The organism is Psychrobacter sp. 1Y4, from assembly GCF_051847555.1.
Genome location: NZ_JBPYDE010000016.1, coordinates 1 through 45706, shown reverse-complemented (window position 1 = coordinate 45706; position 45706 = coordinate 1). Strand labels below are relative to the sequence as shown.

Sequence of the window (45706 nt, the reverse complement as noted above, 5' to 3'; positions counted from 1 at the left end):
TTATATATGGGCGCTATGATGGCTATTATTATGCTCGCCTTTATGACCAATATGTATAAAAAGACTAAGGTCAATCTAATGGTTTATGGGATTAGTGTCGTGCTATTTGCCTTTGGTTTATGGGGCGTTAGATCACAACAAACGGTCGATCAAGTGGATTGGATGCAGGCGATGATACCGCATCACTCGATTGCTATTTTGACCAGTTCGCGTGCTGATATCGAAGATCCACGTGTACGTCAGCTTGCTGATGACATTATCGAAGCACAAAAGCGTGAAATCGGTGAGATGCAAGCACTTATTGATGAGTTGGAATAATATATTATGATACCAATAAGTAAGCTCTTCTTTAAAAACTATTTACTATATCGCGTCTTTTAATTCTAACTATACCTACTCCTTACTTCAAAAATAACCTGTAAAACTGAAGTTCTACGAAGAAATAGATTAAGGTCGAATAAGTATGAAGCAAGATAGAACGACTCGCTATCAGAAGGATAGTTTGACATTATCAGGAACAGTTATGCTAGGTACCGGTGTCATGATCGGTGCTGGTATTTTCGCTCTGACCGGTCAGATGGCTCAGATGACGGGTTCGCTTTTCCCACTTGCTTTTCTAGCCGCCGCAATCGTTGTTTCTTTTAGTGCCTATTCTTATATCAAAATCTCTAACGCTTACCCGTCGGCTGGCGGTGTTGCAATGTACCTGCATCAGGCATACGGAGATCGTTTACCGACTGGATTTAATGCCCTGCTGATGTATTTCTCCATGGTTATAGCGCAGAGCTTTTTGGCCCGGACGTTCGGGTCATACACTATGCAGTTATTCGGTGGCGATGACAGCGGTCGCATGGTATCCATCCTTGGCGCCGCGCTTATTCTTGCTGCGTTCTTTATCAATTTACTTGGTAATCGTTGGATTCAGGGGGTTGCATCGGTTATCGGTATTATAAAAATTGTCGGTATTCTTATATTCGGGTTGGTTGGTATCTGGCTAGCTGATAGCTTTGCAGTTGATTCTTCTACATTAGATGACACTAATACTGTTGGTGACTTTCTTGGCGCAACGGCGCTAGGCATACTGGCATTTAAAGGCTTTACCACGATTACCAACAGTGGCTCGGAAGTAAAAAATCCTCATCGCAACGTCGGCCGTGCCATTGTAATATCAATCGCAATATGCGTAGTTATTTACACTCTAGTCGGTTTCGCGGTGTCTAGTAATCTATCTCTTGCCGAAATCATCGAAACTAAAGATTACTCCTTGGCTGCCGCCGCACGCCCAGCACTTGGCGACTATGGTCTATGGTTCACAGTTGCAATCGCAATGGTAGCTACCGCTGGCGGCCTCCTTGCTAGCATCTTCGCAGTCTCTCGTATGCTTGCTATGTTGACTGAGATGAAGCTGGTGCCTCATCGTCATTTGGGAATGCCGGGAAGCGTTCAAAAACATACGTTGGTCTATACTGTGGTGTTGGGTTTAGCTTTTACGACGTTATTTGACTTATCACGAATTGCAGCGCTTGGCATTGTTTTCTATCTAATTATGGATATCGCCATTCATTGGGGTGTTTTGCGATACCTTCGTCAGGATATAAAGGCGGTGATGTGGGTGCCTATAGTGGCCATACTTCTTGACCTGTTGGTTCTCGGCGGTTTTGTCTGGATTAAACTAAACTCAGATCCATTCGTACTTGGCGTAGCAGTCGTCACTATTGTAGTGATTGCTGTGGCTGAGCAGGTTTACCTGAAATCTTCAGCGAGGAAAAAAGCTATCGAAAAAGATACGCTTGCAGACCATCATTGACAGTAACATCAAAGAGTTTACAGAAAATTGTTTGGTTAAAAATTGCATAGATTTAAGCGTCTGCTTACTATCTTCAAGAATTGATTTCATGCAATACGATATTCATAAAGACAACAGGGAAAGTAAGCTATGAATGAGTCATTTAATCACGCTGGAACTTGGGGTCTCGCACTAATTGTTATTGTTCTGATTTCTTGGTTCTTTTACCGTTATTTCGCACCAAAGAACTGGCGTGAATGGGCGGGTGCTGGTGTAGTTCAGGCTTTCATTATTGCACTTTACGCAGAAATGTATGGCTTTCCGCTCACTATATATTTATTAGTACGGTTTTTTGGTTTGGACAGCCAATATGTCAGCGCTAGCTTATGGTCGACCCTTGTTGGTTTAGGTGAGACAGGCATGATGATCTCAATGCTACTCGGCTATGCTATTGCATTTTTAGGAGTCGGTCTTTTTGCTCAAGGTTGGCGCCAAGTCCACAAAGCACGAGGGGAAAATCGTTTAGTAACTGATGGACTCTATGCCTACGTACGTCATCCTCAGTACACCGGGTTGTTTATTGCACTGTTCGGTGAGGGTGTGGTGCATTGGCCAACTCTGTTTTCAATCGGTCTGTTTCCAGTGATTGTGCTTGTATACACATGGTTAGCTCGACGTGAGGAACGGCATATGTTTGAAGAGTTTGGTAAAGACTACCTTGCTTACAAACAGCAAGTGCCAATGTTTATTCCTCAATGGGGTCAATGGCGTCAACTTGCCGCCGCCGCACGAGTTAAAAAGTAATATCAATACAGGATAAAGCTTTAATTCATACAAATCCTTAGAGTTAGCATGGTTAGATACGATTGGTTATCTTGAGCTTGAACCACATCATACAATAGTGAGGATTACTAAGATGGTCAAATCAAACTTAACAACAAGTACTTTAAGGATTGCCCCTGTTGGCAATAGTGTATCGTTGTTTCTACTTATTAGTTATCTATTATGCATAGGGTTTGGTTTACTCGCACCCGAACAGATAGCGATGCACGAAGCTTGGGCACCTCTACTACCTGGCTTTGAGTGGTTAACATGGACAGGTTTTCTAATTGGACTTGTAGAATCATATCTTTACGGTTGGTATTTCGCCATCTTGTTCGTGCCACTATATCGTTGGTTCGCCAAAGTGCGCTAAAGATATTGATATATTAACAGTCAGTAAACCTCTTCGGTTCGAGTAAAAATTAATTGAAGAGTTGGAGTGATCACAGTTTAGACTGAGGAGAAATCATAATGAATGGGTCAATGCACGGCATGATGAATGGATCGATGCACGGTATGGGTTGGGGAGAATCTATTGTCTCCTTATTGTTTACAGTACTGGTTTTTGCGGTACTGATATTGACTATTATGGCCTTACTCAAATATTTGCGTAATAAAGATTAAGTTCCAATTGAAACTTAATTTTCGAGATATCTAGATTAGTAATTAGATGAATAGCAATTAAAGGTTGATGATTGTGCTTTAAAAGCTTTATTTATTGTCTTCAAGGAGTGATTTTATGAAACATATTGCCGATGAAAAATCTATCAAAGGTGGTCAGTACGATAAAGTGCCAGAAAACTATAGTGGTACGGTTTATATCTGCCCGATGCATCCTGAGGTTAGAGATACTGAGAAGAGCGATTGTCCGATATGCGGCATGTTTCTCAAACCTGAAGACGAGGTTGCTGAATCCAACAGTAATGAGGGCAGTCATGCGCATTGTCATAAAGCGGATGCTAATAATAGTAATGAGTTAAAGTCTGTCGAAGGCAATAAGTACGACAAGATACCAGAAAATTATAACGGCACGATTTATATTTGTCCTATGCATCCAGAAGTAAGAGATGTTGAAAAAAGTGACTGCCCAATATGTGGCATGTTTCTTAAACCTGAAGACGAAGTTGCTAAAGATGATAGTCACGCTAGCTGTCATGGAAAGGATACTGATAGTAGCGGAGTAAAATCTGTTAAAGGCGGTAAATACGATAAAGTACCTGCTGATTACGATGGCACGGTATATACCTGTCCTATGCATCCTGAAGTGAGAGACGTTAGAAATAGCGGTTGTCCGATATGTGGTATGGCGCTTGAGCCCGAAACGCTTACTATCGGTGAAGAGGACACCTCAGAGCTTGACGACATGACTCGTCGTTTTTGGATATGTACCGTGTTGACTGTACCGCTATTAATATATGTGATGAGCGGTATGTTTGACTTAAACGTAGTTAATTTTAGTCAGTATGGTATCTCTTCAAAGATCTTACAATGGGCTGAGTTAGTGCTCGCGACCCCTGTAGTGCTTTGGGGCGCCGCCCCGTTTTTCGTCCGTGGCTGGCAGTCTATAAAAAGCCGCAATCTAAATATGTTTACCTTGATTGCGATAGGCGTAGGCGCTGCTTATATTTTTAGTATTGTCGCGACCTTTTTCCCCGATATTTTCCCAGACAGTTTCAGAGATGCCTCTGGTCAAGTCGGAGTCTACTATGAAGCGGCAGCGGTCATTGTGACCTTGGTGCTACTGGGTCAAGTATTAGAGCTCAAAGCTAGAAGTCAAACTTCAGGTGCGATTAGAGCTTTGCTTGAGCTCGCACCACCAACCGCAAGACGTGTCGATGAAAACGGTGAAGAAGTCGAAGTCTCGCTTGATGAGGTCGTCACTGGCGATAAGCTACGGGTTAAACCAGGTGAGAAACTACCCGTAGATGGTACAGTGATCGATGGTAATAGTAATGTTGATGAATCAATGGTGACGGGTGAGCCAATCCCTGTATCAAAAGTAGCAGGAGATACAGTGACTGGTGGTACGGTAAATGGCACCGGAACGCTATTAGTCGAAGCGGTCAATGTTGGAGCAGATTCAGTATTATCTAAAATTGTACAAATGGTTGCTGAAGCCCAGCGTAGCCGCGCGCCTATCCAGCGCTTGGTAGATCAAGTGGCGGGTTGGTTCGTACCTATTGTTATTGTCAGCTCTATCATAACCTTTATTGTCTGGGCGATATTCGGCCCTGAGCCCGCTATGACCTATGCTTTGGTTAACGCGATTGCGGTACTGATTATTGCTTGTCCTTGTGCCCTTGGTCTAGCGACGCCGATGTCCATTATGGTTGGTACCGGCAAAGGCGCGCAAAACGGCGTCCTCATCAAAAATGCTGAAGCGTTAGAGAGTATGGAAAAAGTCGATACCATTGTCGTCGACAAGACCGGAACACTGACCGCTGGTAAGCCCGAGCTTACCGCAATTGATGCGCAGGTAGGTCAAAATGAAGACGAGTTCCTCGCATTGGTAGCCTCAGTAGAAAGCGCTAGCGAGCATCCTTTAGCAGAAGCTATCGTTAGAGCAGCTCAAGAAAGATCACTCATTATTCCTAAAGCTACTGACTTTAATTCGACTACTGGCGAAGGCGTACAAGCCGTGGTCGATGGTAAGAAAGTCGCTATTGGTAACTCTAAGCTTATGGAAAGCCTAAATAGTTTTGATAATGAGCTGTCCACTAAAGCTGATGTCCGTAGAAAAGACGGAGAAACGGTAATGTTTGTGGCTATAGACGGTAAAGCTGCTGGTATTATTTCAGTTGCTGACCCTATTAAACCAAGCACTAAAGAGGCTATTTCACTGCTTCATGACGCAGGTTTAAAAGTTGTGATGCTAACCGGTGACAACGAAAAAACCGCGCAGGCAGTCGCCAATAAACTAGGTATTGATGAAGTTCATGCGGATGTCTCACCAGAGGATAAAAACCGTATCGTCAAAGAAATGCAAGACAGCGGTAAATTGGTCGCTATGGCGGGTGATGGTATCAACGACGCACCAGCGCTAGCGCAAGCTAATGTTGGTATCGCTATGGGAACCGGTACCGATGTGGCGATGGAGAGTGCGGGCATTACCCTGCTAAAAGGTGATTTAATGGGCATTGCCAAAGCTTATAAGCTTAGCCACGCCACCATGCGCAATATCAGACAGAATCTGTTTTTTGCCTTTATCTACAATGCACTTGGTGTTCCTATTGCCGCAGGTGTGCTCTATCCCATATTTGGGCTTCTGCTCAGTCCGATGATAGCAGCGGCAGCGATGAGCTTGTCGTCATTCTCGGTGATTGCTAACGCGCTGCGATTGCGCCGTTTGAAACTATAATTCTGGTACGGTAAAAAGTGTTCTAAAGCACACTGACACATACTGGTCTAAACAAGATCACAAAATATAAGGATACCGTTATGGGCAGCTTTTCTATTACACATTGGCTGATTTTATTGGTCGTAGTGGTGGTCGTATTTGGTACTGCCAAGCTTAAAAATGCAGGTAAAGATTTAGGCGGTGCGGTGAAGGGTTTTAAAGAAGCGGTCAAAGATGAAGAACCCGAGAATGCTCGCAAAAATCATGTGCTTAGCCATGAAAATAGTACGCCAGCTGCAAGTAATGATTTAAATACGCGTGTAGGTAATCAGGCTGATGATATGGAAATCAGCCCTATTTCCACTGATGACCAGCCTAAAGTATGAAGCGCGCCGCTTATAAATAGCGGCACTAAGTAGTCTATTAATATATGTGACTGTTATGTTTGATATTGGGTTTTCCGAATTACTCTTGTTTGGCGTCATTGCTTTAATCGTATTGGGCCCAGAAAAACTGCCGCAAGCCGCACGTACCGCTGGGCAATGGTATGCCAAACTGCGCCGTACAGTATCCACTCTACAATCTGAAATAGAAGCTGAGCTTGATCTAGCTGAGACACGAAAACAGATGCAAGATGAGCTGGCAAAGATTCGTCAGACCGAGTCGGATATGAAGCGCGAATTAGCAGAAATGCGTGGCAGTATGCAAAAGTTTGAGCAGTCACAGAACCAAAGCCTAGACGCTTCACATCAGTCAATCACCCCTTATGATAAAGACCATCAACAGAATACTACCTCTTCTTCAGCTATAGAGAAGGGGGATAAATGAGCTTATTTAAGCGCCAAAAAAGTCGCCAAAGAAAGTTAGCAAATACAGATGCTAAGGCGTCAGATGCTACCCATAATGTTGAGACTGATAATGTGCTGAATGTGCTTAGCGACATGCCTATTACTGAGCATTTGATTGAATTACGCAAGCATCTCATCAAAATATGCGTAGCCGTTTTGATCGTCTTCTTAGCATTGGTAGGGTTTTCGCGTGAGCTCTACAATCTTTTATCAGACCCTCTGGTTGCGCAGCTGCCTGCGAATTCGACTATGATTGCTACTGATATTACCTCGAACTTTATGGCACCTATTCGCTTGACGATTTTCGTTGCTGCCTTTGTAGTGATGCCGTATATTCTGTATCAAATTTGGTCATTTATAGCGCCTGGATTATATAAAAAAGAGAAAAAAATCACTATTCCAGTGCTGATATCTTCGATATTCCTATTTTATTCTGGTGTCGCTTTTGCCTACTTTGTGGTACTCAAAGGCGTATTGAAGTTCTTTATTTTATTCGCTCCGCAAAACGTTATACCTATGACCGATATCGACAGTTATCTGAGCTTTGCGCTAAAGTTATTTATGGTATTTGGACTCACTTTTGAGATTCCAGTGGTTACTTTATTATTGATAATGGTCGGTATCATATCCACTCAGAGTCTAGAGAGTAAGCGCCGATATATCATCGTCGGTTGTTTTGCTGTGTCAGCGGTAGTCACACCGCCCGATGGGGTGTCAATGCTATTGCTCGCGATTCCAATGTGGCTACTGTTCGAGTTAGGTTTGTTTTTAGCGAAAGTACTCATTAAAGAAGAGCGTAAAACCGTATAACCTTGCAAAGTAGCTAATTTATAAACTAGATATATTGCAAATTAAGTATCTTGCAAAATGACTATTTCGTAAAGTAACTATAAAAACAACCTTATCTTAAACATTTAAGACACTTTTTTTATTTTGGCTGTCCCCTAAACCCTATCAGTACATTCAACTTAGTAATGAGATTTAAATGGAATCCCTAATTAATAATAAAAACAAAACGAATGATAATCTGGCAAATCAGCTTAATCAAGAGTGCTATTGCCGTACTTTAGATCGTAAAGCGCTTAATAACAGCCTGCAAGATCAATTAGTAAACACAAGAGATAATCCACTAGGAGCCAATGAGCTTAATAAGCTGTTTTCAGCGACACCGGTGTTCGTCCCTAAGACAGAGATAGAAGCAATGGTGCGAATCATCGCAGCTATTGAGTCGACTGCTAGACTACCGTCATATCAACAGCAAGTACTGTCGTGGGCACCCAATATCGCGGCTTTCGATCCGGGGCCAATAGGGGCCTTTATGGGTTATGACTTTCACTTAGGGAGCGATGACCCCAAGCTTATTGAGATCAATACCAATGCTGGAGGCGCATTTTTAAACGTAGCACTTGCCCGCGCACAAAAACACTGCTGTCGCCCCTCAGAGCAAAGTGTTGCTACTACTAAAATGCTTGATGGGTTTGAAGAAGCGGTCGCTAATATGTTCATACAAGAATGGCAGCGACAATCGGCAACTAGCATGCCCAATCGCATTGCTATTGTGGATAATGAGCCCAAAAGCCAGTTCATGTATTTGGAGTTTCAGCTGGCCTGCCAACTACTTCAAGCTAAAGGCATTGATACCGTTATACTCGATCCGTCTGAGCTTAACTATGCTGATGGTGTACTGACAGCTCATAGCAAGCCCATTGATATGATCTATAATCGGTTAGTCGATTTCGCCTTTGAAAACCCCAACCACGCCGTGCTTAAAAGTGCCTATTTAGAGGGTGCGGTAGTAGTAACCCCCAATCCGCATGCCCATGCTATATTCGCTAATAAGCGCAACCTGACTTTACTATCCGATACGCAAACTTTGCAGTCGTGGGGACTAGGTGATGATGATGCAGAATATCTAAAAAAGTCAGTACCAACTACCAGAATGGTTACAAAAGAGGATGCAGCAGAATTATGGCGTACTCGGAGACAATTGTTTTTTAAGCCAGTAGCTGGTTATGGTAGTAAGGGCGTTTACCGTGGCAGCAAGATTACCCGCCGCGTATTCGAGACTATTTTAGATGAAAGCTATATTGCGCAGACCTTTATCCCTGCTACAGAGCGATCAATAAAGATTGATGATGTGGTGACGACTAGAAAGGTAGATATACGTCTTTATACCTATGCAGGACAGCTGCTACTAACTGCTGGGCGTATCTATCAAGGCCAAGCGACTAACTTTCGCACACCAGGGGGTGGCTTTGCGCCTGTTTTTCAAGTCTGAACATAGCATGAACATGTAGCTTTGGCTTCTTAAGTAACGTTTACTAGTTTAATTATTCTGCATACCAACTTATCAATAAAACATCATGCTGAATTGGAAAGATGATGATCCAAACCGTTATCCACTACTTCCTGCATTTTGGCATGCCGTTGATTATTGCCTATACTTTTTTTCGTGATGATTACAAACGAGTATATTTGATTCTTTTAGCAACCATGCTGGTAGATTTAGATCACTTGCTAGCAACACCTGTTTTCTTACCTGATCGCTGTAGTATTAATTTTCATCCATTACATACTTACTATGCAATGGCAGTTTATGCGGCTATGCTATTTCTACCAAAGCCCTATAGAATAATTGGTCTAGGATTGTTACTACATATGCTGACTGATTCAAATGACTGCGTAATGACCTATCTGAATAGACTCTAGTGCTTATGCGTAGTCGTTAGCTATAGTGAAAAAATTATACAGGATTAGTTAAAATAAATAGGGTAATCTTCCTTTAATGTCGTTCCTTCCTCAAAAAGGATAAAAAGTGATTCTGGCAATTATAATGGCAGCGATTCTAATCGCTGTCTGCACAGCAATACATTATGGCGTATTAAAATTCTCGTCACAGTTTGTGACGCCGTCGCGCCATCCGGGACACTGCCTTGGGGTCGCAGTTGCCTCAATCGTGCTGGCTCATATCCTTGAGGCACTGCTTTATGCGACTGGCTTTTGGGTTGCTGTGCATAACTTTCAGGTTGGTGACCTCGTCTCGTCCTCATCCAACGGCAGTGCCTCCCTTACCTTTATGGACTACTTTTACTTCTCGCTAGTTAACTACACAACGCTTGGGCGAGGTGACCTCATGCCTAACGGACATCTTCGATTTATGACCGCGATGGAGGCCTTCCATGGTTTCCTACTGATTACAATGTCCGGAACCTTTGTGCTGCAGATCATGAATGGTAAAAAACCCCTTGCAAATTAGCTAAAGACTATTTAGCTAAAGACTATTTAGCTAAAGACTATCTCGACTATGTGTAGCATAGGGCTGCATAAACCTATGTCAGGATACTAACGTTATTCTGGCATAAGAAAAATAGTTCAAGTTGTTATAAGGAATAAAGCTATGAATCCAAACAATAATAACTACCATCAGGACATTCATCAGTCTGATACTTCTAATAAAACATTAAATACTAATGACAACTGGATTGAGAAAATATGGGCGTGGGCAGATGAGTTTGAGCTCAAGCATTCTGAAATTCCTCGTAATAAAGAATCACTGTTAGCCCTAAAAAAGCTAGAGATCTTAGAGCCTGAACATGATGAGCAACACTCAAAAGACGTCTATAGAATAGCCTATCTACCCGATGAGCTTACCAACCTTACAAATCTAGTAGATATAACTATCAGTGGCATATGTTCAAGTCATTTACTGCCCAATATCGGTAAGCTCACTAATCTAACCAAACTGTCTATTAGTCACTCTAAACTTGTCGCATTACCTGAGAGCATCGGGCAACTGAGTTATCTTACTGAACTCTTTATTGATCAAAGTGAACTCGAAGCGCTACCTGATAGTATTGGACAACTTCATAACCTTACTAAGATGTTCATTGGTCGCTGTCAGATTCAAACCCCAATATCAGACACGCCACCTGAGTATTTGTTGTAAGGCTGTAATTCCCTCTAAGCTATATGATAAAAGGCGTAAAAGCAATTTATTGTGTAGGACTATTTTAACTGCTTGTTTCTTTATTCTATTAAAGTTAATAATGCAATACCCTAAAAATCGCCGATATCCTCACCTAAGAAGCAGATCGTATCTAATTTATAATAATGAATAAAGGTTTAAAATTGAGTCGAAATATATGTAATGTACATTCATATTGCTCATAAAATGATAAGCGATGTTAAGTGAATCGCCTGGACAATATGAAAGTGTATTTTACCTGAGCAGCCAGCAACGCCTAACCAATTAAGATTGTTATGATATTGCTTTTTAAACTCAAAAGATAATATATAGCCAATTGTAATACTCTGTCTATCATGACTGCAGAGTTTCAGGTACGCACCAGCCTTAGAGTCAACGGTTTGAAAGTTGACCACGTAGAAAGATAATCAGCTCATTTGCTACACGTATTCAAGGTTTCAATCTATAACGCAATTTGAATAATGTGGAAAAGACCTAGTGGTTTATTGATAAAGCGTTATACCAGGGTATAATGACAAACAATTTTAGGGCCATTAACTTACAAAGATGATTGACACAACTTCTTCATTATTCAATGAGAGCTTATAGTTATGACTACAAAAGAAAATCAACAAAAATTTGGCTTTAAATTCGGGCAAAATGGTGCACATTCAGCCCGCACTATGATGTTCTCGGAGCTGACACAACTATTTGAGGGACAACCAGTAAATGCAAAACCTGACGATTATCGTGATGATATTGAGCAGGCTAACGTTTTACATAAACCTACCAGTAAGTCGCGCACCTTGACTTGGCGACATCTCGTCGATTTGTATGGCATGGATACAGAAATTACACTTTTTCGAATCTTCCGACAATTATGGGAGAGTGATGCTAGCGCACGCCCTTTACTGGCGTGTCAGATGGCATTGACGCGTGATCCTATATTAGAGATGTCCAAAGCCAAAATATTATCTCTGCAGTTAGGTGAACACTTGCCAAGAGAAGATATGGAACAGGCTATTAGTGATCAGTATCCTGACAGGTTCAGTGCAGCGTCGCTCAAATCTCTAGCGCAAAATGTTAACGGCACATGGACAAACGCAGGTTATTTGCACGGACGGAACAAAAAGCATCGAGCTGAGCCTGACGTGAGGCCGGTTAATGTGGCATTTGCTCTATTACTCGGCTATCTACAGGGAGCGACCGGAAATCGGCTGTTTAATACCGAATGGACTAAAATCCTGGGTTGTCGTCAGGAACGTTTGGTCGAGCTGACAAGGCAGGCAAGCTACAGTGGTTTAATTGATTTCAAGCACTCTAGTGAGGTGATGGAAGTGACATTTCCTAACTATTTAAATGAGGAAGAGGAGTCATGGATATATGAGTAATCGATTGAATCGCCTGATTCAAAGCTATTCTAGTTATATTAGTATTCCCTGGATGAGAGGATTGGCAGATGAGCAGCGTGTACTGTTTGCCGTCTACCACAAAGAAGATGAACTAAAGCTACGAGCGCGTACTGAAGAGTTCCGTTTGGCGACTGAAAGCGCAGGACATACTTGGTTAGAGTTGGATATAACGCGCCTGTTTCCTCAATGGATGGCAGAACAAAAATACCGTGAAGACTATTTTGAAGATCCAGAGTTTTTGAAGTCTAAGTATAAGGTATTTACTCGACAGTCTGTGGAGCTGTTAGCAGAGCGTATTCAAAATGAAGCTGATGAAGACACCCTGGTGGCTCTAGTAGGGTGTGGCACATTATTTGGCTTAGCTTCCGTATCGGACTTTGTAAAGCAATTAGCTCTTCATGTACCAGGTCGCTTACTGGTATTGTTTCCAGGAGAGTATATTGATAACACCTATCGATTGCTAGATGCTCGCGATGGCTGGGGTTATCAGGCCACAGCGATTACAGCAGAAAACTAATATATATTAATAATATACCTACCTGTCTTACTTTAGATCAGCGTAATGTTTGCAATGGAGCTTGAAGAAATGTTGAACCGTGAAATTTATCAGTTAGATCCGACGCTGAACCGATTAGAAAACAATGGTGTTGCAGAAGTAAAAGATGATCAGTCCAATCAAGCTCTTAAAACTTTGCGTTATGAAATACAGACATTCGTCTGTGATGGTGAGTATGAAGCTGGATTAGATAAAATTTTATCTGCCTATCTGACAAACCTAAACAGTGATCATGAGCAGCCAGGAGTCTGGATCTCTGGTTTTTTCGGTTCAGGTAAGTCGCACCTGGCAAAGATGCTTAGAGCTTTTTGGATTAACCAAGAATTCAATGATGGAACTAGAGCAAGGGATATTGCTGATTTGCCATTAGAAATTAAAGATCAATTCAAAGAGCTGAGCAGTGTTGCTAATCGATATGGTGGTCTTCATGCCGCATCTGGAACATTAGGGTCAGGTGCAAATAATAATGTGCGCATGGCACTACTTAATATTATATTCAAATCTGTTGGACTTCCAGAGCAGTACCATCAAGCTCGCTTTGTAATGTGGCTCAAGAAAAAAGGTATTTTTGAGAGTACTAAAGCAAGGGTTGAAGCTGAAGGAGACTACTGGGAAGATGAATTAGAAGATCTTTATGTCTCTCGTAGTATTGCTGGAGCATTGCTGGAAGAAGATAATACGCTAGGCGAAGACTTTAAAGAGGTGCGACAGCTTCTTCGTGAACAGTATCCCATTGCCTCAGATGTTACTAACCAACAGATGGTCGATGCAATTTATGATGCTTTGGCATCAGATGATGGCTTCCCCCTGACTCTGATTGTATTAGATGAGGTGCAACAATATATTGGCACTGACGCTGAAAAGGCGCATCAAGTCCAAGAAATGGTTGAAACTTGCTGTAAACACTCTAAGTTTAAAAGCAAACTGCTATTTGTCGCCACTGGTCAAAGTGCGTTATCGGGGATGGCAAACTTACAACGTCTACTTGGCCGCTTCCAGATTCCGGTACAGTTATCTGATACTGATGTAGAGTCGGTTATCCGCAAGGTTATCTTACAGAAAAAAGCCTCAGTTAAACCTCAGCTAGAGGAGATGTTGCAATCCCATCTAGGAGAAATCGCTCGGCAATTACGAGGTACAAAAATTGAACATCATCGTGATGATGAGAAAGTGTTACTGGCTGACTATCCATTATTGCCGGTACGTCGTCGTTTTTGGGAAAAGGTCTTACGTATTGTAGATACCACAGGCACAGTGTCTCAGCTACGCAATCAGCTTAAAGTGATTCATGAAGCCGCTCAAGCCACAGCAGATCAACCATTAGGTCATGTTGTACCGGCTGACTTTATTTATGATCAAATCTCAGTAAATCTTTTACAAACAGGTGTAATCTCTAAAGAAATCACGGAAACCATTGGTCGTTTTTCTGCGGGTGATGCTGATGATAGGCTTAAAGCTCGCATACTTGCTTTAATATTACTAATCGGGAAGCTACCTACTGATCCAGCAGCTGACTGTGGTGTGAGAGCGACCTCTGATATGCTCGCGGATTTACTAATAGCAGATTTGAATAATGGTAAGGATGAAATTCGTACTGCTGTACCTAAGTTGCTAAATGAATTGACTGAAGAAGGTCTGCTAATGGTCATGCAGACTAGTGTTGGGTCTGAGTATCGATTACAAACTCAAGAAAGTGCTCAGTGGTATGACACTCTGCGTCAGGAGGAGGCAGATCTGCGTGGTAATATGCAGCGCGTTGAAAATATACGCGTGGACTTGCTGCATAAATCTATTCGTCAGGATATTAGCAAGATTCGTCTAACTCAAGGTAAGTCTAATGAGATGCGCCAGCTGATTGTTAGTTTTGATTTGGAGCTGCCAAGTGATGCCAGTGAAAAAATCTATGTTTGGATACAGGATGGTTGGAGCCTTGATGAAAAAAGCTTTGTCTCTGAAGCGCGTCGCCGCCAGCCTAGCGAGCCGACAATTTTTGTTTATATTCCTGCGCGTAATCGCTCTGAGTTAACCAATGCAATCATTACAGAGAATGCAGCATCTGCCACACTAGAAAAGCGCGGTATCCCTAATACTGACGCAGGTACGGATGCTCGTAGTGCGATGGAAACTCGCCACCGTGATGCACAAAAGCAAGTTCAAGCTTTATTGAATGAAATCTTTGCTGGCGTGCAAGTGTTGCAAGCTGGCGGCAGCGAAGTTGAAGGCAGTAGTATTGCAGAGCGTGTTGAGACGGCTGCTAAAGCCTCTTTGGTGCGTCTGTATCGTGAGTTTGATGTTGCTGATAATACAGGATGGGGTAAGGTCTATGATCGAGCTCGCAAAGATGGCGGACAGAATGCATTAGAAGCTGTAGGTTACTCTGATGAGCCTGAGCAGCATCCGGTTTGCGCACAGATCAAGCGCTATATAGGGGTATCTAAAAAAGGTAGTGAGATTCGAGAACATTTTTCTGCCGCTCCTTATGGTTGGCCGCAAGATACTATCGACGGCGCTCTATATGCATTATTGGCTAGTGGTATTCTCATTGCTAAAGGTAATGGAAACCATCCCATCTCTGTAAAAGAGCTAGAACGCAAGCAAATCAGCCAAACTAATTTTCTACCAGAAAGTATTACTATTCGTCCAGTAGATATGATTAAGATACGCGGCTTAATTAGTGCTAGTGGCATCTCGTGCCAGCCTGGTGAAGAAGCGGCTAAACTAGATTCGCTAATAGATAAAGGTCGTACATTAGCAAAAGAAGCGGGTGGTGATGCGCCTTTGCCTGAGCGCCCAAGCTACCGTTTGTTTGACGAGATTGCACAGCAATCTGGTAATGCTAAGCTCAAATATGTTCTAGATGAGCAAGATGCCATCAAGCAATCACTCCAACAATGGACTGAGACTGCTGATAAGATTCAAAAAAGACGACCCGATTGGTTTGTGCTAAAAGACTTATTAGACCAGAGTCAGGGCCTGTCATTCCAAGCTGATATTCAAGCTGAAGTAAATGCCATCGAAGCCAATCGATCGTTACTCGATGAGCCTAATCCAATTACTAATCTTAAAAAGCAGTTGGTTGATAAGTTACGAGAAGCCGTACAATATCGTGTGGATAGCTATCTTGAGCAGCACGCCAAGTATTTAGCTCAACTGGAAGATGATAGCTATTGGCAGCAGTTGGATGAGACTCAGAAGAATGAGGTTCTTAATAAATTCAAGCTAACGACGTTTAATGAGCCTGCTCTAAATGACGCTGATGCCATTCTCGATGCTTTGAATGAGGTTAATTTCGAGCAGTGGAGAGATCGTACAGATGCGCTTGCCAGTAATTTTGATAAAGCACGTATGGATGCGATACAGAGATTGCAGCCTAAGTTACAGCGTATTACGTTGCCACGAGCGACCTTTGAGACAGAAGAAGATGTTGATACTTGGTTGGCTAAAGTTAAAACTCAAATTCTCAATAAACTTAGTGATGGACCGGTGACTTTCTAATGATGACAACTCGACAACCTCTTGATAAAGCTTTGCGTCGTACGTTAGAGGCAACAGTGATTAAAGCCCGTGATATTGCTGAGCTAGCGGCAACTCAAGCACTCAGCCGTCTGGGTGTGGGTGATGCAAAACCTGCTGATTATTTAAATGATGAACAACGCAAATTGCGTGTCCGCTTGCGTGCACGTGGTCGTCAATTAGGTGACATTAAACAAGATAGCGGCAGACAAGCCATTCACAACCTAGTCACCGAAGTGGCTTATGAGCATTGGCACCGCATGCTATTTGCTCGGTTCCTTGAGCAAAACAACTTGCTCATGTACGACGAATACACAGCGCTCACCTTGGCTGATTGCAACGAATTGGTGCAAGACCCAGATACCGCCCGTGATGATTTAGAAAGACGCTGTGGAAACGGTTGGGAGCTGGCAGGCGTGCTGGCGTCAAAGATGCTGCCGCAGATTTTCCGTATCGACTCCCCAGTGTTTGAGTTGGAGTTTTCTCCTGAACATCAGCGTAGTCTAGAACAACTCGTCACTGGCTTATCCTTAGAAACTTTCCAAGCTCAAGATAGCCTTGGCTGGGTATATCAGTTTTGGCAGAGTAAGCGCAAAGAAGAGGTGAATGCGTCTGAAGTGAAGATAGGCGCAGATGAGCTATCTCCTGTTACCCAGCTATTTACTGAACCTTACATGGTGAGCTTCTTACTTGATAATGCCTTAGGTGCATGGTGGGCTGGCAAGCGACTGACTGAGAGTGATTGGCAACATGCCAGCAGTGAACAAGAGCTACGCAATAAAGCCGCTATACCAGGCGTATCACTTGAATACCTACGCTTTGTAAAAGACGAGCAAACCAAACAGTGGCAACCCGCTTCTGGCACTTTTGATGCCTGGCCAGATGATCTCAGTGAGTTTAAAGCCATAGATCCATGTTGCGGGTCAGGTCACTTTTTAGTGGCTATTTTCCTCATGCTTGTGCCAATGCGTATGCAACTTGAGAGCCTCAGTGAACAACAAGCTATTGATAAAGTGCTCAGTGAAAACTTACACGGGTTAGAGTTAGACCAACGCTGTGTGGAGCTGGCGGTCTTTGCATTAGCACTAGAAGCTTGGCGATATAAAAATGGTGGTGGATATCGTAAGCTACCAGAGTTGCATTTAGCCTGTAGTGGTCTATCTATTTCTGCTGCCAGAGACGAATGGAAAGCGCTAAGCCGAAATGCTGGTAAGCAAAACCTAAGTATTGCTTTGGACTGGATGTATCAAACCTTCCAGGATGCGCCAGTGTTAGGTAGTTTGATTAACCCGCGCCGTAGTGATGCGGTAAAGATTGCTAAGTGGGATGAGCTGCAGCAGTTACTAGAAGAAGCATTAGCAAAAGACCAAGGCAAGGCTAATCAATCTGATAGCAGTGAGCAAACAAACCAACTAGAAGCAGGGATTGTGGCTCAGGGCTTAGTAAAAGCGGCTGAACTATTAGGCAGTCAGTATACTTGGGTTGTTACTAATGTGCCTTACTTGGCGCGTGGTAAACAAGATGATACTTTGAAGAAGTATTGTGAGCGTTACTACCCTGAAGGTAAGAAAGATCTAGCCACGGTTTTTCTTGATCGCTGTTTAGAATTTTGTGTTGAAGGTGGTACTGCAAGTATTGTCTTACCACAAAACTGGCTATTTCTCGCTCATTATCGAAAGTTTCGTGAGAAGCTTTTACATCATGAAACTTGGAACTTAATTGCTCGTCTTGGTGCGCAAGCATTCCAGACCCCAATGTGGGATTTCAATGTACAACTACTTACTTTAAGTCGAGGTAATGCAACTGGTCAGTTTAATGACTTATTAAATAGTAGCGAGCAAAAAAAATGGATTCGTGGATTGGATGTGTCCAAATTTCATACTGTTACTGAAAAAGCCGCTGGGTTATTAAATGGTGATGTAAAAAGTGTAGAACAGGGTAAACAGCTCAAGAATCCTGGTGTAGCTGTCGTTTTAGAGGATTTGAATGGTTCTAATCTTCTATCTACAATGGCTGCGTCTTTTCAAGGGTTAAAGTCAGGCGACGATGGAAGGTTTCGTAGAATGTATTGGGAGGTTATTGACATTTCCCCTCGATGGCTTTTTTTACAAAGCACAGTTAGTAAGAACACATTTTATGGTGGACTTGAGTATATTGTTGATTGGGTAGAAGATGGACATGCTTTAGCTCGTAGACAAGGTCTTGCTGCATGGGGAAATAAAGGAGTGGCAGTTTCACAAATGAGCTCATTACCAATTGCCCTTTATATTGGAGAAGCTTTCGATAGTAACGTTTGTCCAATAATTCCTAAAAACTCTAAAAACCTTTCAGCACTATATTCCTTTGTTGAATCAGGTGTCTTTCAGAATGAAATCAGAAAAATCGACCAGAAAGTTGCTGTTGCTAATGCCACTATGATTAAAGCTCCTTTTGATTGCTCTTTTTGGACAAAAGCTTGTAATGAGCAATATTCTAATGGCTTGCCACAGCCTCATACTAACGATCCGTCCCAATGGATATTCCATGGTCATCCCTGCGGCTCTGTTGTATGGGATGAAAAAACAAAATGGACAGTGAATGGTGAACTACGAGTTGATGACAGCGTTCTGCAAATTGCAGTAGCCAGGCTGCTGGGTTACCGCTGGCCTGCTGAGATTGATGATGAAATGGAATTAGCCGCTGAACAAAGACAGTGGGTTGAGCGTAGCCAAGAGCTTAACCAATTTACTGATGACGACGGTATCGTTTGCCTGCCAGCAGTACGCGGTGAAAAGGCAGCAGATCAGCGTTTAGAGGCGCTATTGCAAGCCGCGTATGGAGAAGCTTGGACAACACCTCTGAAGAACAGTTTATTGGAAACAGTAGTTGGTAAGTCTCTCAACCAATGGCTACGTGATAAATTCTTTGAGCAGCACTGTAAGATGTTCCAGCATCGCCCTTTTATCTGGCATATATGGGATGGACTAGCAGACGGCTTTAGTGCTTTGGTTAACTATCATGTGTTAGATAAAGCTGGCTTGGAACGACTGATTTATACATATCTAGGTGACTGGATACGTACCCAGCAAAGCGGGATGGCTAGTGGCGAAGACGGCGCGCAAGAACGTCTCGCTGCCGCCGAAGCACTCAAGCGCGAGCTCGAAGCTATTCTTGAGGGGGAGGCGCCTTACGATATCTTTGTACGCTGGAAGCCCTTAGCAGAGCAGTCTATCGGCTGGAATCCTGATCTTAACGATGGTGTGCGTCTAAATATCCGTCCATTTATGAAGGCTCGTGATGTTGGTAAAAAAGATGCTGGCGTGTTGCGCTGGAAGCCTAACGTTAAATGGACCAAAGACCGTGGTAAAGATGTTGAGTCTGCACCTTGGTACACCTTAGGTTTAGAGTATGAAGGCAAGGAGGGTGATCGAATTAATGATCATCACTTGATGTTGGCTTACAAGCGCGCGGCAAGAGAGGGCTAAAGTGCAAAAAAGAACGAGACGCGTTGGCTCAATTAGGAATGAACTAATTCATAAATCACGAGAGGCCGCACTTGCTGCGGTCCAGATTTTTAATAATCCGAATATTACGTTTAAGTCCGAATCATATCTTGTGCTAATGAATATTTCCTGGACCTACCTGATGCATGCTTATTACAGAGGGAAAGGGATTGAATATAGATATTATAAAGAAGCTGGTAAATCAAGAAGATATGACAAAACTAAGCATGGAGCCTATAAGTATTGGGAGCTTGAGCGCTGCTTAAACGACAGAAACTCACCTATTGATAACAACGCTTCTAATAATTTGCGTTTCCTAATAGGGCTCAGACATGAAATAGAACATCAAATGACGACGAGAATTGACGATCTTTTAAGTGCCAGGTTTCAAGCGTGCGCTATTAATTATAACCAATACATAAAAGAGCTGTTTGGTGATGAGCATTCAATTGAAAAACATCTGTCGTTTAGCTTGCAGTTCTCTAGCATATCCATTGAGCAAAAGGAGATGCTAGAGGAACAAGCTGACTTGCCAGCTAATATTAAGGGTTACATACAGAAGTTTGACAGTGTTCTTAGCGACAAAGAATTCGATAACCCAAGTTATTCCTACAGGGTGTTATTCGTCCAAAAAACAGCGAATAAACGTGGACAGGCTGACAAAGTCATTGAGTTTGTAAAAGCGGATTCTGAACTAGCTGAGAAAGTGAATAAGGACTATGTTTATCTAAAAGAGACTGAAAAGAGTAAGTATTTACCCTCTAAAATCGTCGAGATAATACAAAAAGAAGGTTATTTGAAGTTTAAAATGCACCATCATACAAATCTGTGGCAGTCCAAAAAAGCAAAAGAAGCTCAAAAAGGGTTTGGTGTTGAGGTTGCAAACACTTGGTATTGGTATGAAAGCTGGTTAAATAAAGTAAGAAAACACTGTAAAGATAACGCTGGCAAGTATAAAGGTAGTAGCTAAATGAGCACAGAAAAATCCATTGATTACTTAACCATCAAAGGCTTCAAGTCTATCCAAAGCTTGGATAGATTGCGCTTGAATTCGCTAAACGTGTTTATCGGGGCAAATGGCGTAGGTAAAAGCAATTTTGTTGATTATTTTCGTATGCTAAGCAAGATGGTTGAAGGCGGCTTGCAGCATTGGACTACCCAACAGGGCGGTGCTGATCGTATTCTTAGCTATGGTATAAAAGAAACAGAAAGAGTGCAGTCTTTTATTGAGTTTGGGTTAAATGGATATCTATTCGAACTTGAATCGACAGTTGAAGGAAATTTCTCTTTCTTCAAAGAAAAGCTTTATTTTGATGGGCCATTATATGGTGAGAAGTGGATATCTTTAGGTTCTGGACATAAAGAAGCAAAACTTAAGCATCGCTATGAGTCATCCAGTAAAGGTAGTGAAGCTGATTACTGCTACAGTTCTATAGCTAGCTGGAAGGTCTTTCATTTTCACGACACCAGTGATACTGCTGGTGTTAAACGCTGGGGCTCAGTACAAGATAATGATTATCTGTTCTCAGATGCCTCTAATTTGGCTGCTTACTTGTATCATCTATCATCAGAGCATCCTCAGGTGTTGAAGCAGATACGTCGTACTATACAGTTAGCAATTCCTGTGTTTGATGACTTTGTATTCAAACCACGTGAGTTGGAAACGCAGGAACAACAGATCAACCTGCAATGGCGACAAAAAAATAGTGATTATGTACTCTGGCCTAGTCAGCTATCAGATGGCTCGATTCGATTCATTTGCTTGGTTACTGCGCTACTACAACCTGATCCGCCTTCTACATTGGTGATTGATGAGCCAGAGCTTGGCTTGCATCCGTATGCTATTACTTTGTTAGGAGCCTTGTTGCGTTCAGCTGCTGAGCGTATGCAAGTAATCGTCTCAACCCAGTCAGTTGCATTACTGAATGAGTTCAACATTGAAGACCTGATCGTTGTGGATCGTGAAGACAGCGGGACGGTCGTCAAACGCCTAGATGAGGATGATTTTGCCAGCTGGCTTGAGGATTATACAATTGGTGAGCTCTGGCAAAAGAACATTTTGGGCGGGAGACCTTCATAATGATTAGGGTTCATGTGATTTGTGAAGGACAAACTGAAGAGATGTTTGTCAAAGAGTTATTGGCTCCTACATTTCAAGCAAAAGGTATATCACTTGTGCCTGCCTTAATAGGTAGACCAGGACATAAAGGTGGTAATTTCAAATTCGACCGTTTACAGGCTGACGTAAAAAATCGTTTACTTGGTGAAAGAACGGCATATTGTACTACGTTTTTCGATTATTACGGTCTTCCCCAATCTTTTCCAGGTAAAGATGTTCATGATAGCCAAGTTGATATAGTTACCAAAGCTACAAGTGTACAAGATGCAATGACTGCAAAGCTCACACGCCTAATTGGTGATAATGCTATGCGTCGCTTTATTCCTTTCGTACAAATGTATGAATTTGAAGCTTTATTGTTTAGCGATCCTATTGCCTTTGCTAGAGGAATTAGTAATGAGCATCTGAGTCAGAATTTGGCTGATATAGCTGAGCAGTTTGATAGCCCTGAGCATATCAATAATAGCCCTCAGACTGCCCCAAGTAAGCGAATAGAAAGTTTGATCAGAGGATATGAAAAACCTGTAATGGGTACACTTGCCGCTTTAGAAGTAGGGTTGGACAGTATGCGCCAAAAGTGCGAATTATTTGATAATTGGTTGAAGCAGTTGGAAAGACTTACTGTCGTACGAAGTAATAACACTTAACCCTAAGGAGTATCATGAAAATTATTGATTTACTGGCCAAAGAATTACGTGCCAGCGCTAAGCACAACTTGAATGTTCAAGTAGCTCCCAGTGTAATTCTTTGGATCGATAATCAGCGGCAGGGAGCTGAATAAATGAAGTGTAATTGGCCTGACTATGATCCATCAGTAGCTTTTTTTCCTGTCGAACTGAAACCTGTATTTATACAATCGTCTCGGCAGAGTGGAGACTTATTTGGTTATCATGCATTGCCGCGTCATTTTGCAGTAGTAGAGAGCGAAAGCGACTATGTTTTTGCGGTAGTGACTGAGAATTATAAATTAGTGACTAACCAGCAAGCATATGAGCTTGCAGCAGAAGCACTTAAGGTAGTATTTGATTTCACAGCATTGAAGGATATGGCATGCCTAAAAATAATAATGCCTAAAACACGCTCTTTTTGTCACATAGATCTGATACATAAGGAAAGTAGTTTTGAGCCATGGAAAGATGATCAATGGATACCTTTTATCCGTATCACCAACAGCTATAATCGAACGCATAGACTATGTTTTGAGATAGGTTTCTGTCGTCTGACTAACCTTAATGAAGTTATTTTTGAGAGTAAGAGTGTAGAAATTAGTTTTGCTCACACTAAGCAATTGCATGACATTATGCTTCGCTGGCATGAGAATATTGGAGAAATTAAAGAGCTAGAAGTTGAGTTTATTAATCAGCTGAGAAACCTCGAACGTTTTCATGTTCCTAGGCGTTATATGTTGCCGCTGGCATGTAAGGTGTTTGGTATACAGCTCAATCCTAAGAAATCTATCAGCTCAAATAGAATTAATGATTTAATCCTATTTCGTAACGATATAGATCGGCTTACTAATGACTATTTCCATACTCTAGGCGAGCAAGGTTATGCTGCTTTGAATGTACTAATGGACTATGCTATTCGGCCAGTTGGAGTAATGTCTCCTGAAAATAAGATAGATACCAGCGTAGAGCTGGCGATTGGATCAATGATTTCTCACAGCAAATAGAGAGTCGAGAATTCTCTTTTGAAAACTACCTTAAAGACTATATAACAACTTCCAAGATGATTAACGAATTATGATTAAGTCTGTTTATAACTACCCAGTTTCTACCCTGCTCGATATTGAAAGCGATGTAATATACGTTATCCCACGCTATCAACGTGAATATACTTGGAGTCGTATACAGTGGGATGCACTGCTCGATGATTTATTAGATAACGAACTTCATTACTTTTTGGGCTCAATTATCTGTATCAATCAATCTCAGGATTCTTTAGCAATTCGGGAGCTCGAGTTAGTAGACGGTCAACAACGTATGACGACAATATCGATTTTGCTGGCTGCCATCTATGATATTTTCAATAAGCAGCCGAATCTCGTTATGGAACAAAAGATTGAGCTCTACAATCTAAAGCATAAATTAGCTTTAAAGAAAATGCCAAATCAACCACGTCTAGTACCTCAAGTACAGAATAATAATCAACAAGATTATTTTTCGGTATTGGATAGTATAGGCATTCTTCAAGATATAGAGATGGCTGCACATGCAGGTAATCGCCGAGTGTTTAAAGCGTACCGGCACTTTCACTCTCGCATTAACCAGTATCTTGAGCACAGTGATAATCCGATTATTAAACTTCAAGAATTATTAGAAAAAGTAAATACAGCAACTTTAGTGAAGATTGAAGTAGCAAGTACTTCTGACGCCTACACTTTATTTGAATCGCTAAATAACCGTGGCGTGCCGCTTACCGCCATCGACCTTATCAAAAATAAGCTACTTGCTGTACTAGAGTCTCAAGATAAAGGTAGTATTGATAAACAGTATAATCGTTGGAAAAAAGTGATTGATGCTTTGGGTGACGACTATGCAGTGCAAGAACGGTTTTTCCGCCAATATTACAACGCTTTTAAGCCCAGTTTAAAGCAGATAGTCTCTGTACCGGTAGCCACCAAGTCAAATCTGATTAAAATATATGAGAAGCTAATAACCCAAGATGCTGAAGGTTTTCTGCAGACAATGATTCGTATGTCTGAATACTATGCGCACATTGTAAGTTATCGCGCTGTGCCCAATCAGCCTAAATTATCTTCGTTATTACTATCATTAGATCGTATCCAAGGTAGACCAGCATATCTACTACTAATGGTGCTATTTGAATGTAAGGCTGATCTTAAACTGCAAGACATTCACTTAGAACAAACAGTAGAATTTCTAATCTCCTATTTCGTTCGCCGAAACGCGACTGACTTACCACCAACCCGAGATCTCACTCGTATTTTTATGGATGTGGTTGAGAGTATCATGACATTAAAAGGTGATGAAGTGGTTAAGCATATTCAAACTAGACTCAAAGCCGAAAGCGCTAGTGATGAGCAGTTTAAGAAGAGTCTCAAAGGACCCATTTACGAGGATAATAAAGCAGTCTGTCGTTTCGTTCTATGTGCTTTAGAAGAAAGTCGTATGACTCGTGAGACTCAAGTGGATCTATGGGCGCTTAAAGGTAAAAAGTATATCTGGACTATTGAACATATTTTTCCTCAAGGCGACAACATACCGATTGACTGGGTAGAAATGATTGCTAATGGAGATACAGAGCTTGCTGAGGAGTATCGTCAAGCTTATGTACACTGCTTGGGGAATTTAACCATCTCTGGTTATAACAGCACGCTAGGTAATAAGAATTTTGAAGATAAGAAAAACCGAGTAGATAAGCAAGGGCGTAAAGTTGGCTATAATAATGGACTATATTTAAACGAATCACTAATTGAACAAGACAGTTGGTCTGTTCAAAAAATTGAAGATCGTACTGATAGACTAGTCGCCGAGATAATGGAAAAGTACCTATTAACAGTATCAATTGCCAGTATCTAGTAGTGTTATAGCAATGCCTGTTTATCTCTTTATAGGAAGATTATGAAAATTATTGATTTACTAGCCAAAGAAGTACGTGCCAGCGCTAACTATAACTCAAATGTTCAAGTAGCTCCTAGTGTGATTCTTTGGATTGATAAACAGCGGCAGTGGGAGTCAGCACTACCTTTGTTGCAAGCCGCTATGCCTGAGCTGATCGTTCTAGGAGACTATGCTCCTGAGAAAAAAACAGGTCCTGCTATCTGGATTAAATGTGTTGTTGATGGCGCTCTTTCAGAGGTTGAGCTTCCTACAGATCGAACTCCTATTGTTTACTTGCCAGGCATTGAGCGCCGAGACTTACGAGCCATTGCTACTTGTCCTGAAGCGCTGATGCCTTTAGCTGAACTGCAATACCGTGGTAGCTGGTGGATATATAATAATTCTGGACGTGATTGGACCGTAAATGCTTTTTTGACTTCAGATAACGGTGGTGTTGGTCTTGATGTTGCTAGGGATGACAAAAGCCAGCAGGCAATGTTACGTGTATTAAATGAGATTCTTGAAAGCAAGCGTGAGGATTTGGCGAACCGCCGTCTTGAGGCTTCAGACTTTAACAAGCTGGTGTCTAGCGATCCAGTTCGTGATTTACTCAGTTGGATGAACGATGAAAAAGCTTGCCGTGAGCGCTGGGATGAGGCGCGCTGGCAAGCATTAGTCGGTATTTGTGAAACTGAATATCATTTAAATCCCGAGCAAGATGGTGAGCTGACAGCCGCTGAGCTGTTGTGCCAACGCCAGGGAGTTTGGGAGGGAGTGTGGCAGCGTTATGTTGAATCCTGTCATCATTACCCTTCTTTGCCCGAGCTATTACTAAAGGTTCAGGGTGATCTTGTTGCTGATGGTGCAAGTTACCCAGTTATAAACCAAACTGAAGAATCTGCTTTAGAAGAATCATTATCTCAGCTACAAACACTTAACTCAGTCGAGATACGTCAAGAGTTAGCTGTACTAGAACAGTATCATGCCGAACGCCGCGACTGGATTTGGTTTAAGCTAGATATGGCCCCGCTGGCGGGGGTGCTCGAGTACTTGAGTGGTGTTGCAAACATGACTCAGCAGGGTTTTTCTGGCACTGATCCTGAGGAAATGGCTACATTATACCGTGATGAGTATTGGCAGGCGGATGACCTAACCCTCAAAGCCTTGGCTTATCCTTTAAGGTCCAGTCAGCAAGCTTTAGTACAAAAACTGCTTGCCCTCATCTATACGCCGTGGCTCGATGAGGTTACCTATAACTTCCAAAGTTTAGTAAAAGAGAAAGGCTATCCCGGTACAACTCAACTCAACAAGGCGACAGCTGATTATGCTGATGCGGGAGAGGTGGTATTCTTCGTTGATGGCCTGCGTTATGACTTGGCACAGCGTCTTGTTGAACAGTTAAAGCCATTGGGAGAGGTTGGACTTGCCACTAACTGGTCGGCATTACCTTCAGTTACTGCAACGGCTAAAGCTGCTGTCACGCCAGTACACGATCGTCTAACCGGTAGAGGAACCGACCGTGATTTTGAACCAAGCCTACTGGATGAAGATAAAAGCTTCTCTGCTTATTACTTAAGAAAATTTCTGAAAGAAAAAGGTTGGCTCTACCTTGAAGAGGGTGACTCAGGAGATCCGGCATTTAATGCATGGGTACAAAGCGGCGATATAGATAAGGAGGGCCATGTAAAAGGTCTTAAACTTGTAGGAAGGGTTGATAGTTTATTAGATGAAATAGTTGAGCGGATTGAAGAGTTGCTGGCGGCAGGATGGCGTAAAATTAGAATCGTAACGGACCATGGGTGGATGTTGACTCCTGAAACGATGCCGAAGGTGGAGCTACCTAAACACTTAACAGAGACTCGTTGGGGACGATGTGCAGTAATTAAAGATTCAGTTGCCAGTGGCTATTTGCAGGTAGGTTGGTACTGGAACAGCCAAGTCAGTATCGCTATGGCCCCAGGGGTTTCGTGTTTTAAGGCTGGCTTGCATTATGATCATGGTGGCTTGAGCCTACAGGAGTGCTTGACACCGGTGATTGAAGTTCTTAATGAACAAAGCTCAGCCTCAGCTGCTAAATCATCGATTACAGCGACCTTATCAGATTTGCGTTGGATTGGGTTTCAGTGCAGAGTGCAAGCTGATAGCGACTCTGATGGAGTTGTCGCAGTACTACGAATACATGCGGCTGACTCAGACTCTGAGATTAGTAAGCGTAAACCCCTTAAAGAAGGTAAATGCACGCTCATGGTGGATGACGAATATGAAGATACGTCAGCTATTCTTGTACTGCTAGACGAGCATGGCAATGTGATAGCAAAAAAACCAACATTAGTAGGAGACATGTAAGTGGAATTAGATGCGCTAGACCAAAAGGCTGCAGATTTCTTTGAGGGCTACATCGTTCGTAAGGATCTTGTCCGTACATTTGCTCGCCAGTTCCCAGTACCAACTTATGTGGTTGAGTTTATGCTGGGTCGTTATTGCGCATCAACTGACCCAGATGAAATAGAGGAAGGTCTTGAAATTGTCCAGCGTCAGCTGTCTTCAAGAACAGTACGTGCAGGAGAGGAGGAGCTATTCAAAGCACGTGCCTATAAGGATGGATCAGCCAAGCTTATTGATATCGTTAGTGTCAAGTTTGTCGAAAAAGAGAATGGTTACCTTGCCAGCTTACCTAGTTTAAACCTTACTAAAGTACGTATACCGGACAAGATTGTTGATGATAATGAGCGTCTTTTGACAGGTGGGTTTTATGCTGAAGTAACGCTTGAATACGACAGTATTATTGCAGAAGAAAAAGGCAATGCTTTTGGTATAGCTGAATTGCGACCCATTCAAATGTCAAAACGTAACGTGCTAGATGTGATGAATGAAGCTCGCACAAACTACACTAGTGATGAATGGCGTGATTTCTTAATTCGCTCTATCGGCTTGGAACCAAGCGCTTTATCACAACGGGCTAAAGATGCCATCCTGCTGCGTATGGTGCCATTCGTTGAGCGTAACTACAATATGGTCGAATTGGGGCCACGTGGTACAGGTAAAAGCCACTTGTTTCAGCAGGTTTCACCCTATGCTCATCTGATTTCTGGTGGTAAAGCAACAATCGCTAAGATGTTTGTGAACAATGCTAGTGGGCAGCGTGGTTTGGTCTGTCAGTACGATGTAGTTTGTTTTGATGAAGTCAGCGGAATATCCTTCGATACTAAAGAAGGTGTCAATATCATGAAAGGCTACATGGAGTCGGGTGAGTTTAGCCGAGGTAAAGAAAGCATCCGTGCAGATGGATCATTGGTGTTTGTGGGTAACTTCGATGTGGATGTAGAGCATCAGCAACGTGTGGGCCACTTATTTGGTCCTTTACCTGCTGAGATGCGTGATGATACGGCATGGATGGATCGTATTCATTGCTACCTGCCAGGCTGGGATGTCCCAAAAATGAGTAAAGAGCTAACTACTGACCATTTTGGTTTAGTTAGCGACTTCTTTTCTGAATGCATGACTCGCCTGCGCTTTCAAAGTCGTGTATCTGCTATGCAGAACCGCGTGTATTTAGGTGGTGCGCTCAGTGGCCGTGATAGCAATGCAGTTAATAAAACAGTATCAGGGCTCCTAAAGTTAATGTATCCAGATGCTGAGCTTAGCGTATCTGATGAAGACTTGGAATGGGCAATTCGTTTGGGGCTTGAAGTACGCCGCCGGGTGAAGGAGCAACAGAAGCGCGTTGGTGCTGCTGAGTTTCGTAATACCCATTTCAGTTACACTATCGGTGATGATGGAATTGAAAAGTTTGTTGCTACAGCAGAACTGAGAGCTAATAACGAGATAGGTGATGACCCATTAGAACCAGGACAGATTTGGACTATTAGTGAAGGTGGGTCTGAGATTGACGATAACGCTGGTCTGTATCGTATAGAAGTAAACGAAGGGCCTGGCTCTGGAGTGAAGATTCTTAATAATCCAGCACCAGCTGCGTTCAAGGAGTCTTTACGTTACGCTGAACAGAACCTCTATGCGCGCTCCATGCAGCTGATAGGGGATCGTGATCCTAGAGCTCATGAGTTCACAGTACAACTGAGGGCTTTCGATGCAGCTAAAAAAGGCTCTAGGATTGGTGTGGCAGCGTTAGTTGCTATGTGTAGTAGTATACTGAAAAAGTCAGTAAAAGGCGGTCTTATATTGATAGGAGAGATAAATCTGGGTGGCTCTATTGAACCTGTCACCAATGCGGTCAATATTGCCGAACTAGCAGTAGAAAAGGGTGCTAGTGTGCTACTTATGCCTGTTACAGCTAGGCGTCAGCTGTATGACTTGTCAGATGATATGGCTACCAAAATCGATATACAGTTTTATCAAGATGCGCGTGATGCACTGTTGAAAGCTATAGTAGAGTAAACCCTAACATTACTCAAACCACCTGAGTATTTCGTAAAATCTTAAAAGCGCCTCTAAGTAATTTCTGATTTGACTTAGCGGCGTTTTTTTGTACTAGGTTATGCTAAGCACGTCGTTATTTTTTCCACTAAATCTAATAATAACAAACCCTAAAAAATGACGATATTAACACCTAAGCAGTAGAGCTTGCCCAATTTTATATACTGATAAAAGTCGATATATACTTCATTCTATATACTACACATCCATAGTCCTCGGGTAACCCTCCTAACAATTGATCATGATTATTGAAGCAAACGATAGAATTTAGAATAGTATATAACCTAGAAAACTAATTGGTAGGCAGTTTAATATACTTATCTTAATGATAATCACTGATGAGCGAATGGATATGACAGCGGTTTTAAGTAATGAGGATGAACCTCTTATTGAAACAATAGCCCACGCGTGCGCCATTGCTTTTCAAGGTAATGCCAGCAACGGACTGCAGTAAGACTATTTTTCTTTCTAGATCATTGGTATCAAGAGGATTTAAGGGTGATGGCAGTGACATCAGTACAAGCGCCATTTTGTCTTGCCGTATCGGGTGGCGTTGCTAGCTCTAACAAGTCACAGCACTGCTCAAAGGCAGTTGTCAAAGCAATTTATGATAGTTCACTTTTAAGATGACAGTTTGATAGATTCGATAACCTATAGAGTAGCTCATATGTCTACACACCCAATCGCAACCTACAAAAAATCAGCCCGTTTGTTTGCGCTCTATCAGCGCTTGCCACGTAGTAAAGACAAGGCAATATCACTCACAGAGCTAATGAATGTTTATGGCAATAATCCTAACCATTACGCAAACGAGCGTAAAAATTTAGAGAACGACCTAGCGAGTCTCAATCAAATATTCAATGACGTCTTTTACAGCGACGCTTTAATGCGTCTGCCAGCTTGGGGACGGAATATCAGCGGACAGACGGCAAGGTTTTATATTGAGCCAAGCTTTAGTATTGATGTCATTAATGAGCAAACGGTGTTATTTTGGCAAATGCTTGATAAATATACCGCAAATTATTTACCAACGTCTTTCAAGCAAAGTATTAGCGATAAGTTGACCCAGTTAGATCGTCAAGATAAGACCAGCTTCAATCAAAGCAGACTAGGGCAGTGGCAAAATCATCTCATTACCCTGCCCAGTATCGTACAAGCACCAAAGCTTGATAGTGACGTGCTCGCTAGCATCCATCAGGCGCTATTACACAACAAGCAGCTTCAAATCAGCTATCAAAACAAATGGCGTAACAGTCCTACAATCAGGGTAATCTATCCTAAAGGACTTATTTTTATCGACAATATGATCTATCTTACTGGGTTTAATCCAACGAGTGATCATATCGATGATAACGTCCTGTTGAAGGCACATCGTAATTTTGCAGTTAATCGTATTGAAGCAGCTGAAGTAACAGAGCAGTTGGTACCGGACTGGGTAGAGCGCAATGCTTTTACTCTTGAGAATCTACGTAAGCTAGGAAAGCTTGAATTGAATAATGGTTTGAAAATCGGACTGGTTCTAAAGGTGCAAAAATATGCCTGCCAGCATTTATATGAGCGGCCGTTATCATCTACTCAAACGATTACGGTTATCGATGACACTTGGAACGAAGTGCGTGCAACAGTTGCCAATACGCAGCGCTTGCAAGACTGGCTAGTCAGTATGTCGCAGTTGGCAGTGGTGATTGAGCCTAACGAGTTAAAAGCGGTTATTTTAGAGCGTTTAGAAAGCGGGATGAAATTATATACAAAATAGTTGATCAAGAATTTTGCTAAAGTACTAAAAGACAAATGCATTTTTTTAATGTCATCAAGGAGCTAGAATGACCACACCTAACTTATTTAAATTTGCCACCTCTGAGTTATCACAAGACGCCTTTATCTGCTGGCTTCTATCGTGGGCGGACAAAGACTATCAGACAGGAAGCGATAAACATAAAGCGCTCAATAAGATAGCAACCAGTGTATTGGCGTTATTCTTCGATAAAGCGAACAAATCACTACCGAGCCATATTGATGAAATAGTAGTGAAGCGTCAAGTGAATAACATTGATGTCCTTTGTATTATTAACGACACTTACTGCGTATTAATTGAAGATAAAGTAGGTAGTATTCAGCATTCTAATCAGTTGGTTCGATACAAGCAGTTTATGATTAATGATCATAAAGTTACTTTCACAGAAGATGAGATAATCCCAATTTATTTACAAACGCATGATCAAAGCAACTACAAAGCTGTGTTAAAGGATGGCTTTTATCCAGTAACTAGAAGAGATTTATTAGACCTCTTTAATAGTGAACAAAATGCGGCACTGCAAGAGAGTGATATATATAGCGATTATCTTAACCATCTGCAGTCTATTGAAGAAGCAGTGCAAAGCTTTCAATCAAAACCCGTCAAAGAATGGAAAAAACGGGCTTGGATTGGCTTTTTTCAACATTTGCAGTCTTATTTAGGAGAAGGTAATTGGAAGTATGTCGCCAATAAGTCAGGAGGGTTCATGGGTTTTTGGGCATTCAAGAAAACGGTAGATGACATCGCTATCTATTTACTACTAGAACAAGATAAGGTTTGCTTTAAAGTCTCTGTTCCTAGTGGTAAGGGGTATAGCAAAACTAGGAATGAGCTTTATAAATTATTTAAGACAGAAGCGTCTAAGTTCGATTTAAAAGTGAGTAAGCCGAAGCGCTTTGGTTCAGGCAAGGATATGACCTTTGCTGTACTAGACACAGATATCTTTGATGGTGAAAACTTCATAGATATACAGCAGGTTAATAGACTGATGGATGAAGTACAAAAATTCATTAATCATACGATAAGTCAGTATAAAAATAAAAACGAGTGATACTTTTAGTGTCATAACATTTAGAGTAACAAAAGGTCTAATCATGAAATATCAGCTCGACGAATCGAAAGTAGATGACATTCCATGTGTCGCCTTATACCGACCAAATAAAGGCCATTATTCGCCATCTGTTATCGCCTGTTTTATGATCAATGACGGTTGGAATGAGCAAGCACTACTAGCGCTAAAACAGAAAGTAGATGCTGATATTTTAGTAGGCTTACAGACAGATGATCATAAGTATGAACGCTTGGATATTATAGAGGGGGTTGTTAGATGTCAGCCTGATGAAGTAAATGATGTCATTGAACTGCTAGATGTAAAGTCTGCAAGTACTATCATCGGTATAGATGTAGCAGACGTTATAAGCTTGTTTGAGTGTGGTTATTCATTTCAGTTTGTTCAAGCAAGTGCCACAGGTGAGTCTGAATCAGATTTAATAAAAACAACCACACATAAACTTGTGAAACAACTTTCAAAAGCTCATGATACTAGAGGATTGTTTGTTGGAATGGAGAATGTTGAAAGTCTCCCACTAGATGTCTTTTCTTATATATCAGAAGCTGTTGAAGCGTTATTATTTACTGATGATGTATCTATTTATTACAGCTCAAGTATGATTGATGAACCTGATTGCTTTCGTTTAAAGGCAGTTTATGCTGAAGAAAAGTAAAGCCACATGTAATAAACATATGGCTTTGGCTGCTACTATCAATTGAAGCTAGTTATATTTGCTAATAGAGTCTCCGCGCCACATAGCATGCTCACATACTGCGCAAAACCAACTCTCTTTTGCCCGCATATAAGCAATATCGGCAGGTACTTCAATAGGACAGGCGTTTCCGCAATATTCGCAGCACACATCATCTAAGCATGCGTAGCATTGGCTTATGGTGTCAAATAACGTATGGGTACTAATGCTATATTTTTGACAAAGTAAACTAACATAATCCACATAGCTGATTTTATGATTATAGGCCCAATAATCCTCACAGACCCGTTTGTCCCAAGCGTTTTGTGTCATGCTCCATTCAATGCTGATGCCCACAACGTACTCCTTTTTAATGATCTGATACCTACGGCTAGCATTACCTTTTTATAGTAATGATATCTATTGAACCAGTCGCACCTACCATCATTAGCCAGCTATTGAGCAGCAAGATAGGTATATGACATAATAAAGCGTTAGTCAGCATAAAATAGTTTTTGACGGAAACTTAGTTATTGCCAACGAGTATTATTCTAGCAGAAAAGTAGTCACTGGCAAGTATTTTTTACTTACCAATAAGGATTTTATTGTGATTTCTTGTAATCTCCCTGTACTTCTAGCAGAAAGACGACTTCGAGTTGCCGATTTAGTAAGGATGACGGATATTAGTAAATCGACACTTCATAGGATTTATAACGATGAGACGACTCGTATAGAGTTCGATACGCTAAGCAAATTGTGTGAAGTATTAGAGGTGACACCATGTGAGATATTAAAATACATACCTGATGAAGACAGTAAAAATTAGGTTTTATAAATAATGTAGTTGAATCTATATATTCATTCTAAACTCTAAAAAATAACGATATTATTACCTGATAAGAAATATTCATAGCTCTCACAAATAATAGCATAGCTATTATTTGTGAGAGCTTTTTTAATGACTTTGCACTCATTTACAGCCAATATATTTTTTAATAAATATAATTAAATCATCCACTTGTATAATGTTATGTTATAACGTACTATTAATGAAATAATGATTCTTAGAGCAGTATATAGTGAAAAATAAAACTCTTCGCTCAACTCAAAAGCTGTTAATTTTGAGCTCAGAAAATCTCACCATTCACCCTGATGCAAACACTGCTTTTATGGTTTGGCAACAGCATAGACTGCCTCTGAGTCGACCACAGCTGGCAGGCTTAGATGACTATTATCGACCAGTATTACGGTTATGTGTGCTTGATAAAGACAATTATCAGTTCTTCAATAACTTTGCACGAATCGATGAGGTAATGAGGTTTGAAAATAGCTGGCGTCAGCCTTGTCTGATTGCGCTTGAAAGTCGTCATGATATTAAGCGGCTGGCGTGGTGCGAGGTTCTCAATCTATCTAGATTTGCTGGCGTGAACCATCCAGCCTTATTTCAAGACATATATCAAAGTGCGCCAAAGCAGCTTGTGTGTGAGCTGATGGGCGTGCATCGATTAACTGTTAGCAATTACTGTCAGTTTGCAGGTATCAGTCAAAGCAGCTATGAGTATCAACAGTGCAAGGCAGCATGTGATAAGACTTTATTAGGTTTGCCTAAAAATATGAACTGGATGGGTGGTGTACATGGCTGATACTAAAGCATTTGTTGACGTGACTGATAGGCGAGTATTAGATAAGATCGTTCCTGTAGGTTCGCCGCATTATGTCCAAATGCAAGCATTGGTTATTGATATTGTCAGTTTGGTGCCAGACGCTGAGCTTGATCTACTGTGTTCGACATCATGTGTTAATGCTAGTTTTAGGGGCATCGATTGTACTGAAGTGATCCAGCAGACTGTAGGGCAGGGTAAGACAGGAGAGTGGGCGGTTACATACATGCTGCTCGTATTTTATCAAGCATATGGTGCTGTCAATAGCGGTAGTGATGCTTGGCGGTTTATAAGTGGCTATCTCAAGATCATGTTTATGATTGCGGCTAGGCACGATAAGCATTTTGCTAAAATCGACAAATTGGGCGTTCGTATTCGCATGGCACTAAGACCTGCTGATCCGCAGCGCGATATCCTCAGCCAGCTAATTTGTATTCATGCAAAATATGATCGGTTATCTGATTGTTTGAATGATATCAGAAAGTATGAAGCGCTGATCAAACAAGAGGAAGCTACGGGTAAAATCGCTAATCAGCATCTTGCCAGTAAAATTGGTCAAATCAGGTTGGCTTATGAAGTGGTCATCAATAATAAAGCCTTTATCGGTAAAACCTATAATAAGAGTCACAGAAAATCAAAACAGTCCCAAAAAGTAATCAATACAACAACGCTCATTGATGGCGAGCCATTACAGAAAAAATTGTTTGGTACGAAACAATCAAAAAAGCACAGTAATGTGGCAATCGCTGAAAATATTGCCGATAACGATGAAGTACCATTGCTAGACAATGACTTTAAGCCCGCCATACAAATCGCTAAATCCTCAGAGCTACAGCAATGGCGATTAAGAAACAATCACCGACATGCCAGCCGTAATCAGTTTCATTTCCCAACCAATCACCGCCAATTGAGTATCACTGGCTATCAAATGCTATTTGCAATGCTATGGCAGCGCTTTATGAGCGGACATACAGGAAATAGGACGGGCTATGCCGTACTGCTATTGTCACTATTAAGCGGTATTAGTATTGACAATATAATTGATGATTGGCAATGCAGTCGTAGTCAGCGTCAGTATTTTGTTTATGACCGTATCCGTAAAATCAGTAGTATTGCTATCAAGATTGATGTGACCACCAATACCCGAAGTCATCTGCTTGCTCACAGGCAAAGCTATGGTAGCGTATTCAAGCGAGCATTACCTGAAGCGCTGCAGATCATGTTAGAGGATAAAGTTACTGTTTCACTTGATGATGTCAAACTAGCCATCACTGAAGTTAAGAATCAGCTCAACCTGCCAGCTTTGAGTACTCAATATATCGAGTCTGGATTGTTTGTAGTGGTTAAAAATGGCCTTAGTAAACCGCTACATGCTGACATCCTCACAGGTGTTGATGTAAGGCACAGCTCGCCGCTGTATTACACCAGCATCAAAACTGCTGATCTAGAGCAAACCTATATAAAAGCAGTAGCACTGCTAAGCGCATACTGTAACGACAAGCAAAAATCGTTATTGATAGATGAGTGTAGTGTGCCAATGAATGGTCAAAAACGCTATATTGGTAGTGATATGGCGCTTGAAACGTCCACGTGTGAGCAATTTTTTAACCAACTGGCTATGAGCGCTGAGAGCTATAATGGGCGGCTTAATCACAGTATCGAGCGCTATATTGCACAATTTAATAGCTATAGCACCTGGCTGTGGCACATTATTATGATTCAAACCGGTATCCGTCCGGTTAAACACGCACCAGGGATGCTTAACCAGCTTGATTTTAAGCGACGCATACTGTGGGTGTCTGATAAAGAAGAGCGTCACGGTCAGTCTGATGGTAGACTTATTCCGTTAAGTCAGTTTTTAATCACTGCTATACAAAACTACATTGATTATATCAAGCAATTTGCCGCCATTTATAACCCTATCTGCCCCAAAACGCCTTATCCCATCGATGCTACTTTGCAATCAGAGCAACCGCTCATTCAAATTTACCAAAAAAATCCAAAACGCTTTATCGGTATCACGCCAAGTCGCGTCCGCTACCAGCTGCAAGACTTTTTTAGTCATCAGGATAATTGGCTGCGCCATCAACTTCGATCCATGCTCACAGGGCGCGTGCCAGATTACCTGATTTGTGCGCTTTACGGTCATGAACATCCGGATCAAGAATTCATGCATCCGATGTCATCAAGCTTTATCAATCAATTACACCAGATCAGCCTGCACCTAGATGCAGTCGCCAATGATCTTTGCCTAAAACAAATTGAGGTTCGCTTGTATGGATAATATCAGTGCTCATAAACTGCGACAGCTTAATAGAGAAGAATCTAAAAAAAGTGTTAAGCGTGACGCTAAAAAATTAATCGAAGAATATATCAATCAAAATTCTATGCAGCCGCCTTGTCAGCTGCAGCATCATTATTCAGCAATTAACCAGTTGCTAGAAGGGACGTTCGACACCGCTCAAAACTTCCAATTGGCTCGGCGTGGTTTTTTAGAGTTTGTTCGTGATTATAATAAAACTCATCAGATATATCTTAATGAGCCTGTGGTACCGATACTGGCAACTCGTGAGCGCTTGACTATTAACTATGATTGGTTTGTGAATGGACGTGCTGTGGTAGACAGTAGTACGACAATGATAGAGGTTTGGCAACGAAAACGGCGTTTCTCAGTGAATGACTTGGTTGAAGGGGTGCTGTATTGCAGCATCATGTATGGTGGTATTAATGACATTGAGGTACTAAGAGCGTTATACGATTGGCTGTTTGGTGAGCGTCAGATGTATCAGATTGACATGCCAGCGACTGATGAAAAAAGTAGGGCAGAGTCAGTGGCTGTGATACCGCTTAGAGTGCGTGATGATAATTATGGCTGCGCGGCTGATGACAGTGAAAGCTTACACCGTTTTGTTGATTATATTCCTGATGATATGAGCTTGTGTTTTTTATATGCTCTAAAGGATAAAGAGTTAAACACTGCCAAGATAAAGCCATTTAATACCATAATTAGCGATATCTCAAAAACGCTTAAACTCACTAATAAAGATATCGATCGCCCGCAGCACTCACTGCTCATAAAATATGCTAACTACCATTGGCGACAGCTAGAGGGTAGCCTGATTGATGGGGCGCTTTCCGTGGTAAAAAAAGGAGATATAAAGACGACAGGTTTGCCTACTGATAAGCTAATCCATTATAACCGAGAGGACATTAAGTCAAATCCTGTACCACTAACGTGGTCTGAACTGTTTAATGCCAGCTATCAATCACCGATAAAGTCGAATAGCCAAGGCGGTACCATAAACTACCCTAGTTTTAGTAAAAATCTGATCAAAGAAGTTCAAGAGGCACTTAAATTAACCAGAAATGACGCTATTTCCACTATCACAATATTAAAAACAGTCGCTAGCCAGCCCAATGTTCAGCGTCTACTGAGCTGGGCGCTATCTTTACTTGGTGATCATAGCATTCGACTTAATACCATCAGTAAATACTGCGGTTGTATCGGTCGTGATTGGCTCATGCTAACCATGGATGAGGACGTTAATCAGTGGGAAGGCAGTGACTTTGAGGAAGTTTATGAGCAGATTATTCAAAGTAAGGTTAAGGACGGTCGAAAGCCATCTTTATTTAGTAAGTCATCAGAGTTTGATGATACGTCTAGTGGTATAGATAATGATAACAATACTGCCGGTCAACCGCTCTCTCATCTTGATCGCCTAAAAGACAGCCAGAAATTTACTTATGGGCGTCTGAAAGCATTTCACGATCACCAGCGTATACACTTTGATGCGCCTTACGTTTATTTTCCATGGGGCAATAATCGGCAGGTAGTAAAAGCTGAGATAGTGTCACCACGTGTGTATCATGCGATGAAAGATTATATTCAGTCATCAAATTTAGATTTTGAGAAAAAGCAATTATGCTTTGTGGTTCTAGCACTTGCTTATCGCACTGGTATGCGTATCAATGAAATCATTGGTACTAAGGTTAACGACATTACAGATATAGGGTTTATCAATGGCCAAGTGATTGAAGCGCCAAAAATAATCCTCAAACCCAACCGCTATCGTAGGCTTAAAAGCAGCAGTGCCAAACGAGTGATACCGATAGACAAGCTTTTCAAGATTGATGAGTTGCAACCGTTCATCGCATTCTATTATCAACAAAAAAGGTTAAAGCGCCGTTATTTATTCTCACAAGGCTCGGGCGATCAGCCGTTGCCGCCAGTATTTTTCAGTAATATGATGAAAATAATATGGGATCGCTTATTAAATAATCATGACTTTACTTTTCATAGCTTTCGGCATACCGCAATTAGTCAATTGGCACTAGTATTAAGTGGATCGCCACTAGCGCAGGTGATGACAGATTATAACGCTACTCACTGTAAGGCCATCTCGAAAGGGGTTCTTGCTCATAATGAAGCTCAAGGGTTATGGTTTGGGCTGGCTAGCTTCGCTGGGCATCTGACACCTGATACTACGTTTGAGCACTATATCCATACAGCGCATCTGCTGGCGGGTTGGCAAATGAGTCAAGCTAAGCTTGCTATGCCTATAACCGTATTTGAGATGGTGACAGGTATTGGTTACCAGACGGTGAATAGGCAAGATGGCAGGGCATATAATGCCAGTACTAAACATATGCATCTTGATAAGATGCGTGGATATTTAATCAATCATATTGCGGGCAAAGAGTTTCTATTTTCTTATAACAGCACACCAGCTAACATGGCTTGCCAGCAAGCCCCGCAAAATGATGCAGTAGATACTCAGCTGTCTATATTTATTCATCCAAAAATTTATGATGTGATTGGACTGTTGGAAGAGCTTCAAAAAATAAGTGTTGATAAGAGAGCAGGGCGGTTGGCAGAGATCGCACTTCGTCATGGCATCACTGTCAATGATGCTAGAAAAATTTACGATAAAGCCAGTCAGGTTTTTACTGATGATAGATTGCTTTTGAGTGCGCCGACGGGACATAAAAATCAAGAGATTTTAGTCAAAGCGTTTGATCGTATGTATCAAATGTCAATTGATACACCTGATAAGCTACAGTTATTTTTGGATATATTTGCAGATAAAAACAATTTAAATACTTCATCAATTCATTTCGGTATGAAGGAGACCCAGCTTAAAATGCTACAGGAGTTCATGATAGTTGGTTGTCAGCTTATTGATGCCAGTCATTGGCAAGTTAGGGCACATAGCGAGCAAGCAGTGCGTAATGTTAAAAAGGAGCTATGGCTCGATAGCTCAATACGTGTTGGTGCTCGTAAGAGTTTTCATGGTTATGAGGTTAGGGTAGTACAGAAAAAACGTAAACATTCTGATGGAAATTTAGCTATGACAGATAGTTACTATGCATCTTCGGGTATACTGAAATATTTAGGGTATCTACTAGTCATAACGATTAATTAATTTAGTCATACATTTAGATAAATGAGATTTTTCATTACATTTTTGTCCCATCTGTCCCAAGGTGTTTTCATGCTGTGGGAAAAAAGCCAGCCCTTATACTGTCTAGGTTGTCCCACTTGTCCCGACTGTCCCAATAGTTTTAGTTATTTCTGTCAAAACACCTTTTATACGAGTTCCTGTAGATATAAAAAATTCATTTAATAGCGTAAATCATGACTTATTCAATCGACTTTCGTAAACAAGTATTACGTAGCATTAAAGACGGTATGACTATTCGAGAAGCCGCTAACTTTTATCATCTTAGGTCAAGCCCTATTCACAGCTAGCAGCAGGACTTATCTCGTAAAACAATCAGAAATAAAGCACCGACTAAAATATCTAATGAGGTGCTATCAAAAGATGTCGCACAGCATCCAGACGATTATATGTATGAGCGATAACAGCGTTTAGTTTTGTAGCAAGTCAGGCATTGAGCTGGCTCTAAAACGCTTTAGCATTAGTCAAAAAAGGCCTTAGCGCATCCAAGAGCGTGTCTGATAAAAAGAGCGGAATATAAGAGTAAGCTTAATAGTTTTATGCTTCAAGGCTATCCCATTATCTGTATGAATGAAAGTGGCTTTGAGGCTGAAAATGTTCGTCCTCACGGCTATGCAACGATAGGCAAATCTTGTATTGATCACTATAACTGGCAAGCGAAAAAGCGTACCAATGTCATTAGTGCCTTGTATGAAAAAGCACTACTTGCACTGGATTACTTCGAGAAAAACATCAATGGGCATGTATTTTATGACTGGTGCAAATACACACTTATTCCAAGTTTAACAAGACCATATGTAATCGTGATGGATAATGTGACTTTCATAAGCGCGTTCAACGACTACTCAATAGACATGATCATTGTCTGTTATTTCTACCACCCTATAGTCCTGATCTGAATCCTATCGAAAAGAAGTGAACTCAAGCGAAATCTCTACGCCAAGGCTGGATAGAAAATAATCTCACTAAACTTTTTCATGATGTAGGATGTTCCAGTTTTATTGTGGATTGACTATACGCCCTGAATCCAATTTCATAATTTCATCAAAGAGGCAGATCATCCCCAATAAAAGCTGATCGAACTCAGAAGAGTAATCCCCATCATTAATTTTCAGCTTGGAAATGGTCTTTTCGTATTCGGTGCCTTTTCTATGCGCAACACCAGTTGATCTAACCGATTGAACTCCTCTCAACAGACTGGATAGAGCGGATAAATTTGGGGATTTTAAGCGTTCAAGAAGAGTTTCGATTAATGATATTGATTTGGTCGAATTATCTGTTACTTCAAGGTGGTTCCTAAGAGACTTAATGTTTATTGAGTCTATAGTTACTTTGGTAAGAGCAAGCACTTGCGCATCAAACTCTGATTGATCGTTGGTTAGCATTGATCGTATAGACTCATAAAAATGCTCATCTTTAATTGAAAGCGGTAAGAAAAGATACCACCCGTATTTTTTATTCCAATATTCTTGAATATCTCTAAATTTTTGCTTGAATCTGTGCGCTGGATTTTCTGCATCGTAGAAATTACCTAGGAAACTCCGCTCAAAATTTGTTCTACTTATTTTTCTTTCGTCGGGTATTAAATTAAAGCTCTTCCAATAGACCTGCTCCTTGCTAGGTAGGTCCTGACCTAGATCACCTAAAAATACTGACACATGATTTGGTGAGTTGTTGTCAAATCTCAATCTCCACGCGCCTGTTCTATCTAAATACCCATCTGTAATTTTATAGTCAGAAGAACTATAGTATTTCTGCATAACTTCCTTTCGAAAAAATACAGGCGTTAAGTAATGTGGAGAATCTGGATTGGCACCGAAATTATTAGCTAATTCATCAGGGTTACAAGAATATATTTCAGGTTCATCAGTATCACCACCAATAATGAAATTCTGATACTCTTTCTCTTGCTCAAATGGCCATACGCCACACTTTTCCACTGTCTCACACCTAATTAATTTTTTTCCTACTATCCTAGAAAAAGATGTGTATCCAGCCGAATAAGAGTCACCCGAATAGATCGTATATGTAAGTGACTCATTCTTTATGTCATCAGAAAAGCCCACGCTTTCATGGTAGTGCTGAGTAAGCTCAAAGTATAAGAGTAAGTTCATTTGACGGGCAGCCATAAAAGAGCGTAAATATCGCCTTCGAATTTTTACTTCATTGTGTTCGATCTTTATAACTTCAACTTCGTCGCCAACTTCGTCAAAACTAGTAAATGAACCACTTTCATTGTCATGGTATAAATTATGAAAAAGGCGGAACTCTTCAAGTATTTCAATGTAATCTTCTTTCCTACCGTGAAAATCACGAACCAGAACTGGTCTCAAAAAGTCATCGTCTGGATTAGTGTAGTAAGTAGTAATTTCTTCACCATTCTCATATGACATACTAAAACCTGGCCCTCCACTACCTACCATCAAATCCCAGCCGGGCCTTTCCATTGTACGTTCTGATTTTTCTTTCTTAACAAGTGCACAATACATTGTGCCATCATGGGCTGTATTGTTGATCGGCTCGCGCTTATAAACGGTGATCCAGATTTCTTCGCCGTGCTTATTGGATAAAAAATCGATAAAGTCTTCAAAAAGGTTGTGTGACATATTTAAAAATCCTTTCTTGTTCTAAAGTAGTGTCTTGTTATGCATTTTATGGCCTCTTAGCCCAAGATGCATTTTCAAAATAGCCTAGCTCTTTTTGTATTTTATTTACTTGTTCTTCGAAATTATCATCCCATTCTGGAATGTCCACATAAACAATATCATGAGAATAACCAACCACTGACGGGCCTAGCTTATCTCTGGAAATACCAACTACAATTTTGACGTCAGGAAGTCGACCTCTAACAACTAAGCATCTTAACCCTAGCTCTTGAACCCGAGCTTCTCGATCACTACTTGGCCCTAAATGGAATACAAATGCTGTATTTTGGTGTGCCAGTACTACTCTGGCAGCAATTTTTAACTCGGGTTTTTGCAAAAATTCAGAAAAGGCATCAACTAGATTTGCTCGATGATCACGGGGCTGGAGAGCCATTTGGATAAGAGCATGTTGGCTATCAGTGACCTGATTTGCGCCATATTCAAACATACCGTCTGTAAGAAGATCACCAATAAAGTGCTCTATTAGCTTATCCCAAAAATACGAATCCTTATATGACTCCTGCATAGATTTATAGTCATCAGAGTCTATGAATCCTTTAAAAACTGTATCGTCAATTATTAGCAGGTCAGCTTCTCTATAAGGGAATGAATAGTTGTTTAACAAATAAATTGCTAATAAATCTTCTATTCCTCCGCCGCTGAAAATTATATTAGCTCTTCTTGTTAAATCCTCAACTTCGGTCAAAAAATTAACAAAATCTGTGATCGTATCCAGTAGACCAAAAATTGCTCCAAGACTGAACTCATCGCAGACATGCACGATACCATTTCCTAAATCACCTGACTGTGTTGGTATTTTACGCTGTGAGCCAAGTGATACTGATACTCGATGTACGATTCGATTTTCTTTTGGAGGCAATTCGACTTGTCGGCCATCGTGCCTAGTGAATTCAACTGAAGAATTCAACCATCTTTCAGCGCCCCATATTTGAGAAGCCGATTTATCTATTGCAGCCTTAGTCCACCTTTTAAAGCCTGCTTCATCCCCTGTATCTTTGTACTTAATATCTTTTACAGAAATGATGATGATGTGTTTACCACAGACAATTAAGCAATCGCAAAGCTCTTTTCCTTTTTTTCCAATCGGATTTGGATGAGTCCAAAGATTGAGAAAAGCTCTCTCACATATAGAGTTCACAAATTTTTCTGATTCAGTCAATCCTTCGGACATAACATTCTCTTTGTTTGGTAACTAACATTCATGTTTTCAGCTGTTTCGGAGCGAGTGGAACTAGTCCAACAATATACGCCTACAGTGCCTTTTTACAGCTCACTTATATTTAGTCCCAGCAATCACAATCTTCACCACAGCAACCTTGTATATAACAGTTTGAATCAATAGGCGGGGAACTCAAATCTTTGGCTTTATATGGGGTTCGAGAAACACCTTCAAGTAACTGTTTATTTTCCCAAGAAAAAATAACACCAATATTTCGTTCACTACAATAGTAAGAATACATATATTGATTGAACCTATCATATAGAAAGTCATGTACTAGATTTCTCATTTTGATGAACTTTCTGTGGCTCGACACCATGTTTAATCTTAAAACCACAAAGTAGGGTGTAGAACGGATTTTGACTACAACCAGCCCTAGTCGCTAATGATTTAGTAGTGAGTCCAATTTTAGCAATATTATCTTGTCTTATATCGATACCTATATATATCCATCCAACCGTAGACATCTGCTGTTTCAAGTTTTCACGATGTATGTACTCATGCTTATAATCACCTTCCCACCATTCCTGACTCATGACGAAATTAAACCTATATAAATAATCGTAATTCTAAAGGCTAACTCAAAATGTTAGACCCCACAACAATAATTTATAAACCCAATATTAATTCTAAAATAACTAGAGCGTGTCATCAATTAGCGGAGATATTTCAGAATAAGCTACACTTAGATCATATTTAAAAATATGAGATCGGATGCTATGACAAGACGACATGCCCAATGGGAGCGAATTAAAACATTTCTACCATGACAACCAAATGACGTTGGTGTTACTGCAAAGGATAACCGATTATTTATAGAAGCAGTTCTGTACTGCTATAAGACAGGCATACCTTGGCGTGATCTACCTAAACGTTTTGGTGACTTTAGAGAGATTTATACTCGTTTTAGCCGTTGGTCACAAAAAGGCGTATGGGAACAGGTTTTTAATCAGCTATCTGAACAATCCTATGATGAATATGCCATGCTAGATGCCACTATTGCAAAAGCCCATCAGCACAGTGCTGGAAAAAAAGTGATCAAGCCATTGGGTGAAGCCGAGATGGTCTAACGACTAAAATACATACCCGTACAGATACGCTAGGCAATCCTACGGGTTTTTATTTAATAGATGGCTCAGCTCATGACCTGTGTGGCCCAGATGAACTACTCGATATCAGTATTAGCCAAACTTGGCTTGCCGATAAAGCTTAAGATGCTGATACCCGTGTCATTGAACGTATTAAAGCAGTATGAACCGCCCCGGGATTGTCGGAGACTCAACATTCTGAGAGAATACAACGATGAAAACACGACACTACACCCCCGA

Annotated in this window: 35 protein-coding genes and 2 pseudogenes; 34 read left to right on the top strand and 3 right to left on the bottom strand. The window is 41.2% G+C overall.

Annotation, left to right across the window (positions count from 1 at the left end; translation table 11 throughout):
* The 27 genes from ACS8FC_RS12610 to ACS8FC_RS12480 form a co-directional block, all read left to right on the top strand.
* Nucleotides 1-318 (top strand): DUF305 domain-containing protein (locus tag ACS8FC_RS12610; protein WP_439297047.1); only part of this gene is annotated, 318 nt, incomplete at its 5' end.
* 145 nt (nucleotides 319-463) lie between these two features.
* On the top strand, nucleotides 464-1807 hold the full coding sequence (locus tag ACS8FC_RS12605) for an APC family permease (protein ID WP_068037337.1): 1344 nt from the start codon (nucleotides 464-466) through the stop codon (nucleotides 1805-1807).
* A gap of 129 nt (nucleotides 1808-1936) precedes the next feature.
* Nucleotides 1937-2590, top strand: coding sequence for a methyltransferase family protein (locus tag ACS8FC_RS12600; protein ID WP_068037334.1), 654 nt, complete (start codon nucleotides 1937-1939; stop codon nucleotides 2588-2590).
* 112 nt (nucleotides 2591-2702) lie between these two features.
* Nucleotides 2703-2981: a DUF5676 family membrane protein gene (locus ACS8FC_RS12595; RefSeq protein ID WP_025645689.1), complete on the top strand. Its 279-nt coding sequence runs from the start codon at nucleotides 2703-2705 to the stop codon at nucleotides 2979-2981.
* A 98-nt stretch (nucleotides 2982-3079) separates the two neighbouring features.
* Nucleotides 3080-3232, top strand: coding sequence for a hypothetical protein (locus ACS8FC_RS12590; RefSeq protein ID WP_286708072.1), 153 nt, complete (start codon nucleotides 3080-3082; stop codon nucleotides 3230-3232).
* 115 nt (nucleotides 3233-3347) lie between these two features.
* Entirely contained in the window at nucleotides 3348-5966 is a 2619-nt protein-coding gene (locus ACS8FC_RS12585; protein ID WP_439297046.1) for a copper-transporting P-type ATPase, read from the top strand.
* 80 nt (nucleotides 5967-6046) lie between these two features.
* On the top strand, nucleotides 6047-6331 hold the full coding sequence (gene tatA / locus ACS8FC_RS12580; RefSeq protein WP_011959992.1) for a Sec-independent protein translocase subunit TatA: 285 nt from the start codon (nucleotides 6047-6049) through the stop codon (nucleotides 6329-6331).
* A gap of 55 nt (nucleotides 6332-6386) precedes the next feature.
* Complete coding sequence (tatB, locus tag ACS8FC_RS12575; protein ID WP_439261622.1) at nucleotides 6387-6773, top strand: Sec-independent protein translocase protein TatB; 387 nt, start codon at nucleotides 6387-6389, stop codon at nucleotides 6771-6773.
* Nucleotides 6770-7603, top strand: a complete 834-nt coding sequence (gene tatC / locus ACS8FC_RS12570) for a twin-arginine translocase subunit TatC (RefSeq protein WP_025645697.1) — start codon at nucleotides 6770-6772, stop codon at nucleotides 7601-7603. The genes tatB and tatC overlap by 4 nt, the downstream gene beginning before the upstream one ends.
* Nucleotides 7604-7778: 175 nt before the next feature.
* Nucleotides 7779-9071 (top strand): ATP-grasp domain-containing protein, encoded by a 1293-nt coding sequence (locus tag ACS8FC_RS12565; RefSeq protein ID WP_071001775.1) that lies wholly within the window; start codon nucleotides 7779-7781, stop codon nucleotides 9069-9071.
* 101 nt (nucleotides 9072-9172) lie between these two features.
* Nucleotides 9173-9502: a DUF6122 family protein gene (locus tag ACS8FC_RS12560; RefSeq protein ID WP_226945081.1), complete on the top strand. Its 330-nt coding sequence runs from the start codon at nucleotides 9173-9175 to the stop codon at nucleotides 9500-9502.
* A gap of 124 nt (nucleotides 9503-9626) precedes the next feature.
* Nucleotides 9627-10049, top strand: a complete 423-nt coding sequence (locus ACS8FC_RS12555) for an ion channel (protein ID WP_201611663.1) — start codon at nucleotides 9627-9629, stop codon at nucleotides 10047-10049.
* Nucleotides 10050-10190: 141 nt separating this feature from the next.
* Nucleotides 10191-10739, top strand: a complete 549-nt coding sequence (locus tag ACS8FC_RS12550) for a leucine-rich repeat domain-containing protein (protein WP_439297045.1) — start codon at nucleotides 10191-10193, stop codon at nucleotides 10737-10739.
* Between the two features lie 701 nt (nucleotides 10740-11440).
* A complete protein-coding gene (locus ACS8FC_RS12545) occupies nucleotides 11441-12148 on the top strand; it encodes a hypothetical protein (RefSeq protein WP_238038932.1) in 708 nt (235 codons plus the stop codon).
* Nucleotides 12141-12686 carry a hypothetical protein gene (locus tag ACS8FC_RS12540; RefSeq protein WP_439297044.1) on the top strand — a complete coding sequence of 182 codons (546 nt, stop codon included), beginning with the start codon at nucleotides 12141-12143 and terminating at the stop codon, nucleotides 12684-12686. The genes ACS8FC_RS12545 and ACS8FC_RS12540 overlap by 8 nt, the downstream gene beginning before the upstream one ends.
* Before the next feature lie 69 nt (nucleotides 12687-12755).
* On the top strand, nucleotides 12756-16220 hold the full coding sequence (brxC, locus tag ACS8FC_RS12535) for a BREX system P-loop protein BrxC (RefSeq protein WP_439297043.1): 3465 nt from the start codon (nucleotides 12756-12758) through the stop codon (nucleotides 16218-16220).
* On the top strand, nucleotides 16220-19702 hold the full coding sequence (locus tag ACS8FC_RS12530) for an Eco57I restriction-modification methylase domain-containing protein (RefSeq protein WP_439297042.1): 3483 nt from the start codon (nucleotides 16220-16222) through the stop codon (nucleotides 19700-19702). Before brxC ends, ACS8FC_RS12530 begins: the two co-directional genes overlap by 1 nt.
* A gap of 1 nt (nucleotide 19703) precedes the next feature.
* Nucleotides 19704-20690 (top strand): DUF3644 domain-containing protein, encoded by a 987-nt coding sequence (locus ACS8FC_RS12525; protein WP_439297041.1) that lies wholly within the window; start codon nucleotides 19704-19706, stop codon nucleotides 20688-20690.
* The gene (locus ACS8FC_RS12520) at nucleotides 20691-21800 is read left to right on the top strand and encodes an AAA family ATPase (RefSeq protein WP_427647597.1); all 1110 of its coding nucleotides are present in this window, start codon (nucleotides 20691-20693) and stop codon (nucleotides 21798-21800) included. It abuts the gene before it with no gap.
* On the top strand, nucleotides 21800-22486 hold the full coding sequence (locus tag ACS8FC_RS12515; protein WP_439297040.1) for a DUF4276 family protein: 687 nt from the start codon (nucleotides 21800-21802) through the stop codon (nucleotides 22484-22486). The genes ACS8FC_RS12520 and ACS8FC_RS12515 overlap by 1 nt, the downstream gene beginning before the upstream one ends.
* 134 nt (nucleotides 22487-22620) lie before the next feature.
* Complete coding sequence (locus ACS8FC_RS12510; RefSeq protein ID WP_439297039.1) at nucleotides 22621-23511, top strand: hypothetical protein; 891 nt, start codon at nucleotides 22621-22623, stop codon at nucleotides 23509-23511.
* Nucleotides 23512-23581: 70 nt separating this feature from the next.
* Nucleotides 23582-25381, top strand: coding sequence for a DUF262 domain-containing protein (locus ACS8FC_RS12505; protein ID WP_439297038.1), 1800 nt, complete (start codon nucleotides 23582-23584; stop codon nucleotides 25379-25381).
* 42 nt (nucleotides 25382-25423) lie between these two features.
* Nucleotides 25424-27748, top strand: coding sequence for a BREX-1 system phosphatase PglZ type B (pglZ, locus tag ACS8FC_RS12500; protein WP_439297037.1), 2325 nt, complete (start codon nucleotides 25424-25426; stop codon nucleotides 27746-27748).
* Nucleotides 27749-29797, top strand: a complete 2049-nt coding sequence (brxL, locus tag ACS8FC_RS12495; protein WP_439297036.1) for a protease Lon-related BREX system protein BrxL — start codon at nucleotides 27749-27751, stop codon at nucleotides 29795-29797. It begins immediately after the preceding gene.
* A gap of 706 nt (nucleotides 29798-30503) precedes the next feature.
* The gene (locus tag ACS8FC_RS12490) at nucleotides 30504-31592 is read left to right on the top strand and encodes a helix-turn-helix transcriptional regulator (RefSeq protein ID WP_439297035.1); all 1089 of its coding nucleotides are present in this window, start codon (nucleotides 30504-30506) and stop codon (nucleotides 31590-31592) included.
* 67 nt (nucleotides 31593-31659) lie between these two features.
* On the top strand, nucleotides 31660-32682 hold the full coding sequence (locus ACS8FC_RS12485; protein WP_439297034.1) for a PD-(D/E)XK nuclease family protein: 1023 nt from the start codon (nucleotides 31660-31662) through the stop codon (nucleotides 32680-32682).
* 43 nt (nucleotides 32683-32725) lie between these two features.
* The gene (locus ACS8FC_RS12480; RefSeq protein WP_299329672.1) at nucleotides 32726-33355 is read left to right on the top strand and encodes a hypothetical protein; all 630 of its coding nucleotides are present in this window, start codon (nucleotides 32726-32728) and stop codon (nucleotides 33353-33355) included.
* 48 nt (nucleotides 33356-33403) lie between these two features.
* Here ACS8FC_RS12480 and ACS8FC_RS12475 read toward each other — a convergent pair whose 3' ends face one another.
* The gene (locus ACS8FC_RS12475; protein WP_290190361.1) at nucleotides 33404-33730 is read right to left on the bottom strand and encodes a hypothetical protein; all 327 of its coding nucleotides are present in this window, start codon (nucleotides 33728-33730) and stop codon (nucleotides 33404-33406) included.
* Between the two features lie 250 nt (nucleotides 33731-33980).
* On the opposite strand from ACS8FC_RS12475, the gene ACS8FC_RS12470 reads away from it, so the two are divergent.
* The 6 genes and pseudogenes from ACS8FC_RS12470 (at nucleotide 33981) to ACS8FC_RS12445 (ending at nucleotide 41412) form a co-directional block, all read left to right on the top strand.
* Nucleotides 33981-34199: a helix-turn-helix domain-containing protein gene (locus tag ACS8FC_RS12470; protein WP_093071416.1), complete on the top strand. Its 219-nt coding sequence runs from the start codon at nucleotides 33981-33983 to the stop codon at nucleotides 34197-34199.
* A 295-nt stretch (nucleotides 34200-34494) separates the two neighbouring features.
* A complete protein-coding gene (locus ACS8FC_RS12465) occupies nucleotides 34495-35016 on the top strand; it encodes a hypothetical protein (protein WP_439297033.1) in 522 nt (173 codons plus the stop codon).
* On the top strand, nucleotides 35009-37318 hold the full coding sequence (locus tag ACS8FC_RS12460) for a hypothetical protein (RefSeq protein ID WP_439297032.1): 2310 nt from the start codon (nucleotides 35009-35011) through the stop codon (nucleotides 37316-37318). The genes ACS8FC_RS12465 and ACS8FC_RS12460 overlap by 8 nt, the downstream gene beginning before the upstream one ends.
* Nucleotides 37311-40457, top strand: coding sequence for a tyrosine-type recombinase/integrase (locus ACS8FC_RS12455; RefSeq protein WP_439297031.1), 3147 nt, complete (start codon nucleotides 37311-37313; stop codon nucleotides 40455-40457). Before ACS8FC_RS12460 ends, ACS8FC_RS12455 begins: the two co-directional genes overlap by 8 nt.
* A 575-nt stretch (nucleotides 40458-41032) precedes the next feature.
* Nucleotides 41033-41257 (top strand): annotated as a pseudogene (locus ACS8FC_RS12450) (transposase); the annotation flags it as partial.
* A 101-nt stretch (nucleotides 41258-41358) separates the two neighbouring features.
* Nucleotides 41359-41412 (top strand): hypothetical protein, encoded by a 54-nt coding sequence (locus ACS8FC_RS12445; protein ID WP_439297048.1) that lies wholly within the window; start codon nucleotides 41359-41361, stop codon nucleotides 41410-41412.
* A 79-nt stretch (nucleotides 41413-41491) separates the two neighbouring features.
* Here ACS8FC_RS12445 and ACS8FC_RS12440 read toward each other — a convergent pair whose 3' ends face one another.
* Both ACS8FC_RS12440 and ACS8FC_RS12435 read right to left on the bottom strand, forming a co-directional pair.
* Nucleotides 41492-43099, bottom strand: a complete 1608-nt coding sequence (locus ACS8FC_RS12440) for a hypothetical protein (RefSeq protein ID WP_439297030.1) — start codon at nucleotides 43097-43099, stop codon at nucleotides 41492-41494.
* A 46-nt stretch (nucleotides 43100-43145) separates the two neighbouring features.
* Nucleotides 43146-44330, bottom strand: a complete 1185-nt coding sequence (locus ACS8FC_RS12435; RefSeq protein ID WP_439297029.1) for a hypothetical protein — start codon at nucleotides 44328-44330, stop codon at nucleotides 43146-43148.
* An 839-nt stretch (nucleotides 44331-45169) separates the two neighbouring features.
* Here ACS8FC_RS12435 and ACS8FC_RS12430 point away from each other — a divergent pair.
* Nucleotides 45170-45448: pseudogene (locus ACS8FC_RS12430) on the top strand (transposase); the annotation flags it as partial.
* Between the last annotated feature and the right edge of the window lie 258 nt (nucleotides 45449-45706).

Coding starts and splice junctions, on each gene's coding strand:
- ACS8FC_RS12540 (WP_439297044.1), top strand. CDS start 12,141: ATGAGTAATCGATTGAATCGCCTGATTCAAAGCTATTCTAGTTATATT.
- ACS8FC_RS12440 (WP_439297030.1), bottom strand. CDS start 43,099: ATGTCACACAACCTTTTTGAAGACTTTATCGATTTTTTATCCAATAAG.
- ACS8FC_RS12485 (WP_439297034.1), top strand. CDS start 31,660: ATGACCACACCTAACTTATTTAAATTTGCCACCTCTGAGTTATCACAA.
- ACS8FC_RS12555 (WP_201611663.1), top strand. CDS start 9,627: ATGGCAGCGATTCTAATCGCTGTCTGCACAGCAATACATTATGGCGTA.
- ACS8FC_RS12585 (WP_439297046.1), top strand. CDS start 3,348: ATGAAACATATTGCCGATGAAAAATCTATCAAAGGTGGTCAGTACGAT.
- ACS8FC_RS12520 (WP_427647597.1), top strand. CDS start 20,691: ATGAGCACAGAAAAATCCATTGATTACTTAACCATCAAAGGCTTCAAG.
- ACS8FC_RS12505 (WP_439297038.1), top strand. CDS start 23,582: ATGATTAAGTCTGTTTATAACTACCCAGTTTCTACCCTGCTCGATATT.
- ACS8FC_RS12510 (WP_439297039.1), top strand. CDS start 22,621: ATGAAGTGTAATTGGCCTGACTATGATCCATCAGTAGCTTTTTTTCCT.
- tatA (WP_011959992.1), top strand. CDS start 6,047: ATGGGCAGCTTTTCTATTACACATTGGCTGATTTTATTGGTCGTAGTG.
- ACS8FC_RS12590 (WP_286708072.1), top strand. CDS start 3,080: ATGAATGGGTCAATGCACGGCATGATGAATGGATCGATGCACGGTATG.
- ACS8FC_RS12550 (WP_439297045.1), top strand. CDS start 10,191: ATGAATCCAAACAATAATAACTACCATCAGGACATTCATCAGTCTGAT.
- tatB (WP_439261622.1), top strand. CDS start 6,387: ATGTTTGATATTGGGTTTTCCGAATTACTCTTGTTTGGCGTCATTGCT.
- ACS8FC_RS12515 (WP_439297040.1), top strand. CDS start 21,800: ATGATTAGGGTTCATGTGATTTGTGAAGGACAAACTGAAGAGATGTTT.
- ACS8FC_RS12600 (WP_068037334.1), top strand. CDS start 1,937: ATGAATGAGTCATTTAATCACGCTGGAACTTGGGGTCTCGCACTAATT.
- ACS8FC_RS12435 (WP_439297029.1), bottom strand. CDS start 44,330: ATGTCCGAAGGATTGACTGAATCAGAAAAATTTGTGAACTCTATATGT.
- ACS8FC_RS12565 (WP_071001775.1), top strand. CDS start 7,779: ATGGAATCCCTAATTAATAATAAAAACAAAACGAATGATAATCTGGCA.
- ACS8FC_RS12455 (WP_439297031.1), top strand. CDS start 37,311: ATGGATAATATCAGTGCTCATAAACTGCGACAGCTTAATAGAGAAGAA.
- tatC (WP_025645697.1), top strand. CDS start 6,770: ATGAGCTTATTTAAGCGCCAAAAAAGTCGCCAAAGAAAGTTAGCAAAT.
- ACS8FC_RS12490 (WP_439297035.1), top strand. CDS start 30,504: ATGTCTACACACCCAATCGCAACCTACAAAAAATCAGCCCGTTTGTTT.
- pglZ (WP_439297037.1), top strand. CDS start 25,424: ATGAAAATTATTGATTTACTAGCCAAAGAAGTACGTGCCAGCGCTAAC.
- ACS8FC_RS12560 (WP_226945081.1), top strand. CDS start 9,173: ATGATGATCCAAACCGTTATCCACTACTTCCTGCATTTTGGCATGCCG.
- ACS8FC_RS12480 (WP_299329672.1), top strand. CDS start 32,726: ATGAAATATCAGCTCGACGAATCGAAAGTAGATGACATTCCATGTGTC.
- ACS8FC_RS12545 (WP_238038932.1), top strand. CDS start 11,441: ATGATGTTCTCGGAGCTGACACAACTATTTGAGGGACAACCAGTAAAT.
- brxC (WP_439297043.1), top strand. CDS start 12,756: ATGTTGAACCGTGAAATTTATCAGTTAGATCCGACGCTGAACCGATTA.
- ACS8FC_RS12460 (WP_439297032.1), top strand. CDS start 35,009: ATGGCTGATACTAAAGCATTTGTTGACGTGACTGATAGGCGAGTATTA.
- ACS8FC_RS12530 (WP_439297042.1), top strand. CDS start 16,220: ATGATGACAACTCGACAACCTCTTGATAAAGCTTTGCGTCGTACGTTA.
- ACS8FC_RS12605 (WP_068037337.1), top strand. CDS start 464: ATGAAGCAAGATAGAACGACTCGCTATCAGAAGGATAGTTTGACATTA.
- ACS8FC_RS12595 (WP_025645689.1), top strand. CDS start 2,703: ATGGTCAAATCAAACTTAACAACAAGTACTTTAAGGATTGCCCCTGTT.